The sequence below is a fragment of the Ruminiclostridium cellobioparum DSM 1351 = ATCC 15832 genome, from assembly GCF_000621505.1.
GTDB classification, from domain to species: Bacteria; Bacillota; Clostridia; order Acetivibrionales; family DSM-1351; genus Ruminiclostridium; species Ruminiclostridium cellobioparum.
Map to the genome: position 1 here is coordinate 1 of NZ_KK211294.1, position 57,671 is coordinate 57,671.

General features: G+C 40.6%; 49 protein-coding genes (1 of these 49 running past the window's edge). 37 read left to right on the forward strand and 12 right to left on the reverse strand.

Annotation, left to right across the window (positions count from 1 at the left end; translation table 11 throughout):
- Nucleotides 1-222: helix-turn-helix domain-containing protein (locus T344_RS0124490; RefSeq protein ID WP_027629426.1), on the reverse strand; the 222-nt coding region annotated here is incomplete at its 3' end.
- 368 nt (nucleotides 223-590) lie between these two features.
- Here T344_RS0124490 and uraA point away from each other — a divergent pair.
- Nucleotides 591-1,976, forward strand: coding sequence for a uracil permease (uraA, locus tag T344_RS0124495; RefSeq protein ID WP_027630892.1), 1,386 nt, complete (start codon nucleotides 591-593; stop codon nucleotides 1,974-1,976).
- A gap of 309 nt (nucleotides 1,977-2,285) precedes the next feature.
- The gene (locus T344_RS0124500; protein ID WP_027630893.1) at nucleotides 2,286-2,648 is read left to right on the forward strand and encodes a hypothetical protein; all 363 of its coding nucleotides are present in this window, start codon (nucleotides 2,286-2,288) and stop codon (nucleotides 2,646-2,648) included.
- A gap of 248 nt (nucleotides 2,649-2,896) precedes the next feature.
- On the opposite strand, the gene T344_RS0124505 is transcribed toward T344_RS0124500, so the two are convergent.
- The gene (locus T344_RS0124505) at nucleotides 2,897-3,898 is read right to left on the reverse strand and encodes a 3-oxoacyl-[acyl-carrier-protein] synthase III C-terminal domain-containing protein (RefSeq protein ID WP_027630894.1); all 1,002 of its coding nucleotides are present in this window, start codon (nucleotides 3,896-3,898) and stop codon (nucleotides 2,897-2,899) included.
- Nucleotides 3,899-4,079: 181 nt separating this feature from the next.
- Nucleotides 4,080-5,270: an MGDG synthase family glycosyltransferase gene (locus T344_RS0124510; RefSeq protein WP_027630895.1), complete on the reverse strand. Its 1,191-nt coding sequence runs from the start codon at nucleotides 5,268-5,270 to the stop codon at nucleotides 4,080-4,082.
- 309 nt (nucleotides 5,271-5,579) lie between these two features.
- Between T344_RS0124510 and T344_RS0124515 the strand changes: the two genes are divergently transcribed.
- The 3 genes from T344_RS0124515 to T344_RS29255 all read left to right on the forward strand — a co-directional run bounded on the left by T344_RS0124515 (nucleotide 5,580) and on the right by T344_RS29255 (nucleotide 10,110).
- Nucleotides 5,580-6,779 (forward strand): D-alanyl-D-alanine carboxypeptidase family protein, encoded by a 1,200-nt coding sequence (locus T344_RS0124515; protein WP_027630896.1) that lies wholly within the window; start codon nucleotides 5,580-5,582, stop codon nucleotides 6,777-6,779.
- 108 nt (nucleotides 6,780-6,887) lie between these two features.
- Nucleotides 6,888-8,612, forward strand: coding sequence for a B12-binding domain-containing radical SAM protein (locus T344_RS0124520; protein WP_027630897.1), 1,725 nt, complete (start codon nucleotides 6,888-6,890; stop codon nucleotides 8,610-8,612).
- Nucleotides 8,613-8,805: 193 nt separating this feature from the next.
- Entirely contained in the window at nucleotides 8,806-10,110 is a 1,305-nt protein-coding gene (locus T344_RS29255) for an ATP-binding protein (protein WP_051572242.1), read from the forward strand.
- Nucleotides 10,111-10,224: 114 nt separating this feature from the next.
- Here T344_RS29255 and T344_RS0124530 read toward each other — a convergent pair whose 3' ends face one another.
- Nucleotides 10,225-11,079: a GNAT family N-acetyltransferase gene (locus T344_RS0124530; RefSeq protein WP_027630898.1), complete on the reverse strand. Its 855-nt coding sequence runs from the start codon at nucleotides 11,077-11,079 to the stop codon at nucleotides 10,225-10,227.
- Between the two features lie 299 nt (nucleotides 11,080-11,378).
- Here T344_RS0124530 and T344_RS0124535 point away from each other — a divergent pair, with 299 nt between their 5' ends.
- From T344_RS0124535 to T344_RS0124555, 5 genes are all read left to right on the forward strand, one after another.
- A complete protein-coding gene (locus T344_RS0124535; protein ID WP_027630899.1) occupies nucleotides 11,379-13,313 on the forward strand; it encodes a PrkA family serine protein kinase in 1,935 nt (644 codons plus the stop codon).
- Nucleotides 13,314-13,420: 107 nt separating this feature from the next.
- Nucleotides 13,421-14,653 (forward strand): sporulation protein YhbH, encoded by a 1,233-nt coding sequence (yhbH, locus tag T344_RS0124540; protein WP_027630900.1) that lies wholly within the window; start codon nucleotides 13,421-13,423, stop codon nucleotides 14,651-14,653.
- A gap of 42 nt (nucleotides 14,654-14,695) precedes the next feature.
- A complete protein-coding gene (locus tag T344_RS0124545) occupies nucleotides 14,696-16,084 on the forward strand; it encodes a SpoVR family protein (protein ID WP_027630901.1) in 1,389 nt (462 codons plus the stop codon).
- A 118-nt stretch (nucleotides 16,085-16,202) separates the two neighbouring features.
- Nucleotides 16,203-18,104, forward strand: a complete 1,902-nt coding sequence (htpG, locus tag T344_RS0124550) for a molecular chaperone HtpG (RefSeq protein ID WP_027630902.1) — start codon at nucleotides 16,203-16,205, stop codon at nucleotides 18,102-18,104.
- Between the two features lie 347 nt (nucleotides 18,105-18,451).
- Nucleotides 18,452-18,790, forward strand: coding sequence for a hypothetical protein (locus T344_RS0124555; protein WP_004623288.1), 339 nt, complete (start codon nucleotides 18,452-18,454; stop codon nucleotides 18,788-18,790).
- A 49-nt stretch (nucleotides 18,791-18,839) separates the two neighbouring features.
- On the opposite strand, the gene T344_RS0124560 is transcribed toward T344_RS0124555, so the two are convergent.
- Together T344_RS0124560 and T344_RS0124565 are read right to left on the reverse strand one after the other, a co-directional pair.
- Nucleotides 18,840-20,501, reverse strand: a complete 1,662-nt coding sequence (locus T344_RS0124560; RefSeq protein ID WP_027630903.1) for an AMP-binding protein — start codon at nucleotides 20,499-20,501, stop codon at nucleotides 18,840-18,842.
- Nucleotides 20,502-20,521: 20 nt separating this feature from the next.
- Nucleotides 20,522-21,076, reverse strand: coding sequence for a helix-turn-helix domain-containing protein (locus tag T344_RS0124565; RefSeq protein WP_027630904.1), 555 nt, complete (start codon nucleotides 21,074-21,076; stop codon nucleotides 20,522-20,524).
- A gap of 315 nt (nucleotides 21,077-21,391) precedes the next feature.
- On the opposite strand from T344_RS0124565, the gene T344_RS0124570 reads away from it, so the two are divergent.
- A complete protein-coding gene (locus tag T344_RS0124570; RefSeq protein ID WP_027630905.1) occupies nucleotides 21,392-22,636 on the forward strand; it encodes a methyl-accepting chemotaxis protein in 1,245 nt (414 codons plus the stop codon).
- 110 nt (nucleotides 22,637-22,746) lie between these two features.
- On the opposite strand, the gene T344_RS0124575 is transcribed toward T344_RS0124570, so the two are convergent.
- From T344_RS0124575 to T344_RS0124585, 3 genes are all read right to left on the reverse strand, one after another.
- The gene (locus tag T344_RS0124575) at nucleotides 22,747-24,153 is read right to left on the reverse strand and encodes an ABC transporter permease (protein WP_027630906.1); all 1,407 of its coding nucleotides are present in this window, start codon (nucleotides 24,151-24,153) and stop codon (nucleotides 22,747-22,749) included.
- Nucleotides 24,140-26,521 (reverse strand): COG1361 S-layer family protein, encoded by a 2,382-nt coding sequence (locus tag T344_RS0124580; protein ID WP_027630907.1) that lies wholly within the window; start codon nucleotides 26,519-26,521, stop codon nucleotides 24,140-24,142. The genes T344_RS0124575 and T344_RS0124580 overlap by 14 nt, the downstream gene beginning before the upstream one ends.
- A 62-nt stretch (nucleotides 26,522-26,583) precedes the next feature.
- Nucleotides 26,584-27,288, reverse strand: coding sequence for an ABC transporter ATP-binding protein (locus tag T344_RS0124585; RefSeq protein ID WP_004623293.1), 705 nt, complete (start codon nucleotides 27,286-27,288; stop codon nucleotides 26,584-26,586).
- Between the two features lie 224 nt (nucleotides 27,289-27,512).
- On the opposite strand from T344_RS0124585, the gene T344_RS0124590 reads away from it, so the two are divergent.
- Complete coding sequence (locus T344_RS0124590; protein ID WP_027630908.1) at nucleotides 27,513-28,562, forward strand: HD-GYP domain-containing protein; 1,050 nt, start codon at nucleotides 27,513-27,515, stop codon at nucleotides 28,560-28,562.
- Nucleotides 28,563-29,339: 777 nt separating this feature from the next.
- On the opposite strand, the gene T344_RS0124600 is transcribed toward T344_RS0124590, so the two are convergent.
- Complete coding sequence (locus T344_RS0124600) at nucleotides 29,340-30,218, reverse strand: LysR family transcriptional regulator (protein WP_027630909.1); 879 nt, start codon at nucleotides 30,216-30,218, stop codon at nucleotides 29,340-29,342.
- 158 nt (nucleotides 30,219-30,376) lie between these two features.
- Here T344_RS0124600 and T344_RS0124605 point away from each other — a divergent pair, with 158 nt between their 5' ends.
- From T344_RS0124605 to T344_RS0124680, 15 genes are all read left to right on the forward strand, one after another.
- Nucleotides 30,377-34,150: a phosphoribosylformylglycinamidine synthase gene (locus T344_RS0124605; RefSeq protein ID WP_027630910.1), complete on the forward strand. Its 3,774-nt coding sequence runs from the start codon at nucleotides 30,377-30,379 to the stop codon at nucleotides 34,148-34,150.
- A gap of 32 nt (nucleotides 34,151-34,182) precedes the next feature.
- Nucleotides 34,183-34,632, forward strand: a complete 450-nt coding sequence (locus tag T344_RS0124610) for a VanZ family protein (protein ID WP_027630911.1) — start codon at nucleotides 34,183-34,185, stop codon at nucleotides 34,630-34,632.
- A 470-nt stretch (nucleotides 34,633-35,102) separates the two neighbouring features.
- Nucleotides 35,103-35,903 carry a sugar phosphate isomerase/epimerase family protein gene (locus T344_RS0124620; RefSeq protein WP_027630912.1) on the forward strand — a complete coding sequence of 267 codons (801 nt, stop codon included), beginning with the start codon at nucleotides 35,103-35,105 and terminating at the stop codon, nucleotides 35,901-35,903.
- A gap of 139 nt (nucleotides 35,904-36,042) precedes the next feature.
- Entirely contained in the window at nucleotides 36,043-36,852 is an 810-nt protein-coding gene (locus tag T344_RS0124625; RefSeq protein ID WP_027630913.1) for a DUF4097 family beta strand repeat-containing protein, read from the forward strand.
- Between the two features lie 161 nt (nucleotides 36,853-37,013).
- On the forward strand, nucleotides 37,014-38,123 hold the full coding sequence (locus T344_RS0124630; RefSeq protein WP_027630914.1) for a P-loop NTPase family protein: 1,110 nt from the start codon (nucleotides 37,014-37,016) through the stop codon (nucleotides 38,121-38,123).
- Between the two features lie 3 nt (nucleotides 38,124-38,126).
- Nucleotides 38,127-39,362, forward strand: coding sequence for a TadA family conjugal transfer-associated ATPase (locus T344_RS0124635; RefSeq protein ID WP_027630915.1), 1,236 nt, complete (start codon nucleotides 38,127-38,129; stop codon nucleotides 39,360-39,362).
- Nucleotides 39,363-39,411: 49 nt separating this feature from the next.
- Complete coding sequence (locus T344_RS0124640) at nucleotides 39,412-40,155, forward strand: type II secretion system F family protein (protein WP_027630916.1); 744 nt, start codon at nucleotides 39,412-39,414, stop codon at nucleotides 40,153-40,155.
- Between the two features lie 3 nt (nucleotides 40,156-40,158).
- Nucleotides 40,159-41,058 carry a type II secretion system F family protein gene (locus T344_RS0124645; protein WP_027630917.1) on the forward strand — a complete coding sequence of 300 codons (900 nt, stop codon included), beginning with the start codon at nucleotides 40,159-40,161 and terminating at the stop codon, nucleotides 41,056-41,058.
- Between the two features lie 39 nt (nucleotides 41,059-41,097).
- Complete coding sequence (locus T344_RS0124650) at nucleotides 41,098-41,307, forward strand: Flp1 family type IVb pilin (RefSeq protein WP_004623202.1); 210 nt, start codon at nucleotides 41,098-41,100, stop codon at nucleotides 41,305-41,307.
- Between the two features lie 112 nt (nucleotides 41,308-41,419).
- Nucleotides 41,420-42,055: a TadE/TadG family type IV pilus assembly protein gene (locus tag T344_RS0124655; protein WP_051572244.1), complete on the forward strand. Its 636-nt coding sequence runs from the start codon at nucleotides 41,420-41,422 to the stop codon at nucleotides 42,053-42,055.
- An 18-nt stretch (nucleotides 42,056-42,073) separates the two neighbouring features.
- Nucleotides 42,074-44,227 carry a DUF5702 domain-containing protein gene (locus tag T344_RS0124660; protein WP_051572246.1) on the forward strand — a complete coding sequence of 718 codons (2,154 nt, stop codon included), beginning with the start codon at nucleotides 42,074-42,076 and terminating at the stop codon, nucleotides 44,225-44,227.
- Nucleotides 44,228-44,244: 17 nt separating this feature from the next.
- The gene (locus T344_RS0124665) at nucleotides 44,245-45,324 is read left to right on the forward strand and encodes an endonuclease toxin domain-containing protein (protein ID WP_027630920.1); all 1,080 of its coding nucleotides are present in this window, start codon (nucleotides 44,245-44,247) and stop codon (nucleotides 45,322-45,324) included.
- Nucleotides 45,317-45,844, forward strand: a complete 528-nt coding sequence (locus T344_RS29260; protein WP_051572248.1) for a prepilin peptidase — start codon at nucleotides 45,317-45,319, stop codon at nucleotides 45,842-45,844. Before T344_RS0124665 ends, T344_RS29260 begins: the two co-directional genes overlap by 8 nt.
- Nucleotides 45,845-45,871: 27 nt before the next feature.
- The gene (locus tag T344_RS29265; protein WP_051572250.1) at nucleotides 45,872-47,413 is read left to right on the forward strand and encodes a DUF6382 domain-containing protein; all 1,542 of its coding nucleotides are present in this window, start codon (nucleotides 45,872-45,874) and stop codon (nucleotides 47,411-47,413) included.
- Nucleotides 47,410-47,922: an A24 family peptidase gene (locus tag T344_RS0124680; RefSeq protein ID WP_027630921.1), complete on the forward strand. Its 513-nt coding sequence runs from the start codon at nucleotides 47,410-47,412 to the stop codon at nucleotides 47,920-47,922. Before T344_RS29265 ends, T344_RS0124680 begins: the two co-directional genes overlap by 4 nt.
- A gap of 52 nt (nucleotides 47,923-47,974) precedes the next feature.
- Here T344_RS0124680 and T344_RS0124685 read toward each other — a convergent pair whose 3' ends face one another.
- Nucleotides 47,975-48,847, reverse strand: a complete 873-nt coding sequence (locus T344_RS0124685) for a patatin-like phospholipase family protein (RefSeq protein WP_027630922.1) — start codon at nucleotides 48,845-48,847, stop codon at nucleotides 47,975-47,977.
- 278 nt (nucleotides 48,848-49,125) lie between these two features.
- On the opposite strand from T344_RS0124685, the gene T344_RS0124690 reads away from it, so the two are divergent.
- From T344_RS0124690 to T344_RS0124735, 9 genes are all read left to right on the forward strand, one after another.
- Nucleotides 49,126-49,860 carry a zinc dependent phospholipase C family protein gene (locus T344_RS0124690; RefSeq protein WP_027630923.1) on the forward strand — a complete coding sequence of 245 codons (735 nt, stop codon included), beginning with the start codon at nucleotides 49,126-49,128 and terminating at the stop codon, nucleotides 49,858-49,860.
- 347 nt (nucleotides 49,861-50,207) lie between these two features.
- Nucleotides 50,208-50,624, forward strand: coding sequence for a secondary thiamine-phosphate synthase enzyme YjbQ (locus tag T344_RS0124695; protein ID WP_027630924.1), 417 nt, complete (start codon nucleotides 50,208-50,210; stop codon nucleotides 50,622-50,624).
- 85 nt (nucleotides 50,625-50,709) lie between these two features.
- Nucleotides 50,710-51,423 (forward strand): flavodoxin family protein, encoded by a 714-nt coding sequence (locus T344_RS0124700; protein ID WP_027630925.1) that lies wholly within the window; start codon nucleotides 50,710-50,712, stop codon nucleotides 51,421-51,423.
- A 181-nt stretch (nucleotides 51,424-51,604) separates the two neighbouring features.
- The gene (locus T344_RS0124705; RefSeq protein ID WP_027630926.1) at nucleotides 51,605-52,501 is read left to right on the forward strand and encodes a hypothetical protein; all 897 of its coding nucleotides are present in this window, start codon (nucleotides 51,605-51,607) and stop codon (nucleotides 52,499-52,501) included.
- A gap of 69 nt (nucleotides 52,502-52,570) precedes the next feature.
- Nucleotides 52,571-53,119 carry a GNAT family N-acetyltransferase gene (locus T344_RS0124710; protein WP_027630927.1) on the forward strand — a complete coding sequence of 183 codons (549 nt, stop codon included), beginning with the start codon at nucleotides 52,571-52,573 and terminating at the stop codon, nucleotides 53,117-53,119.
- Nucleotides 53,120-53,154: 35 nt separating this feature from the next.
- A complete protein-coding gene (locus tag T344_RS0124715; RefSeq protein WP_027630928.1) occupies nucleotides 53,155-53,421 on the forward strand; it encodes a hypothetical protein in 267 nt (88 codons plus the stop codon).
- 39 nt (nucleotides 53,422-53,460) lie between these two features.
- Nucleotides 53,461-54,141, forward strand: coding sequence for a DinB family protein (locus tag T344_RS0124720; RefSeq protein ID WP_027630929.1), 681 nt, complete (start codon nucleotides 53,461-53,463; stop codon nucleotides 54,139-54,141).
- Between the two features lie 62 nt (nucleotides 54,142-54,203).
- The gene (locus T344_RS0124725; protein WP_027630930.1) at nucleotides 54,204-54,821 is read left to right on the forward strand and encodes a hypothetical protein; all 618 of its coding nucleotides are present in this window, start codon (nucleotides 54,204-54,206) and stop codon (nucleotides 54,819-54,821) included.
- A gap of 247 nt (nucleotides 54,822-55,068) precedes the next feature.
- On the forward strand, nucleotides 55,069-55,824 hold the full coding sequence (locus T344_RS0124735) for a class I SAM-dependent methyltransferase (protein ID WP_027630931.1): 756 nt from the start codon (nucleotides 55,069-55,071) through the stop codon (nucleotides 55,822-55,824).
- A 60-nt stretch (nucleotides 55,825-55,884) separates the two neighbouring features.
- Here the strand turns inward: T344_RS0124735 and T344_RS0124740 are convergent, their stop codons facing one another.
- Nucleotides 55,885-57,099, reverse strand: a complete 1,215-nt coding sequence (locus tag T344_RS0124740; RefSeq protein ID WP_027630932.1) for an amidase domain-containing protein — start codon at nucleotides 57,097-57,099, stop codon at nucleotides 55,885-55,887.
- Between the two features lie 196 nt (nucleotides 57,100-57,295).
- Here T344_RS0124740 and T344_RS0124745 point away from each other — a divergent pair, with 196 nt between their 5' ends.
- A protein-coding gene (locus T344_RS0124745; RefSeq protein WP_027630933.1) for a 3D domain-containing protein crosses the window boundary here: on the forward strand, nucleotides 57,296-57,671 show its beginning. The gene runs 413 nt beyond the window's last position; the window shows 376 of its 789 coding nt (coding positions 1-376); it begins with the start codon at nucleotides 57,296-57,298; its stop codon lies beyond the right edge, outside the window.

Sequence of the window (57,671 nt, forward strand, 5' to 3'; positions counted from 1 at the left end):
AAGGCAGCATTTACCACGATGAACACAGTGATTAGGAGATACAAAATCGTTTCTAGGAGTAAGAGCACGATGCCTTTTGACCTCTTTTGAAATAGTAGTAGGATCTTTACATAAATATTTCGCAATCTCTTTAAAAGGTAATTTGTTGTCTAGTGATTTTTCAATAAAAACTCTGTTATCTAGGGTAAGATGCTTTTGGTTTCCTGGTATTAAGTCAGACATAATTAACTCCTTTCACTGCGGATATGGAAACCAATTTAATTCTATATCAGGTGGTGGAATTTATGTAAGACTAAATTCTATTTAAACTTTTTAAAACTGGAATTTACTTTTTCATTCAAGGAAGCTAAAAATTTTTGGATATTTTGTAGACATTTGATGAATACTTATGATATACTTGTCAGCGGATAAAAAAACTTTTAAATTAGTCCAGAGAGGCTAGTAAGGTACATAGTACAAGTACGCAAGTACGAGTACAGGGATAAGTATGCCGTGATTGGATGAACCCCAACCTTGCTGCGCCTGAGAGGCAGTGAGGTTTTTTTATTTCCACCTTTGTTCTATCAAAAAAATAATAGGGGGATTTAACTATGAAGTATTCAAGACCCATAATCCAGGTTGAAGAAAAAGTTCCTTTTCTAAAGGCGCTTCCACTCAGTTTCCAGCATTTGTTCGCAATGTTCAGCGCATCAGTTCTGGTTCCGTTCTTATTTAACAGTTATGCAAAAGATCATTTTCTCAATTCATTAAAGTTAACCGTTGAACAATTAAATGCCGACCAATTGGCACAGTACAACAATATTCAGGTTATTGACCCGGCACTGGTTCTTTTGCTGAACGGTATAGGTACCTTGATTTACCTTTTAATCTGCAGGGGAAAAGCTCCTGCATTCCTGGGGTCAAGTTTTGCTTTCCTTTCACCCACGGCTTCAATAATACAAGCTTCATCAAATTATGCCGACAATTTTGCCAAAGCATTGGGCGGATATATTATTTGCGGAGCAATCTTTATAATAGTGGCATTTATTATAGGAAAGGTCGGTACCCGCTGGCTGGATATAGTCCTTCCTCCCGCTGCAATGGGACCTATAGTGGCACTCATCGGACTTGAGCTTTCAGGCACGGCTGCCGGCATGGCCAAGTTATTCCCGAATGCAGACGGCAGTTTTGATACAAAAGGTATTATCATATCATTGGTTACACTGGCAATATTAATAATAGGCAACTTGTGCTTCAGAGGCTTCCTGTCGGTTATACCAATATTGCTGGCCGTAATTGCAGGATATGGATTGTCTGCAATAATAGGGTATGTGGATTATTCTGTAATCGGAACAAAAAGCTGGTTTAATATTCCGGAATTTGTCCTGCCGGCATTCGATGTAAAAGCCATGTTAATACTTGCTCCGGCAGCACTGGTTGTATTGTCCGAGCACATAGGACATCTGTTTGTAACAAGCAATATAGTAGGAAGAGATTTAACAAAAGATCCGGGACTTCACAGATCTTTGATGGGTGATGGTATTTCAACCATGCTGTCAGGTTTCTGCGGATCATGTCCAACTACAACCTATGGTGAAAACATGGGAGTTATGGCCATTACAAGAGTTTACAGTGTATGGGTCATTGGAGGTGCGGGAGTCATCTCGATAATAATTGCTTTCTTCGGCAAACTTTCGGGCGTTATTTCAAGTATACCCGGACCTGTAATGGGCGGTGTAAGCTTACTGCTCTTCGGTACTATTGCTGCATCAGGTATAAGAATGATTGTTGAAGCCAAGATTGACTACAGTAAAGCGAAAAATCTGGTTCTCACAGCATTGGTTTTTGTTATAGGTATCAGCGGAATATCCATAAATCTTGGAGACGATGTTCAGCTTAAGGGAATGGTTCTTGCTACATTGGCCGGCATGGTGCTGAGCCTCATATTCTTCCTGCTTGAAAAGCTGAAGCTTACCAACGACACCGAAGAGGCTTGATAGATAGCTGCTGAATAAAAAATAAATATCCTTTTTAAATTAAAGCTCCTCATAAAAGCGTTACAAAACTGCTTTCATATGAGGAGCTTTTTGCTGCTTTTGAATTTTGTAATTTTGATAGTTTTAAATAATGGCTTATCAGAAATATATTATTTTGCAGGTAGCATTATTAAATAAAATTAATATTCTTTAAATAAAATTAGTGGAATTACATAAATATACATAAAATTACTTGTATTTCTATTTTTTATATATTATAGTAATAGGTAATTTGCTTAATGTTACAGTAATTTACAAGGAGGCGTACAGATGTTTAAAATGGAAATTGACAAGTTGAAGAAGGTTTTCTTTATTACAGCTGCCGGATTTTTTTCCATGCAGGAGGGGATGGACTTTATGGCCGAGTATCAGTCCAGGACCTCCATGTTTGATCCCAAGGAGTATACTCTTATAGTTGATGGAAGGGAAGTCAAGGCTTCAGCTCAGGATGTGGCTGAACAATTGAAAAATATGATTTTATTATATATGAGTGTTCCTTTTAAAAAGAGAATTATCATACAGCAGCAATCCGCAGTTGCAGCCGGACAGACAAAACGCCTTGCAAGGGATATACCGGAGTTTGATACCATTATTTTTGCCGAAACGGTTGAGGAAGCCTATTTAAAGCTATAACTCATATTTACATAAATGAAACAATTAGAAATACAATACCAAAAGTATTGTAATAATACCCCCCACCCAAACTTCAATAAATGGATTGCTCACAGGTACATACCTGAAATTTATACAGCTCATCACAAGGTGTTGGCTGCAATTTCAGATCTGTATTTTATATAATAGAGCTTTCCATTTATTGAAGTTATACCGGCGCACTATGCTCATGGCTATTCAGGGATCACAGCTGTCACCTTTTGAACAGATTACAATCTGTATAAAAGAGCGCATATGTTATATCCTGCGCCCACAGTGCAGAACACCACATAATCTCCGTAATCAATTGATTTGTTGCTGAGTGCTTCATTGTATGCTATGATTGGGCTTGTGAGGCCGGTATAGCCATATTTGTTTCCTATGTATGTATACTTGTCCAGACCCACAGACATCAAATCAAGGGTTGTTTCTGCATCAGGTTTGGAAAATTGAGAAAAAAAGAACTGTTTAATATTGTATTTACTTATATTGCACCTTTCAAAAAGTACCTGCATCAAATCAACCCACTCTTTACAAATAAAGCTTGTATCGAATGGATCCAGTCTCAATTTCTTATCTTCCATGTCTGTTTCATTGTCATAAAGCTTTGAAAAACCGCAGGCCGGAAATTGGAATGCATCTTTTACTACAGGGTCGGTTTTAAAGTTTGTATCAATAAAGCCTCTTTTATACGGCTCCTCAACTCTTTCAAGTATGACTGCCGCTGCTGCATCGGCCATATTTGAATAACATACGGGATCGGTTTTACTGGAAATGAAGCTTCCTAAAAAACTACCTACGACGAGAGCCTTATTGAGCCTTGTATTACTTTGCAGCAGGCGGCTTGCAACATCAATTGCAGAGAGCATGCCTATACAATTTGAATTTAAATCAAATATCTGGTGGGCATTAACCGTATTTAATCTGTCATGAAGGAGCAATGCGTTGGAGGGGATTAATTTTTCAGGACTATCGGTTCCAAATATGATTATGTCAATTTCTTCCGGTTGAACATTTGATGTCAGAAGTGCTTTTAAAGAAGCCTGGTAAGCCATGGTTACCGCATTTTCGTTCTTTGCATCGGCTATGCATCTGGTATTTCGCCCCAGATGTTCTATAAGACCCGATACATCAATTCCCATGCTTTTAAAATGTTTAATATAATAGGAATTGCTTGTCTTTGTGGCCGGATGATATGTTCCTACACCCTTAAAAACTATGTTTTGATACAATCTAACCACCCCTTTTTTTAAGTGTATTATTAGATTATAATAGGAATTATGTAAAATTACAACATATTAATTCAAATCTTACATAATTAGCAGTTAGTTGTAATGGTTGATCGGAAATATAAAAAACCTCATTCCAACCGGAATGAGGCTAATGGATTTATTAAATTGAAAATTGAAAATACTATGAACTCCTGCGGGATTGGAGCTTCAATTTCAAAAAGCGTCTTCTGCGGCGCATTTCGGAAGGAAAGATAAAAACTTCACTTCTGATAAGTCCAAGACAGGTTTCAACGATCTTTTTGGCGGAATCATGGTCAAAATATTCACGCTGAGCCTGTTTAATCTCATTTAAGCCTTTTGCATTGTCTGCCAGAAGATCAGAAACTACCGATGAGAGGCTTGACAGCTCTTCACAGAAAATTCCCAGTTTATTGTTAACGGCAAAATCGGGATTTTCCTGTTCCTGTCCGGGCAGGGCTCCTGTTATTATCAGAGGCACATTGCAGGCAATAGCTTCCATCATTACATTAGGGCTGCCCCGGGTAAAGGCTATATCGGATTTTAGCATATAATCCTGAATATTTGTTACATATCCATGGACTTCAACCCTTCCGGGATACTGAAGTGAAAGGGTTCTTTCCAGCTTTTCCTTCATGGTTTCATTTCTTCCGGCAATAATTTGTACATTACAGTTGAAATTATCCAATAAGAGTTTTGATACCGCACTCATATCTCCGGAACCTTCACCGCCGCTCATGATCAGGCAGTCAAGAGGCCTGTCAAGGCTGTAGTCAGGCTTTTGCCCCCCCTGGGAGATATGCTTTGTAAATCTTGACCTCACAGGAAATCCTATTACTCTTATTGAGGACTCAGGCACTCCAAAGCCAATACACCTTTCCCTTGCCTCCTCAGTGGGGCAGATTATACAGTCTGCACGCTTGTCGGCCCACAAGGGCGATATGCTTACCAAATCAGCTACAAAAATTGCAAAAGGAATATTTATCTTGTACTCTCTGAGAATATTCAGAATCGGTGAATTAAAAATGGGATGAACTGAAAGAATTAAGTCCGGTTTAAGCTTCCTGAGCATTTTTATGAAGTTTTCACGGATGGTCAATTCTGTAAATTCATGTATAAACGTTGGATTTCTTTTGGATATTTTCCAGGCTAATTTCCAGAGTTCTTTTGCGTTTCTTGTAACCAAACCATAAGATTTGCCTACTTTAACCCACATATTTCCGCCCAGGTCAAATCCATCTATAATATTAACATTTACATCGTCATACTGATTGAATTGTTCCAATAGTGATTCACTAATACTCTTATGACCATGACCGGTGTAATCTGATGAAATTATTACAACATTTTTCATGTTTTTTCCTTAGCCTCCAAGATTGTTAACTAATTTAACGGCACTATCATTCCATATATATAATAATACACATATATAATAATACAACATTTGGGTTAAATGATAGGGATTAAAGTGTTAATTCTAAAATTTTTTTTAATTTTGTTTCTGTTTATTTTACGAGCAATAAGATTAAATGTTTGATTTTATTTTTTATAATTTTAATATTGTTTAATCGTTATAAACCAATCTTTGTTTTCATATATTATAACGCTTGAGTTTTGTACCTTAATGTTTAATTCATATTGGAAAGCTGGGGATGTGAGGCTGTTGAGAAAAACTTTAAGAGTGGTATTGAGTATTATAATTATTTTATCCTGCTTATTGTGTAATTTTGAGGTTTGGGCCGATGATACCAATGAAGATGAACCCATAAGGGATTTTAACGGCAATGGCAGTATTGAGACAACGGGGAACAAGCTGCCCAGGGTATCGGCAGAATCGGCAATTGTCCTGGATATGGCCACTGGAAGGGTATTGTATGAAAAGAACGCCTATACCAGACATTCCATAGCCAGTACCACCAAAATCATGACGGCCATAGTTGCTCTTGAAAACGGCAACGATGAGGAGGATGTGGCAATAAGCAAAAGAGCGGCGGCAATCGGCGGGTCAACGGTCAATCTCAAGGAAGGGAAGACCTATAAGTTCAAGGATCTGATGTATGCGATGATGCTGAGGTCCGGAAATGATGCTGCCATAGCCATAGCGGAGCATATAGGAGGTTCTGTTGAACTTTTTGCAGAAATGATGAACAGAAAAGCTGCTGAAATCGGGGCCACAAATACCAATTTCGTCACTCCCCACGGGCTGGATGATCCGCAGCATTACTCAACTCCATACGATCTGGCGCTTATAACCCAATATGCCTTAAGAAACGAAAAGTTCTGCGAAATTGTGGGTACTAAAAATTCAGTTTTTCAGGGGAGCAATATTTCCAATACCAATGAGATGCTGGGATTATATCCGGGGGCCGATGGAGTCAAGACGGGATATACAGGGCAGGCCGGCAGATGTCTGGTTACCTCGGTTACAAAAAACAACTGGAGAATAATATCCATAGTCCTTGGCTGCCCCACAAGAACTGTCAGAGCACAGAGCAGCAAGATACTCCTGGATTATGCCTTTGAAAATTTCAAAAACTATGAGTATATTAAAAAAGGTCAGCCGCTGCAGCAGCTTGATGTGCATAAGGGTGTGCTGGACAAAGTTCCCATATATTCCGACTCTGACATAACCCTGCCCCTTAAGCAGGAGGAAGTGGATAAGGTTAAAATTATTTACAATCTTCCTGAAGTTATAGAAGCACCTTTAAAAAGCGGCATGAAAATCGGAACTGCCGATTATGTACTGGACGGCAAGCTTCTGGCCACAACGGATCTGAAAAATCTTGAGACAGTGGGGAGAAAGGATTTTTACTTTTATTTTGACTCAATATTCAAAACCTGGGCCAGACTTGTACATAACTGATAAAGATGGCATAATATTAGGATAGTGACGTACCCTGCCAGAGCCTGTATAAGGCGGCTCACTTATTGATTTTAAAAATTATAAACGGGAAAGGCTGTATGAACTGAAATGAAAATAGTACTGGTTGGTATTAATTCAAAGTATATACATACCTGCCTGGCGGTATGGTATTTGAAAGCCAGCTTAAGAAACACCGGGGAGACAGTGGTCAGAGAATTTACCATTAATGACAATAAAGACGGCATACTAGCTGAAATTTATAAGGAAAAGCCGGATGTACTGGCCTTTTCCTGTTATATTTGGAATTATGAAATAGTAAAGCTGCTTATACGCGAAATCAGGAAGCTTATACCGGAATGTTTTATAATTCTTGGGGGACCGGAGGTCTCATATACTGCCGCCGCGGTTATAAAAGAGAATGATCCCGTTGATTTTGTATTGTGCGGAGAGGGGGAGGAGGTATTTCCTGTCCTGACCGAAGCAATTCAAAACGGGTCTGAAGAATATAAAATGCTGAAGGGTATTGCGTACAGAGAAAACGGGGAGATCATATACAGAGAGGGCTTTAATCTTATTCCGCAATTGGACAGGCTCAATTCTCCATATACTGATGCCCTGCTGGAATCGGCTGAAAATAGAATCATATATTATGAATCCTCAAGAGGCTGTCCGTTTAACTGTTCCTACTGTATTTCCTCAACTTTTAACGGTGTCAGATTCTTTTCTTTTGAAAGGGTAAAAACTGAGTTGGAGAGGCTTTTGAAGTTCGGGCCCAAACTGATCAAATTTGTTGACAGGACTTTTAACTGCAATAAAAAAAGGGCCAGGGAGATATTGGAATATATCATTTCTCTGGAGTGCGGTACAGTGTTTCATTTCGAAGCGGCAGCAGACCTGTTTGATGAAGATATGCTGGAATTGCTGGGCCGTGCCCCCCATGGAAGAATTCAGCTTGAAATCGGGCTGCAGACCACTAATACCGGAACACTTGCAGAGATTGACCGCGTGACCGATCTGGGCAGGTTGAAAAGCAATGTCGGAAGAATTCTCAGCAATTCAAATATTCATGTACATCTGGACCTTATTGCAGGCCTGCCCTTTGAAGATATTATTTCCTTCAGAGGGTCTTTCAACGATGTATATGGCATGAAGCCCCATCAGCTTCAACTTGGTTTCCTCAAGATGCTAAAGGGTGCACGGGTGAGAAATGAAGCTGAAAAGCACGGTTACAGCTATAGAGATTTTGCCCCTTATGAAATACTTGAAAACAAATATATAAAATATCAGGATATTCTGGTTTTAAAGGATGTGGAGGAGACTGTTGAGAGGTATTACAATTCAGGCAGGTTTCAAAAGTCCTTGCTGCTGTTGGAGAAAATCTATTCGGGGGATTATTTTGAATTATACAGGGCATTGTCTGTCTATTGCAGGAAAAATGCATATCTGGACAGGCCCATAGCTTACCGTGAAAACATAGCCATACTGTCCGGTTTTGTAAAGGCCGAATTGGCAGGGAGGGTTGATATGGAAGAGTTCCGTCAGGCTATGGTATTTGATTTCCTCAGCTCAGACAGTTCCTGTGCTATTCCTGATTCCATCAGGGCCGACAGGGATTTCCTGCCTGCAGGCAGGATCCATGAAATGTTGAGAAGTGAGGATTTTATTAAGGAGCATCTTCCTGATTTTTTATATACTCCTGCAAAGAACATTTTAAAGAAAGTATTTTTTGTTTCACTTGATTTAATAGCAAATTCACAGGAAATCCTTATTTTTGATTATACACAAAAGGATGCGGTAAATGGGAAATACAAAAATATCATCATAAAAGGGTAGTCTGCTCTTTTCTGTAAAGGCGATTAATAGGCCATACTCCCAATTATTTTTTGAGCCTATGTAATTGGTTTTAAGTAAACTGATCTATATGACGATTAAAAATTAAAGTAAATTTTTTGAAGAAATAAAGGAATTATGTAACTTGAGTCGAATAGTGTCAGTGCGCAAAATCTGTTTAAAGGGAGTGAACAAGTTGTACATAGAGAATGCCGCTAATGTTTCGGAGAGAGAAATGATAAGAGAATGGAATATGTTAAAAGAGGCAATTGACCATGAACCAGCTCTTAGATCAATTACAATTAAAGCATGGGACAGATGTAAGAAACATAATGTTGACCCTGAAAAACTGAAGTTTGTTTATTTAGAGGATGAAGAACTGAAAAAGAAGCTTATCGGATTTGATTTTTTAGTGCAGACAGCAAAGTCTTACCTTGAGTATCTTTCACTCAGCCTGACAGGTATTCCTCACGTTGTGGCTCTGCTTGACAGTGAGGGGTGGGTCCTTGATATCAAAGGACCGGTAGAGGATTTCGGGGGAAAGAAAAACGGTCAATGTGCCGGGGCATGCTGGAAGGAAGAGTATATAGGCAACAATGGCGGAGGCACTTGTTTATTGGAAGACGAATCTGTTTTTATATATGGCATGGAACATTATGGTAACATATATAAACCTTTCTCATGCCTTGGAGTTCCTATTCATAGGGATAATAAACTCATTGGAGCAATAAGTATTGTGGTTTTGAACGAATATGCCCATCCGGCAAGGCTTACCATAGCAATGGCCTGTGTGGATGCCATAGAAAAGGAAATAGCCGGTATTCCCTCAAAGCCAAAGACGACAAAGGGCATCGGAAAATCCATTGCTACCGCTGAATTGATGGCAACAGCCGTTCATGATTTAAAAAATCCACTTGCAAGTATCAGGGGACTTGCCCAATTGGGTACACTCACCTCAACCTCAAAAAAGGAGCATGGATACTTTGACAGGATAATAAAACAGGTCGATGCACTGCACAGGTCTGTGGTTGATTTGCAGAACATTTTCAAGCCCGAGGCCAGAGTTGAACTTCAGCCTGCAGAAATAATCAGGCAGGTAATCGAGGAGATACAGCCTGACTGTGAGATGAATAACATTAAGCTTTCCTTCATTAATTGCTTCGGCGGAAAATTAAAAATCCACCATAAAGTTTTTAAGAGAGCTCTTGAGAATCTGGTCAAGAATGCCGTGCAGGTCATTACCCGCGACGGAAAAATAGAGATTGAAATAAGTGATCAAAACAACGATGTGCTTATTTCGGTAAATGATAACGGACCCGGTATTCCGGATGAAATCAAGGAAAAACTTTTTCAGCCCTTTGTTTATCACAGAAAGGACGGTACGGGACTGGGCCTGTTCATGGTTTATCATGCCATAACTGAAGTACATGACGGTGAAATATGGTTTGAAAGTACGGCTGGCAAAGGTACTACTTTTTATATAAAACTTCCAAAAGATTGATAGAGCTTTGAACAGCAGGAAACTGCCCGGGTATTTCAGAATATGATATCCTGGCAGTTTTAATTCATTATCAATAAGACTGCCGGCAGCCAGGGTATATATCACACTGTCAGACTATAGTGTCAGCAGCATTTCATATTGGCTTACACTGTTGGTGAAGCCCAGGGACAGCAGGAAATTCACTGTCGAAGCCGCGGCAGTGTCAACATTTAAGACTGATATCCGGCCGGCTTCGGTGCGGTTTGAAAGATCCCATACAATACTCCTGCCTATGCCCCGGCGTCTGAACGTTTTGTCTACGGCAATCTGCACCAGATCTCCCGATTTCTTATCAATGATTCCATAACCCACAATTTTGTTTTCTATTTTTACAAGCGAATAAAAGAAGGATTCACTTACGGCATTGACCGAAGCAATGGAGTTCTGCCAGGAGGGATGAAAGTCCCAGAAGCTTTTCAGCTGTTCCCAGCAGTCGGGCCCAATTATATTTACATGCTCCGCGTTATATTTACCGGCGGCAGTACAGCCTGTTCTGTCAAGACTGAAGCAGGCAAAGTCCCGGACAATCTCAAACCCCTGTTTTTTATATAAGTTGAATGCCGGTGTATTGGATTGAATGACTTCCAGCAAATACTGCCCTACATTTTTTGATTTCAGCAAATCCTTCAAGGTTGCCAGCATTGTGCTTGTAATTCCCTGTTTCCTGAACCCAGGAATTACCCCTGTTCCCAGATCGTACACGGCAGGCTTGCCGTTCCAGGACCTAAAACCGTTTAAAATGAAGCCGGTCAAAATATTATCCTGGAAAGCACCCAATGAAATATCCGGAACAAAACCCCTTCTTTTCAGCATAGTCTCAAACTTCCGCAAGGGTAAATCCATTTTTACCTGATAATCTGAAAAAGCGTTGGCAAATGCTTCATGAATTACAGTAACAGCTACATCATCAAGAGTTTTATATATAAACATGTTATCAGTCGCTCCAGTCCTGTGTATTAACCTTGTTATGCCAGCTCTATAAATAATTTATTGGCAAATTTTCAGATTCATAAATACTATATATGGAATAGGTAAAAAATACAATCCCGCGCTTTAAAAAGTACAAAACTAAAACACATAAAAGTACTTATTCAATAATATTTTTCCAATACTCACATATATTTTAAAATGAGATATTTTATCAGGAACAAATTTCAAAACTATTGATTATAATGGCAGTAAAACTGTTTGTTCCTTCAAATCTACCAGGTAAAAAGGGAGGTTTCCAGATGACCACACCGGAGTTTGACTTCAAAGCAATGATTCAAAAGGACAGGGATGATAGGGTAAAAAGGGTATTTGAAAGCACATTTCTTGAATATCTTCAGTTGGTAAAATCAAATCCTGAGGTGGCTGTTCTTGCTCATCAGAGGTTGTACGACCTTATAGTAGCAAAGGGGACGGAGGTCGTTCGAACAGATGAGAATCCAAGATTGAGAAGAATATACGGAAATGACATAATCAAAAAGTATGCTTTTTTTGAAGAGGATTTTTTCGGTATCGATAAAACTATTATGAAGATAGTCAGGTATTTTCATTCGGCTGCCATGGCCGGTGAAGAATCACGGCAGGTGTTATATCTTGTGGGTCCTGTAGGTGCGGGTAAATCCTCGCTGATGGAAGCATTAAAAAAGTCACTTGAAGTGGCTGCACCTGTCTACGCTTTAAAGGGCTGTCCAATGAGAGAAGAACCGCTCCACCTTGTACCCAAACATCTCAGAAAAGAATTTGAGGAGACACTTGGCGTTAAAATAGAGGGAGATTTGTGTCCCGTGTGCAGATACAGGCTGAAAAACGAATACGCGGGAGAATATGAGAGATTTCCCGTGGAATCGGTGGGCTTTTCCATACGCTCCAGAAAAGGTATTGGTGTGGTTCCCCCTGTGGATCCCAACAACCAGGACTCTTCCATACTTACCGGAAGTGTTGATATTTCAAAAATCGACCTCTATCCGGAGGATGATCCCAGGGTACTGTCCCTCAATGGAGCTTTTAATGCGGGTAACCGCGGTATTGTCGAATTTATTGAGGTTTTTAAAAATGAAACGGAATATCTGCATACCATGATAACCGCCACTCAGGAAAAATCCATACCATCGCCGGGAAAGGGCGCCATGATCTACTTTGACGGAGTAATTGTGGCCCATTCAAACGAAGCCGAGTGGAACAAATTCAAATCAGATCACACAAATGAAGCCATATTGGACAGAATAGTGAGGATAGAAGTTCCATATTGTCTGGAATTAAGCGAAGAGATAAAAATTTATGAAAAGATGCTGTCAAAAAGTAAATTCAGAGCCCATATTGCACCGCATACCATAGAGATTGCATCAATGTTTGCAATTCTAACAAGACTTAGCCCGTCAAACAAGGTTGATCCCATGACCAAATTAAAGATATATAACGGAGAAGAAATTCTCGAGAAGGGCATGACCAGAAAGATAGACATATTCGAGCTGCGTGAAGAAGCTCCCCGGGAAGGCATGACAGGTATTTCAACAAGATTTATAATGAAAGCCCTGGATACTGCCTTATCAGAATCTGAAAATGATTGTATAAATCCTATTGCCGTAATGGAATCCCTGATTAAGTCTGTCAAGGAGCTGGGCATAGGAGATGATGAAAAGGAAAGATATTTAAGATTGATATACGATACAGTAAAGAAAGAATATAATAAGATACTTGAAAAGGAAGTAACCAAGGCCTTTATACACGGCTACAGAGAACAGGCCGAAAGCCTGTTTAACAATTACCTGGATCATGCCGAGGCCTTTGTGAATAAGACCAAAATAAAGGATAAGAATACCGGAGAGGAACTGGAACCTGATGAGAAATTCATGAGATCCATCGAGGAGCAGATTGGAATATCCGATACGGCAGTAAAAGGTTTCCGGTCCGATGTAACCGCCTATATGTTTTTTGTCATGAGGAACGGAGGGAGTCTTGATTACACCAGCTATGAACCTTTAAAGGATGCAATAGAAAAGAAGCTTACAACTTCTGTAAGAGATCTCAGCAGGATTATTACCCAGGCAAAAGTGAGAGACAAGGAACAAACCCAGAAATATAATACCATGGTTGAAGAGATGAAAAAGAACGGTTACTGCGACCATTGCTGCAATGTAATACTGAAATATGCTGCCAATAACCTTTGGAAGGATTAACCTCCTTTATTCGCCTTACAGCGGCAGAGGAGTAAGCAAATTTCATTATTATTTTGTGGCCGCTATGCGGCTCAAAGCCATAACATGGCTCATGGAGGTTGGTATATATGGCTATATTCAGAGAAAACGGCAGCGGCGGTCGTGACAGATCTGCCGAAGACCGCCGGCGGCACAGGGAATTGGTGGAGGAATCCATAAAAAAGAATCTCGGCAATATCATAGCCGAAGAGAGCATTATCGGAAAGAGCCGGGATAAGAAAATAAAAATACCCATAAGAGGTATTAAGGAATTTCAATTTGTTTATGGAAGAAATAAACCTGGTGTAGGCTCGGGCGACGGCAATGAAAAAAGAGGCGACAAATTTGCGGGGGAGGCCCAGAGCGGAACCGGCAAAGGAAGAGCAGGAAATCAGGAAGGGGAAGAGATATACGAAACTGAAATCACAATCGAAGAGGTAATAAGATACCTCTTCGATGATTTAAACCTGCCCGATATAGATAAGAAGCAATTGTCCCAACTGGAGGAAAAAAGCTACAGAAAGCTTGGCTACCAGCAGAGGGGTATTCCTCCCAGACTTGCAAAAAAGCGCTCGGTAGTGGAAAAAATCAAGCGGAAGCAGGCTACCAAGCGTACCTTGAACGAGCTTGATCAGGAAAAGGCCCAAAAATATGAGGAGGATTTTGAAGACAGTTCTGAAATTCATATAAATAATAATATTCAGTTAAATGGCCTGCAAAAAAACAGGTTTCCCTTTATAGAAGACGATCTGAGGTATTACAGGATAAAGGAAGATAATAAAAGGGACTATAATGCGGTTGTATTATGTATTATGGATGTATCGGGCTCAATGGACCAGACAAAGAAGTATCTCGCAAGAAGTTTTTACTTTTTGCTCTACCAGTTCTTACAGCTCAAATATACCAATGTGGAAGTTGTATTTATAGCCCATACAACCACTGCAAAAGAAGTTAACGAAAAGGAGTTTTTTCACAGAGGCGAATCGGGAGGTACATACATCAGCAGCGGATACGAAAAGGCGCTTGAGATAATAAATGAAAGGTACAGTCCGTCAAATTGGAATATTTATGCCTTTCATTGCAGTGACGGGGATAATTGGTCGGAAGATAACAAAAAAGCGGTGGACAGCGCAAGAAAACTATGCGAGGTATGCAATTTATTCGGTTATGGAGAAATCGTACCGGGCTATTACAGTATGGGAAGCACCATTAAATCCGAACTTCAGAGCAAGATAGACAGTGAGAATTTTGCAGCAATAACCATAAATAAAAAAGAGGATGTCCTTCCTGCATTAAAAAAACTTCTGGAGAAGGGCGAATAGCATATATGTTGTCCATGCAATGTTATGGATATGGGAGGTCTTATGGCGGATTTTAGCATAGCTGATTTGGAATATTGGAATGAGCGGATAGAGCCGATTGCAAAGGAATGCGGCCTGGATTATTATAACCAGGAATTTGAGATAATAGATTATGAGGACATGATAGGCTATGAATCCTATGTGGGTATGCCGTCGCACTACCCGCACTGGAGCTACGGCAAGTCGTATGAGAGGATTAAAACACTGCATAAATACAATCTTACCGGCCTGCCCTATGAAATGGTTATAAACTCAAATCCGTGCCTTGCCTATCTGATGAAAGACAACTCCCTCCTGCTTCAGGTTCTGACAATAGCCCATGTATATGCTCATAATGATTTTTTCAAAAATAACAGGCTGTTTAAATCGGGAACCAAGGCGGAGTATACCGTTGAGATGTTTAAAAATCATGCAAACCGTATAAGGGAGTATATTTCCGACCCCAGCATAGGTTATGCAAGGGTTGAAAAGATATTGAATGCCGCCCACGCGGTAAAACTTCAAACCGAGAGGATCGTGGAGTTCCGGAACAGGCCGGATAAGACAGGAAAAGACGTATCGGCTCTGACTGAGCACAATAAAGACTTTCCTTATCTGGAGCGATACACTCAACAAAACTCAGAGGAACTTAAGCAGTTTGTTCAGCAGGAAATAAAAATACCTGAAAAGCCTGAGGAAGATATCTTGAAATTCATAATCGAATACGGGAGGATGCAGGACTGGGAAAAGGATATCCTGGCCATAGTAAGGGAGGAGGCCCTGTATTTTCTGCCCCAGATAGAGACAAAGATAATGAACGAAGGCTGGGCCAGCTATTGGCATTTTAACATTATGAACAAGCTGGAACTTCCCCAGAACATGCATATGGAATTCCTGAAAAGGCACAACGAAGTGATCCGTCCTTTGAAATCAAGTATAAATCCTTATTACATAGGTTTTAAAATATTTGAGAACCTTGGTGAGAAATACGGCAGGGAAAAGATTTTTGAAATAAGGGAGACTGAAAGAGACCAGTCCTTTATCAGAAGATATCTCACACAGGAATTATGCGGTGAAATGAACCTGTTTGAATACGTCTCGGCAGGAAATGATTATATGGTGTCCGAAGTATCCGATGACGAAGGCTGGAAAATTGTCAGGGATACGCTTTGCAATACGGTGGGAATCGGCAGTATTCCTTCCATAAGAGTTGAGGAGTGGAACCAGAAGGATAACACTCTTGTGCTGACACATGAGTATGATGACAGGGAGCTGGAATTGAGCTATGCCTATGAGACCCTTAAGCACCTTGTGGATTTGTGGAACGGAAAAATCCTGCTGGTAACCCAGCTTGAAGGCAAGAAAAAGAATATATCCTGTGACGAGCAGAAGAGAATATCCTTATACGGTTAATTTAACGATATAATGCTTTATTAGCACTCTTGTTAATTGAGTGCTAAAAAGTACTTGAAAGTTTGCTGCAATAGAGGTATATTATTATTGTTGAAAATTTTCAAGCGGAGGTAGATTTATGAAACACGAAAGCGGAAGTATTTCAATTAATACCGAAAACATTTTTCCAATAATAAAAAAATGGCTATATTCTGAAAAGGATATATTTATCAGAGAGCTTGTTTCAAATGCAAGCGATGCAATCAGCAAACTCAAGAAGCTTGACGCCATCGGCGAAGCTGACCTGCCCGATGACAACAGGTTTGAAATCAAGGTCATCGTAAACAAAAATGAAAAAACCATAAAAGTTATCGACAATGGTCTTGGTATGACTGATGAGGAAGTTAAAAAGTACATCAATCAGATTGCTTTTTCAGGAGCAGTCGATTTCCTTGAGAAGTACAAGGACAAGTCTGATGACGGACAGATAATAGGCCATTTCGGATTGGGCTTTTATTCAGCCTTCATGGTTTCAGAGAGAGTGCAGATCGATACCTTGTCCTATCAGCCCGGAGCTGCGGCTGTCAGATGGATAAGTGACGGAGGTACCGAGTTTGAAATGCAGGACTCAGACATAACGGAGAGAGGAACCACAATTACTCTATACCTGGCTGAGGACGGGCTTGAGTTTACCGACGAATATAAAATGAGGACAACCCTTGAGAAGTATTTTGCTTTTCTTCCATATGAGCTGTACCTCGAGGATGCTGCCAAAGTTCCCGAAAAAGCTGATGAGTCCAAGGGTGAAGAGCAGGAGGCGGCCTCTGAAAATGCAGAGCCCAAAAAGCCCGAACCCTTAAATGATACCCACCCACTGTGGCTGAAAAATCCAAAGGATTGTACAGAAGAGGAATACAAGCAGTTCTATACCAAGGTATTCCACGACTTCAACGAACCTTTGTTCTGGATTCATTTAAACATGGACTATCCTTTTAACCTCAAAGGCATACTTTATTTCCCCAAGCTCAAACATGAATTTGAGACAATGGAAGGCCAGATCAAGCTCTACTACAATCAGGTATTTGTAGCCGACAACATCAAGGAAGTCATTCCGGAATTCCTGCTGCTGTTAAAGGGTGTACTTGACTGTCCTGATCTGCCGTTGAACGTATCCAGGAGCTTCCTGCAGAATGACGGCTATGTAAACAAGATATCCACCCATATCACAAAGAAGGTTGCCGACAAGCTGACTTCCCTCTTTGAAAATGAAAGGGAAAATTACAATAAATATTGGGATGATATCAATCCGTTTGTCAAATACGGCTGTATAAGAGAAGAAAAATTTTATGACAGGGTCAAGGACATTCTCATTTACAAGTCAACAAAGGGCGGGTATACGACCTTAAAGGATTACCTTGAAAACAACAAGGAAAAGCACGAAAACAAGGTGTTCTACGTTTCAAATGAAAAACAGCAGGCTCAGTATATCAGACTGTTTAACGAAAACGGAATGGAAGCGGTCATACTATCCACAATGATTGACAACCATTTCATGCAGCTGCTGGAGAGCAAGATGACAGGTGTGCGTTTTAACAGAATAGATGCTGACATATCCGACAGCATGAAGAACGACAATACAGGAATTGCTGAAGCTGACGTATCATATCTGGAAAAGCTGTTCAAGGCCGCAGTTGATGATGATAAGCTGAAGGTGCAGGTTGAGTCGCTGAAGAATGAAACCGTTCCTGCAATGATTCTCCTGTCCGAGCAATCAAGAAGAATGCAGGAGATGAGTGCAATGTTCGGCGGTATGGATATGAGCCATATGTTCCCGAAAGAGCAGACGCTTGTACTGAATTCCTCAAATAAACTTGTAAAGGCCTTGACCGATATGAAAGAGGATGAAACCAGGAAAGATCAAGTCAAACTTATCAGTGAACATATCTATGACCTCGCTATGATGAGCCATCAGCCCCTTGAACCAGATGCAATGGCAAAATTCATAGAGAGAAGCAATGAGATTTTGATGAAGCTGGTATAAGTAATATCAGATTTAACAGTCATTTAAATACAAGGTAAAGTTATTCCAGTAAAGAGGCTGCTTAACAACAGTCTCTTTTTTGGTTCTGCAATGTTAATAAATAAGTGGAAGGCTCTGATAAAAAACTTATATCACTTGTTTACAGAAAGTTCATCATTTATAAATGGTTTATTAACAAAGTTATACTAATATATAAATATAAACTTTTTCATAATTTGTTTCTCCTTTAAAACCCTTTTTTCAGCCCCGTAAATTACGGGGCTTTAGTATTGGCCAAATATTTGTAACATTCCGCAAATAAAATTCATTTAATATTATAGCTGAAAAATTACAGGAGTATAAAGGATATGTTTCTAAACAGCTATATTGGTGAAAATATATTTTTGTGCCTGAGAAAAATAGCCGAGCAGAATACGGTTTTAAACTATTTCTATGATGTTAACAACATAATCTTTGCCAAATTGATGGATGTTGATGAAATAGGCATCTGGCTGGAAGGGTCAGGAACCATGACAAAAATCATGGATGACAACGGTAAAGAGATCCCAAAGGAAAAACAGATATCCGAAAAAAGGTCTACAAGCATACTTGTAAGGTGGGAATACATCGATGATATATATGTTCTGAATCCAGGTGAAAAGAAGACTAAACTCATGGGCTTCAGATTTGATCCTACAAGAGAATAAAGAAAAGTAAAATGCCTGAAATTTGTACAATTTCAGGCATTTACTAATTTTATTTCTTATCGCTGTCGGTTTCTCTTATTTCAACGCGTCTGATCTTACCGCTGATTGTTTTGGGAAGCTCTTCCACGAATTCGATAATTCTGGGATACTTGTACGGAGCAGTTACTCTCTTTACATGATCCTGGAGCTCTTTTACCAGCCCTTCACCCGGAGAATAGTTCCTGGTCAGGACGACGGTCGCTTTTACAATCTGACCTCTTATTTCGTCGGGAACGGCGGTTATTGCGCATTCCATAACGGCGGGATGTTCGATCAAAGCACTTTCCACTTCGAAAGGCCCGATTCTGTAACCCGAACTCTTGATTACATCGTCTGATCTTCCCACAAACCAGTAGTAGCCGTCTTCATCACGCCATGCCACGTCACCGGTATAATAAATATCATCATGCCAGACCTTATTGGTCAGGGCTGTATCCCTGTAATATCCCCCAAACATTCCGGCCGGTTTCCTTTTAGAGGTTCTGACAACTATCTGACCTTCTTCACCGTCCTGAACAGAGTTGCCTTCATCATCCAGAAGGTCTATATCATATCCCGGTGAAGGTTTGCCCATGGACCCCGGCTTTGGCTCCATCCAGGGATAGGTTGCCAGGGTTACGGTCAATTCGGTTTGTCCGAAGCCTTCCATAAGCTTTATGCCGGTGGCTTTATAAAATTGGTTATAAACCTCGGGATTAAGCGGTTCACCCGCCACTGCACAATACTTCAAACTGCTTAAGTCAAACTTTGTCAGATCCTCCTTTATAAAGAACCTGTACATTGTTGGCGGAGCGCAGAAGGTGGTGACTTTATGTTTACAAATGATCTGCAGCAATTCCTTCGGAACAAATTTATTATAGTCATATACAAAAACCGCACTGCCTGCCAGCCACTGGCCGTAGATTTTTCCCCAGACGGCCTTTGCCCAGCCCGTATCGGCCACAGTCAGGTGTAAGCCGCCGTCGCTGACATTTTGCCAGTATTTTGCCGTCAGGATATGGCCCAACGGATATAAAAAATCATGCTGAACCATCTTGGGCATGCCTGTTGTACCCGAAGTAAAATAAAGCAGCGATATGTCGCTGTTCTGTGAAGCCTGATCCCCGGTCGGTTTTTCAAAAACATTGGAGGATTTGTCAACTTCACTGGTAAAGTCAAGCCAGCCATCTTTGCTGTCTCCCACAAGAGCTTTATATTTAAGGCTGGGAGATTTGCTCAGGGAGTCCTCGATATGCATGATGACTTCCGGCTCAGATACAGAGACAATCATTTTTATGTCGGCGGCATTTGCCCTGTAAACAATGTCTTTTGATGTCAGAAGGTGGGTTGCCGGTATTGTCACGGCACCCAGTTTATGCAATGCCAGTATGCAGAACCAGAATTCGTAGCGCCTTTTTAATATCAGCATTACCGGATCACCCCGTTTGATGCCGGCAGCCTTAAAGAAATTTGCGGTTTTATCACTGTATTCTTTGAGCTGGGCGAAAGTAAAAGTTGCTTCCGCCCCTGATTCATCACACCATACAAGCGCAATCTTGTTTGGGTCGGTTTTTGCATATTCATCAACAACATCGTATGCAAAGTTGAAATTCTCAGGTACTTTTATCTCAAAATTCTCATAGAAATCCTCATAGGATGAGAAGTCCAGCCGAGAAAGATATTTGTTTAACATTTGTTATTTTCCCCCTAGTGCTAAAGAATAATTGCCAAAAATTTAGCCTGCTTGCCGTTTAAGGCTTTCATGCCATGGTTTGCAGAGGAGTCGAAATATACCGAATCTCCTTCCTCCAATACCAATTCATGCCCGTTGATTATTATTTTCAGGGTTCCCTCTATGACATAATTGAATTCCTGACCTTTATGCGAATTAAAGTGAACAGGAAAACTGTCGTCTTCAGGTGCAACAGTGACAATAAACGGTTCGGCCTTCTTGCCTATAAAGTTGTTGGCAAGACTCTGGTATTTATAATCCTCTCTTCTTTCCACATTGGCGCCTTTTCCTTTTCTGACCACCTGATAGGTGTGCAGCCTGGGATTATCACCGGTTAAAATGGCAGACAGCTCAACATTGAATCTGTTGGCTATCTGGTAAAGAAAGCTGACAGGAATATCGGTATTTCCACTTTCGTACTCAAGATAAATTTCTTCTGAAATATTAAGCTCAGCTGCAAGACTCTGGGCCGATATAGCCGAAATGTCACGCAGTTCCTTTATTCGGGATGCAATAAGCTTGATTTGTTCAGACATTTAATCACCTTCCCATATATGTATAATAAGCGATTTATTTTCTATAAACATAGCATATTTTATTAAACGGTGTATATATTGTAAGCAACCTTTTTTTTATACATTTTTAATGTTTTCTGCTCTGTTTATACCGATAATGTATAAAATATCAAAAAGCATTAAAAGAAAAGCTGAAATGTACAAAAATCATCAAAGTGAGTATGGATATTATCGACACAATATGATAGTATAAAAGAAAAAGTTACTAAGATTACCAAAGTTTCCGAAATTTCTTGAAATTCCAAAATTCCAAAAATACTGGGGGCGCGAGAGGCTATGTCTATCAGTAAAAAGATAATATTGATTGTTGTGGGATGTATACTGATTGTGGGCGGCGGGGTTACCGCACATGAGTTTTTAGATTTTCCGATTCTGCTTGCAGGAGCGATTTTGGCCGTATTTGTAATTTGCGTGGGCACATGGCTCACATTTTCCCTGACCATTCCAATAAAGGTCCTTCTGAAAGTAGTTGAGAGAACTGCCAATTTTGATTTGTCACATGATAAAAGCTATGACAGGATAAAGGGCAGAAGGGATGAAATGGGGCTGCTGGCAAGAAATCTTGCCTCCATGAGAGGCTCTTTGAGAGAGATGCTGGGTCTCATGCTGGACTCCTCCAAAAACATAATGGAAAATTCCCAGGAGGTTCAAAAATTATCCCAGGAATTAAGAGATAAAACAAATGATACTCTTGAGACTACCGAACGTATTTCTGCTTCAATGGAGGAATCGGCTGCAACGACCCACCAGATAAATTTTGATACACAGGAAATCCTGCAAAATGTAAATCTGATTTCACAAAATTCCGAATCCGGTGCCGATTCTGCAAATCTGATAAGTAAAAAGGCCAGTGAGATAAAGGAAAGTGCCGTGAAGTCAGCCGAAAACGCCAGCAATGTTTATGAAGATGTCAAGCAGCAGCTCAAAACGGCCATGGATAAGGCAAAGGCCGTTTCTCAGATAGAATTGCTTGCCCAGGCCATATTGCAGATTACCGAGCAGACAAATCTGCTTTCTCTCAATGCAGCAATAGAAGCGGCAAGGGCAGGGGAGGCAGGCAAGGGTTTTGCTGTTGTGGCAGATGAAATCAGAAAATTGGCCGACCAGTCCTCAAAAACAGCAGCCGATATAAAGAATATTGTGAAGACAGTAAACGAGTCGGTGGGTGCACTTACAGACAGTGCAGGTGTTCTTCTGGATTTCGTTGATCAGGATGTTCTTTCAGACTATAGAAAACTGATAGAAACAGGTGAACAATATTACTCCGATTCAGCCCGTTTCAGTTCAATGATGAATGAATTCAATGAATCCTCAAAAACCATGAATAAATCTATTTCCAATATAGTTGATGCTCTTGAACAGGTGACGGCAAGTGTAAATGAGAGCGCCGACGGAATAGAGACAATCACGGTGAAAACGGCTGAAGTTGCCGAACAGTTTAAAAATGTTGAGAATTCAACCCACAACAATCTGGACTTCTCGAAGAAGCTGGAGAATCAGGTGCGGAAGTTTACTCTGTAAAGTATTTGTTTTATAAAAAAAATTTAATAGTTCAACAGATAAGGAAAAAGTCGGCTGCCGCCGACTTTTTTAGTCATTTCGAAATTTATTTTACATACACCTGCATGCGCCTATTCTGACTTGATGGCTTCCAGTGCGCTGAGTTTCATAGCCCTTCTTGCAGGGGAAAAACCTGAAACAATTCCTATCAATATTGCAAAAACTATTGACAGCAGCGCCAGCCAGGGCGGAATAACCGATATCTTCGAACCGCCGCTGTTCATGCCCATTCCCATACCCATGCCCATTCCCACCATGCCGCCGTCACCTGAGTTCATAATATTTCTCCCTACGGTATTTAAAACCAGGGAGGCAAGATAACTCAGGAGGACACCGACGCACCCGCCAAAAAATCCGATGACGCCCGCTTCCAGGAGAAACAGCTGCCGGATATTGTTCATCTTGCAGCCCAAAACCTTCATAACACCTATTTCACGGGTTCTTTCGTATATTGACATTATCATGGTATTGGTAATACCGAGGGCGGAAATGAGAAGCGAAATCGCACCTATGCCTCCCAGTACCAACTGGATGGTCTGGGCCTGTTTCTGCATGGGCTTTCTCATATCGGCAAGGCTGTTCGTACCGTATCCCATTTCATCTATTTCCTTCTGCACGCGGTCCACATCCTTCATATTGTCAACCATGACCATAAGTCTTTCAAAGCCTTTGGAAGTATCGGTGCTGGGCATGCCCCAATAATTGTCCTGTTTTCCGTTCTGGGATTTTGCATTATCCTTCATAAGTTTTTGAAGGTAGTTGTAATCCATGAAAATGTATCCGTCTTTCTGCCAATCGTTAGTGACGGACAACAGACCTACTCCCTTGACTTTATATAGCTTGGGCGGTTTTTCGGAGGTTTCCGAACCTCCGATCCCCTCCTGGCGCCGCTTTTCTCCGTAACTCATATCAAAGGTTACTTCCAGTTTGTCTGTCAATACGTCAACAGGCGGCTTTGAGTTTGGACCCATCATACCATATCGTGTTTTAGGATTATAAAAATACTGCGGTATATTGCCTCCAACCAGGATTTTATCGGTATCGCCCTCTTGAAGCAATCTTCCCTGCTCAACAGGATAATCGAAATTCTCTATGGTCCTGGCATCTATACCCATAACGGAAACATAGGCCATATATTTGCCGGATACCAGCTTCATATTGCCTTCCACAACCGGTGTCACACCTCTTATGCCTTTTATTGCACTTATTTTTGATATGGCAATGCTGTCAAGCACAATCTCTTTTGGCGGACCACCGGTATTATCCGGAGAGTTTCTGTATTTTGTCACATTGATAATATTCAAATTGCCCATCTGTTTCAGCTGCTCTTCGAAATTTTCATTCATGCCGATGCCCAGGGATACCATTACAACAATTGCTGCTGTTCCGATTACAACGCCCAGTACGGTCAATATGGTTCTGGTTTTTCTTCTGAACAGGTTTTTCAAGCCCATGGATATAATATCAAAGCTCCTCATCGAACAATAATTCCTTTCTTCTTCTTATTTTTCTACGAACCAGAAGAATTACTGTTACCATGACTGCAAGCAAGCCTGTGCCTGATGCAATGTATGCCCACAGCGGAAATTTCTTTCCGCCCTCCTGGGGCATTGAACCATCGCCGGGCATAGGGGGAGGAGCCGGCATTTCTGAGGCATTTAATGTTATTTCCTTTTTAACCTCTTGTGGATTTCCTTCTGCGTCCTCATAGGAAAAAATGACGAAACCTTTTACCGGACCTGCTGCCCCGGGGGTTATTGCACCGTCAAAGGAATCGGTCTTGCCGGGTTCGAAATTTCCCACAAAATAACTGGTGCCTTCAACTTTAAAATCGCCTTCAAGCTTGACCAACAGGTTATATAATGTGGATTTGCCCATATTATAAAAACTTACGTTTATAGGAACAGGATTGCCGATAAATGCTTCAGGCGGAAAACTGAAATCTCCTATTACCAGCCTTGTTGCCTGTGTAAGGGGAATTCCCACAATATCCTTTGTCGTATAAGGATTTCCCTTATCGTCCTCATAGTCATAATTTACACTGATGGTATACTGCTTCGGTGCCGCATCCGATTTTGAGGAAAAACTGATTTGTTTCTTAATATTCTTTTTTGGTGAAATATTATCTATGTAAAAAGAATTTGAATTAACCGTGGAAAAAGTACCATCATCAGAATTAAGGGTGATCTTAACGTTTTTTATTGCCGATGATTTGCTTGTATTCAATATTGACAAATCCAGGGTAAAGGGCTGTCCTGCCTTAATGGTCTTGGGATTTATACTATAGCTGTCAATTATTAACCTGGGTACGGTTTTTCCGGTGGAATTCTCCACATAGAAACCCACATATTGCATTACAGTCTGCTTGGAAGCCGCATCTGCGGAGGGTACATCATATTCCACATTCAGTGCGACAGCGTAATTTTTTGTTACGGCTTCATCTGAAATAAACAGCTGGAACTGTACATTTTTTGTTTCTCCTTTTTTCAGCGTAGGAATAATTATAGTGTTTTGTGTCCTTGGAATTATTTCCTTATCTGCGGTAACCGTTACTTTTACGTTCCGTGCATCTTCAGTTCCGGTATTCACAACGTCAAAAGCCACCAATGCGTTTTCTCCTGGAGAGAGCGCCGAGGCGGGGGAAACAATATTCTTCAGTTCGACTATTGTCTGGGAGTCCTGTCCCTGTATATTGATAAAGAAATCAATCTCTTCGGAATGGCTTTCACCGTCAGGATCTGAATAGTCAAGCTTCAATTTCAGGCTATTGGCACCGGCCTCTATTTTCTTTGATGCCGAAAGATTATAGGTTATTGTTGAAGTATCATATCCGTATATAATCGAACGGGTTTGCTTGCTTGTGGTTCCCTGGATGCTGACACCGTCATTTTTCAGGCCTAACAGCGTAACTGAAACGTTTTTTGCAGATAACTGGCCTTCGTTTTCAAGTGTGATATCCATCTGGAAGTCCTGTCCCGGCTGTACGGGAGAAGGATTTGTAGTCACGGTTTTAAGGATCAGCTTTGGAAGGGCGTTTCCTTCCAGTGTTTTTATATAGCCGGTTTCTGTGGTACTGTAATAATCATTATATGTATTGTAGAATTGAATATTAAATTTAATGGGGTATGTCTTGGCTGCCGCTCCGGGAGCAATACTGAAGGTGAATTTAACCTCGGTGGCCTCATTGGGGAGCATTGAGTCAACGGTTTGAGACAGATTCATTGATTCTATCTCAATTGGAACAGAACCGTCCAATACGGGGGAAACGGTGACCTTTTTGGCCACATACTGTCCTGCGTTCTTTATGGGCAGTGCATAGGTAATTTGATATCCCGCCTGTCCCGACGGTATGGGGGAGTTGCCTGAAATTACTATTTTAGGTGCTTTTTTAGTGGTGTCCTCCGGTGCTGAGGAGGAAGTATCGGGTATGGCCTGTGATATGTTGATAAAATCTGACAAATTGTAATCAACACCGTTGATTTTATAATAAATATTAACTTCCAGTCTTTTAGAGCCTCCGTTAAATACGAAGGTCGTGTCATCGGTTTTAAAATTTGATCCCTCGGGCCTTGCTGTCAGCGTCGATCCTCCGTCCTTCAGGGAAAAGGAGGAGCCGGCGATTTCAATATAATCCACCACAGCATTTGAGGTGTTTTTTTTGATATGAAGGGTTATATTGAACGTATCGCCGTCTGTAAGTGTCGGAGAATTGGATGTGTTATAGCTATAGCCGCTCAAAACCACATCCTTTACCTCGGCATTCACAGGGGTAACTCTAAATAAAACATTTGATAGTACTATCAGGCATATCAGCAGAATAGAAATATATTTTTTTACGGTTTTCATAAGTTTTTATCCTCCAGGCTACACTTTGGTGTTATTTTTAAATTTATTTTGGTAAATTCCTTCTATTTTATCAAGGAAGGAGTTTTAAATTCCACTTTTTCAATATTGCCGTCCAGAATATGTATTATCTTGTCGGCGTAACCGGCAATGTTTGTATCATGTGTAACTATTATCAAAGTTTGATTATTTTTTCTGGCAATCCCGGTAATCAGGTCCATGACCTCCACGGTGGTTTTGGAATCAAGGTTTCCTGTGGGTTCGTCGGCGAAAACTATTTCCGGATTGCCTACGAAGGCTCTTGCAATGCCCACCCTTTGCTGCTGGCCGCCGCTCATCTGCGAAGGCTTTCTGTTGCTGTGGGATTTGAGCCCCACAGAGCTAAGCATCTGCTTTGATTTCTTGTCCCTTATCCAACGGGGAATTCCTTTAAAGGCCAGAGGCAGTCCGACATTTTCCATAGCTGTCAGGTTTGGGAGCAGATTGTAGGATTGAAAAACGAAACCAATATATTTTTGCCGAAAAAGCACAAGTCTTTTTTCGTCTAATTTCTCAACATGTGTATTTTTTATTATGATTTCACCTCTGGTCGGCTTTTCAAGCCCGGCCATGAGATTCAGCAGCGTGGATTTTCCTGAACCCGAAGTTCCAAGCAGGCAGCATATTTCACCCTTGCCTATGGAAAGATCGATATTTTCAAGAGCTATAACCTTTTCATTACCAACTCTGTATACTTTGCGGATTCCTTTTACTTCGATGATATTCTCCAAATAAATTCATTCCTCCTTTGCCTGAATTTTCCTAACCATATTTAGACGAACCAATAATAATAAAGGTTCCCAATATAATGTAAAAAAATTTTTACATATATTGTACTTAAATGGCGAAATTTGGGTGACTATTTCCCAACTTTATTATATAATATTCTTGTAAAAAAAATAGTGGGTGTATTTCTTAAGTTTTTCTTAATTAATGAGAAAGCGGGCGGGATACTATGGAAAAAATATATGTCGGAGTTAATGAAGATATTTTGGGAAGTTATCTGGGCGAAGACGTGTACTCGGTGGGCGGTAACATGATTGTGCCCTCAAATACCATTATTACGGATTATATTTTAAAAAAGCTTATTGACTTCAGAATTGACAAAATCTTTATCTATAATTCAAATCCTGTTCATGGGGATGAATATCTATCCAATGAAAAATTAAACCAAGACCAGAAAAAATATATTGAGGATGTCAATGTTGCCAAACAGATGCTCCAGGACCTTGCCTCGGGTAAAAAATTGGACTTCAGCAAAGCCGAGGATATATCCGAGCATATTTACAGCAAGATAAATGACTGCGGCTCTCTGATGGATTGTGTAAATTCCGTCAGAATTGCAGATTCCTATACATATTCACATCTGGTCAATGTTTCGGTATATTCCATGCTTCTTGGCAAATGGCTGGGCTTTGGTAAAAAGCAGCTAAAGGAAATAGTAATGGCCGGCTTGCTCCATGATGTGGGTAAGGCACGGATTCCCGAAGAAATACTGAATAAAAAGGGTACATTAACTGATTATGAATATGAGATTATGAAAAGACATACTGTTTACGGTTATGAAATAGTAAAAGGCATCAAAGGGATCAGTATGGATATCAAAAGGGCTGTAATAATGCATCACGAAAAAGAGGACGGCACCGGTTATCCTTTCGGAATAAAAGGCAGCCAAAAAAATCTGTATTCCAAAATTGTTACTGTATCGGATATTTTCGATGCAATAACCTCCGAAAGAGTCTACAGGGGAAGACAGACTCCCTTTACAGCTTTTAAAGAACTGGAAAATGTGGGTTTTGAAACAGTTGATCCCAAGATCATGATGGCCCTGTTTACAAATATGCCCAGCTATTATGTGGGCTCAAAGGTAAAGCTTAAAAACGGGGAAATCGGTGAGGTTGTATATGTTCCAAATCAGTGTGCATATGCTCCAGTTATCAGGGTCAATGAGGATTTCGTCGATTTCTCAAAAGAGAAAGAGGAATTGATCAAGGAGTTTTTATAAAAACTTTGCAGGGGTACTTTCCTGGTTAAAATCTGGTTGTACACCATAAGAACAATTTTAATTCATATCTGTCAATGGTGCTCCCGACCGCTATCCACCAATGGATCGCCTCCGAAGTTCTTGCCTGAAATAGTATGGGCTCACTCCAAGCACCTCTTTACCGTCGCAGCGACTCGACCATCCGGGTCTCGCGTGCTGCTTAAATTGACCTCCTGTCAATTTCCCGGCACGATGTACTTGGAGTAAGCCTACAAATTTCAAGCAAGCTCTTCTAATCAGGCTTCTCATTGGTGGAAACGTTCTCGCGCACTATTGAAGCACGGTTCTTTAAAGTTGTTTCCGGTGAGTCAGCAGCTATTTATTACGAAATGTACCTGCATTTTTAAAAACTGGTATAATATTATGCTGGTACAAGCGCTAAATTAACCCGTTGTGCCAATTAAAATTTTGTTTTGCTTTATAGATAGATTTAATCAGAATCAACTGGTACGAGAGGACAACTTCATGAAATAAGATGCACAGTTAAAAACAATTGCGGTAAATTGTCGCCAAAGGTAAAGCGGTATTGCCGTCAAAGCAACAGGACGTTGCTTTGAGCTTCAAATCGAGACAGGAGGTCGAGTTTGAGCGACGGCAAAACCGCTTTAAATGAGGCGATACAATTTTCGCAATTGTTTTGTGGGCATCCTTATTTCATGAAGTTAGTACGGAAGTTACCAGTTGATATGAAAAATTACACAGGTAAAGCAAAGATTAAATAACTGCAACAAGTATTTATCACAGAAGGATATCTATAAATGTTTTGACCGCTTTTGAAAGCATTACATTTTTCATGGTAACTATGCCGACCTTTCTTTGCGGCAGTTCTTCCATGGTTTTTATATGGAACAACTGCCCGCTTTTAATATGTTCAACCGCACTGTTCTTCAGAACATAAGCAATTCCTGTGCCGATCAGGGCGAACTCCACCAGAAGGTCAAGGCTTTCAAGTTCTATTTCTGGGGAGCAGGCAAGGCCATGCCGGGCAAAAAAGGCATCGATGGCCTTCCGGGTGGAACTGTCGGGAGGGAGCATGACCAGAGGGTTGGTGTTCAATTCCTCAAGCGATATTTCTCTGCCTTTAAGTCCGGAATATTTTTCAGAAGCAACAAAAATATCCTCAACAGTTATAAATGGTACTGCCGAGTATATTTCACCGTTTACCGGAAGGGTTGAAATGACCATGTCCACCATGCCGTTTTTCAGTACCTCCAGCAGCTGAGGAGTGGTACGGTTTACTACTTTTATAGCTATCCGAGGGTACAGAAGTCCGAATTTTTTAATATATGGCATAACGAAGTATTTGCATATGGAATCACTGACACCTATCCGTATCTCACCGGATTTCAAATCCTCCAGCTCCTGAAGCTTCGATTCGGCCGTTTTCAGAAAATTAAAGGCCTGTGATACATAACTGAAGAGCATTTCTCCTTCCGAAGTCAATTGAATGGCTCTGGATTTTCTAAAGAAAAGTGTCACTCCAAGCTGGGCCTCCAGCTGCTTGATTGACTGGCTCACCGCCGATTGTGAGATAAACAGCTTTTTTGCTGCTGTAGAGAAACTTTTATTGGAGCAGCAGTAATAAAATATTTTATACAGCTCAAAGTTTATATCCATAAGTACTCCTAATGTAAAACATTAATAATATTAATTTTACTAATATATTTTATCATATTATAATTTAAATATCATCCTGTACTTAACTATAAATATAGATTTTTTAACATATTCTGAATTTTGAATGGCGTGGATTTTACGCCGGAAACGGAGCCGATATGGGAAGCATGGTAAAAAGACTTTTTGTTGAAAAGAAAAAACCATATGATGTGGAGGCACAGGGGCTTTTGTCCGACCTGACCGAAACATTGGGCATAAAGTCACTGGAGTGGGTAAAAATAGTAAACCGGTATGATATGGAAGGAATCAGCGACCAGGAGTACCGGATGGCACGAAACACTATCTTTTCGGAACCTCCCGTAGATTTTGCATACGATGAAGAATATGCAATCCCTGCCGGCTGCAAGGCCTTTGCGGTTGAATACCTGCCCGGACAGTATGACCAGAGAGCCGATTCGGCCGCCCAGTGCATACAGCTGCTGACTCAGGGAGAACGTCCTGAAATAAAGGCTGCCAGAGTAATAGTGCTGGGCGGCTCAGTTTCTGAGCACGACCTTGCAGCTATCAAGAAATTTTATATAAATCCCGTTGAAAGCAGGGAAGCAGGTATGGAAAAGCCTGAAACCCTGAAAACCGAGGTTGAAAAGCCGGAGGCTGTGGCAACTGTCAACGGATTTATAAATATGGACCGGGAGCAGCTCTCGGGTCTTCTGAAGGAAATGGGCTTTGCAATGTCTTTTGATGATATTGTGTTCTGTCAGGAATATTTTAAAAATACCGAGAAAAGAGATCCATCTGTAACTGAAATGAGAATGATAGATACTTACTGGTCGGATCACTGCCGGCATACCACCTTCCTTACCTGCATCGACGACGTCAGATTTCAGCCGGGTAAATATACCAAAGTGATAGAAGAAACTTTTAATGACTACAAGTCTGCCAGAGAAGATATTTACAAGGGGCGTTCCGACAGGGATATATGCCTGATGGATGTTGCACTCATGGCTATGAAGCAGCTTAAAAAGCAGGGCAGGCTGGGGGATCTGGACCTTTCGGATGAAATCAATGCCTGCAGTATTGTTGTTGATGCCGATATAAACGGAAAGAGTGAAGAATGGCTGGTAATGTTCAAGAACGAAACACATAACCATCCCACAGAAATAGAACCTTTTGGAGGAGCTGCCACCTGTCTGGGCGGCGCCATCCGCGACCCGCTTTCGGGAAGGGTATATGTCTATCAGGCAATGAGGGTGACCGGAAGCGGCGACCCCAGGAAGAAGATGGAAGAAACCATTCCCGGAAAGCTTCCCCAAAAGAAAATAACCACCGGCGCCGCAGCCGGCTACAGCTCCTACGGCAACCAGATAGGCCTTGCAACAGGGCTGGTTGCTGAAATATACAATGAAGGCTATGTTGCAAAGAGGATGGAAATAGGTGCCGTAATAGGCGCCGCCCCCAGGAAAAATGTTGTGCGCATGCAGCCGGCAGCCGGCGACAGGATAGTACTGCTGGGAGGCAGGACGGGGAGAGACGGCTGCGGAGGAGCAACAGGTTCATCCAAGGCACATACAGAAGAATCGCTGGTAACCTGCGGAGCTGAAGTTCAGAAGGGAAATGCTCCCACAGAGAGAAAGATCCAGCGCCTGTTCAGAAACCCCGAGGTAAGCACCTTGATCAAGAGATGCAACGACTTCGGTGCAGGCGGCGTATCGGTTGCTATCGGCGAACTGGCCGACGGACTTGAAATAGATCTGGATATGGTTCCAAAGAAATATGAAGGTCTGGACGGGACAGAGCTGGCTATTTCCGAATCCCAGGAAAGAATGGCTGTAGTTGTAAATTCGTCTGATGTGGAAAAATTCATTAAACATTCAAATGAAGAAAACCTTGAGGCCGTTGTAGTTGCCGAGGTTACTGAGGCACCCAGGCTTAAGATGAACTGGAGGGGCAAAACCATAGTCGATTTAAGCCGGGAATTTCTGAATTCAAACGGAGCAAAGCAAAGAATAGACATAGAGATAACTGCTCCGGATGAGGAGAGCTATTTTGACAGATATAAAAATATAAAAATTGAGAATCTTACCGAAAAGTGGGTGGAAAACCTTCAGAACCTGAACAGATGCAGTCAGAAAGGGCTTGTGGAGCGCTTTGATTCAACAATAGGCGCAAATACAGTCCTGATGCCCTTCGGGGGAAAGAACCAGCTCACGCCTGCCGAGGGTATGGCTGCAAAGCTGCCGCTAATGGAAGGGGACACCACTACCGGAACCTTGATGTCCTATGGCTGCAATCCTGAAATATCCACGTGGAGTCCCTTCCACGGTGCGGTGTTTGCAGTTGTGGAATCTGTGGCAAAAATTGCAGCCATGGGCGGTGACTACAAAAAGATCAGATTAACACTGCAGGAATATTTCGAGAAGCCGGGCAGGGATGCAAAACGCTGGGGCAAGCCTTTAAGCGCACTGCTGGGTGCATACTATGCACAAATGAAACTGGGCACGGCCGCAATCGGAGGCAAGGACAGCATGTCGGGCAGCTTCAACGAGATGGATGTGCCGCCTACACTTGTATCCTTTGCCGTGGACACAGTAAATGTAAACAATGTTGTTTCCAATGAGTTTAAAGGGGCTGGGAACAAAGTTGTACTTTTGCCGGTAGGACTGGACCGGAATAATCTTCCAGACTTCGAAGAACTGGAGCGGGTTTATGAAGCTATTCATAAAATGGCTGCCGAAAAGTCAATATTGTCTGCAAGCTCGGTAAGAGAAGGCGGTATAGCTGAAATAATCAGCAAAATGGCCTTTGGAAATATGATTGGCTTTGAATTTGCCGGGAATATGGAAACAGCAATGCTGTTTAAACCGCTCTATGGCTCAATTGTTATTGAAGTTAAAGAAAGCACCGAGCTATCATCGGTTCTGTCGGGCATAAATTACACGGTGCTTGGTATTACAGCTTCCACTGCCGAAATAAAGGTTGCGGGAGAAAAAATACCGCTGGCCATGCTTGCAGAAAAATGGCAGGCACCTCTGGAAAAGGTATTCCCGACCAGAGTAAAGCAGCAGACGGCAGTACCTGCGGAATATAAATACGAAGCCGGAAAAAAGGCAAGGCCATCCGTAAAGCTTTCCGTACCAAGGATATTTATACCTGTATTCCCGGGCACCAACTGTGAATACGATACTAAAAAGGTTTTTGAAAAAGCGGGCGGAATTGTTGAAACTCTGGTTATAAGAAACCTCTCGCATAATGATATAGAAGCATCTATCAAAGAGATGGAAAGGTTGATCAACAATTCCCAGATAATAATGATTCCGGGCGGCTTCAGTGCCGGAGACGAACCCGAAGGCTCAGGCAAATTCATCGCCACAGCCTTCAGAAATCCTGTGGTCAGCCAGGCTGTGATGAAGCTGCTCAAGGAGAGGGATGGTCTGGTGCTGGGCATATGCAACGGCTTCCAGGCACTGGTAAAGCTTGGATTGCTGCCTTTCGGGGAAATCAGGGATATTGATGAAAGCTGCCCGACGCTTACCTTCAACACTATTGGACGTCATCAGTCCTGTCTTGTGAATACCAAGATAACTTCAAACCTTTCACCGTGGCTGAACAACGTAAAGGTTGGAGACATTCACACAGTAGCCATATCCCACGGTGAGGGCAGATTTACAGCCGGCAGCGATGTGCTGGAAACTCTGCAGGCAAATGGTCAGATAGCTACCCAATATGTTGATCCCAACGGCAGGCCGACATACGATATCAGCTATAATCCCAATGGATCGGTAAATGCCATAGAAGGCATTACAAGTCCTGACGGAAGAGTATTCGGCAAGATGGGGCACTCTGAAAGGATAGGGGCAAACCTGTACAGGAATGTGCCGGGAGAGAAGGACCAGCAGTTATTCCAGGCAGGAGTGGACTATTTTAGAGCGTAGAATATGAACATAGGAAAGTACAGGTGTGGACAATGAAGAAAATTACCGACAGAAGTTTAAAATATGTGGCTGTATTTTTGCTGACAGCATATCTCTTTTTATTGGCCTACCTTACTTTTTTCAGTTCCCATTACGGCCGCGGAAATGGACTGAGAGGAATAAATATTGTCCCGTTTTCAACCATAATGCAATATTTGACCCGTCATATGGGAACCCGCAGTGTAATAATAAACCTGGCAGGAAATATAGCGGCCTTCATGCCGATGGGTTTTTTATTGCCATTAGCTTTTGAAAGTATGAAAAAATTCAGCAGGGTAATTGCTGTTTCCATTTTTGCAACTGTTCTTGTTGAAGTTGTTCAATACCTGACAAGCTCAGGGATAAGCGATATCGATGATATTTTTCTGAACCTCCTGGGGGGGATATCCGGGTATCTTCTTTATAAAGCATTACTCACCATTTTTAAAAAGCATAAATCTTAAAAGCATAAATCTTAAGACCTAAAATGGATTATTTCCTGAACTTCTAAAAGATATCAAAAGAATAATATTATAATATATATGGCAATACTTATACAGCGTATTAAAGGCTGCAGTGCATCCCGGTATTGATGGGTTTTGTTTCCTTGCAGTCAACGGAAAAAAATGTTATTATGAGAACTAGTTAAATGTCTATTGATTACAATTTAACTGTGTGTCAACGGCACACGGACGGGAGGTTAGCTTGAAAGACTCCACTTGCGTTCGTCTTCCAAACTAACCTGTGAATTTATGGCCGTGCGAAATATTCAAAGTATTTACCAATACCAAAGTATTATCAAATACTTTGAAAGCGCACATGGCCAATTAACCTCCTTTATTCGCCTTATAGCGGATGAGGGAGAGAACAAATTTCATTATTATTTTGTGGCCGCTAAGCGGCTCAAAGCCATAACATGGCTTAGGAGGTTAATATGAAGATATCATTTTCTACGCTGGGCTGTCCTGGCTGGAGTTGGGAGGATATGCTCTCGACAGCGAAGGACATCGGCTTTGATGGTATTGAAATTCGAGGTATAGGAAATGAATTATATGCACCCAGGGCTAAACAATTTACTGTTGAAAATATTGATTTGACTAAAAAGAAACTTGATAAAATAGGTCTTGAAATACCTTGCCTGACGTCTGCAAGTTATTTATTTGATAAAGCAAATATTGATAAGCATATTCAGGAAGCACAGGACTATATTGAACTTGCTTCAAAACTCGGTACACCTTATGTCAGAGTATTGGGAGATGCACAGCCCCAGCCCGGCGATGTTGACATTGAATTTGTAATCGATAACCTGAGAAAACTGTCAGTAAAGGCTCAAGAGAAGGGCGTAAAGCTTCTCGTAGAAACAAATGGAGTTTTTGCAGCTTCAAAGGTATTGAAGGCGGCCATTGAAAAGGTGGCGTCGGATTATGTAGGAGTTTTATGGGATGTCCACCATCCAATCAGATTTTTCAATGAGTCTGTAGAGGAAACTTATGAAAATCTGAAGAACCGTATTTCCTTCATTCATATCAAGGATTCAATAGTGGTTGATGGTGTTATAAAGTATAAGATGATGGGACATGGCGATATTCCCATTAAAAGTATAGTCAGAATACTTAAGGAAAATGACTATAAAGGATATCTGTCTCTTGAATGGGTAAAGAGATGGTGCCTTGACCTGGAGGAGCCGGGAATAGTTTTTTCACATTATGCCGGTTACATGAAAAGTCTGATCTGATCAGCAGGCTTTAAAAATATTTTACTGTATGGAATAATTAGCCTGTCCATTCTTCAAAGTGGGGTGGACAGGAAATAATTGAGTTTATGTGGAAAAATATGGTATCATTCTTGCGATAATAATATTGCAGGAGACTACCATGAAGAGATTAACCATATATTTTCTGTTTCTATTTATAACAATTCTATTAGCAGGCTGCGGTCGGCAGGCTGCTGCCCTTCATAAGCAAGGCACCTATCAATATAAGAATTCTACAATTGAGTTAAGTAAAAAAGTAAGGACACTGGATATTTCGGTGGACTCGGGAAAACTTCAGATATTCTGCTGGGACAAGCCCGAAATAACCTGTGAAATTAAACATACGGTCAGGGACAAAAAAACTGATGAGCAGCTTCAAAAGCTTCTTAACAAATTTTCAGTCAAGAGTACGGTTAAGGATAATATCTGCTATATTTCGGTAGACTATGGCGGAAATATCAAAAATTCAAATGATATTTTTTCGGAAATCAAGCTTACAATTCCTCGGCGGATCAACAGCATTGAGCTGGTACAGGAACAGGGGAGTCTTGTAGTCGAAGATAAATTCGAAGGAAGCATAAAAGCAGAACTGGAGGCTGCAAGTGCAGAGATTAAAGCTTTATACGGCTCAATGTCGATACATTGTGAAAATGGCAATTTCAGACTGAATTCCGGCAGACTGACCCGAGCTTCCGAGGTTAAAATTGAAAAAGGGAATATATATGTAAAGGCTGAATGTGAAAGTAAGTCCACCCATTCCTTTAAAACCGGAACCGGGAATATCGAGCTAACCTTTCCGGTTACAGCGGCTATAAGCCTTGACACAGTCGGCACTATATCCCATAATCAATTCACCGGATCAGAGGGAGATATCAAAATAAATGCAAGTACAAAATTTGGTAAATTGTCAATTAATGGATACATAAATTGAGAAAAATGAAATAAATTAACAAATTTAGAAAAAACATGTTGACAAAAAATAAATCTGTATTTATAATTTAAATAGATCGTTTAAAAACCTTCTCATTTTCCAATTCGCTTATACTTTTAGAGAGATTTATATATATTATACAAAAGAACTGGAGAAAGCTAATGTCACTCATAAAAATAATGATTATGGACGATGATGATGAATATTCGTTCAATCTGTGTAATTCTCTTACCCATAATTTTTCTGAAACCTTGCTTGTAAATTATTGCAGCAATTCCTATAACATTGAAGAATGGATAAAAAAAATCGACCCCGACATTGTTCTCACCTGTGAAAAGTATTATCTTCAAATAAAAAAATATTTTGCAAAGCCTATCTTTATCTTATCATCAGGAGTCACAGAGAGCAGTTTTTCAGAAATCCCTTCGATATATAAATACAAGGAAGTTGATAAAATTGCCGGAGATATTGTCAACGGCTTTATAAATACAGGAAATATCATAAAAAATACTAAGGAAAAAAACACGAAAGTAATAGCTGTATACTCTGCTTCGGGCAGTGTCGGAAAAACCTCCATTGCCATGGGAATAAGTTCATTTTGTTCCCTATCCGGTCTAAAGGTTTTCTATCTGAATCTGGAACAGTTTCAATCCACAAATTTCTTTTTTTCCTGCAATGCGGAATACTCGCTATCTGAAATTATTTATTATGTACAGCAAAGGGACAGGAATCTGATATCAAAGCTTCCAGCCCTGTGGTGTCAGGAGCCGTCTGCAAATATTTTTTATTTCAAGGAGGCGAAGCATCCCTTCGAAATAAATGAGCTGCTTCCCGGGGATATTGAATTTCTCATGAATTCGCTGAAGGAATGCGGAAAATACGACCTTATTGTCATTGATATGGATTCAAGATTTGATTCCAACTCAATAGAAGTCTTCGTAAATGCTGATGAAGTTATATATATTATCACTGACGAAGAAATATGTTTACATAAAACAAAGGTCTTTATGGAAAGCTTAAGCATGCTTTCAAATACAACAGGTCAACATTCTTATTTGTTACATAAATTCTTATATGTCGCAAATAAAGTATCAAATCAGGATCTCCCATTATTCCCACATTTCATTTCTAAAGAAAGTTTCATTTCTCAAATTCCCTTCAATGAAATTGTCAATTCAAAAAAGTTCAGTATAATGGGAGGACCTGAAGAAATATACAATTCCATAAAAAAAATCGCCGGCAGATACATCAGCAGTCAACCTGGAGGATAAAAATTGAATCAGAACCTGGTAAACGAAATTAAAGCTGCTATAAATGAAAGAATTGATTTAAAGAGGAATTTATCGGATGAAGAGATTAGTGAAATAGTTGAAAAATCGGTATTTGAAAAATCGAGAGAAATTATTTTAAGCACCTGTGAAAAGAAGGAAATAATATCGGCCATTTTCAATTCCCTGCGCAGACTTGATATTATCCAGCCCGTGCTTGAGGACCCCGGTATCACCGAGATTATGATAAACGGGCCCGATAATATTTTTATAGAGAGGAATGGAAAAAGTGAAAGACTTAATCTTCATTTCGAATCTTCCCAAAAGCTGGAAGACATAATTCAAATAATGGTAACAGCAGTAAACCGGACGGTCAACGAGTCCACACCTATTGTGGATGCCAGGCTCAAAGACGGCTCAAGAATAAATGTGGTTCTTCCGCCCATTGCTCTTAATGGGCCAATCGTTACCATCAGAAAATTTCCCGACAAACCCGTTAATATGGAAAAGCTCATAGAGCTTGGGTCATTGACGGCCCAGGCCGCCGATGCTCTGAGAAAATTGGTGGTGGCAAAATACAATATTTTTATCAGCGGCGGAACCGGTTCCGGCAAAACCACCTTTCTCAATGCATTATCAAATTATATCCCACAGGATGAGAGAGTCATTACAATAGAAGATTCTGCAGAACTGCAAATACACAATATCCCCAACCTCGTCAGGCTTGAGACCAGAAATGCCAATCTGGAGGGAAGAGGTGAGATCACCATCAGGGATTTGATAAAGACCTCTCTTAGAATGAGGCCAGACAGGATCATAGTTGGCGAAGTAAGAGGACCTGAAGCTATTGACATGTTGCAGGCAATGAATACGGGTCATGACGGTTCACTTTCAACAGGCCATGCCAATTCGGCCATGGATATGCTGTCAAGGCTTGAGACAATGATATTGAGCTCATCGGCCATACCCCTTGAAGCAGTACGTAAGCAGATAGCCTCGGCAATCGATATAATTATTTTTCTGTCAAGATTGAGGGATAAATCCAGACGGACGCTTGAAATTTCAGAAGTGCTGGGTCTTGAAAACGGACAGTATATGCTTAAGCCTCTGTTTAGCTTTGAAGAGGCTCATGGGGACAATACCGGTTTATCCGGCAAGGTTACCGGCTGTTTGGCAAGAAGTGCAAATCCGTTGATTAATACTCAAAAAATGATAAATGCAGGCTTATCATGTGATATATAGTATATTATCAGTGAATATGATTCCACTGGTGTTTAAGGAGGGATAGTTTTTGCAGGACTACGATATTTATTTGATGCCTCTGAAATGGAAGATATTCTACATATTACTTGCCTCAACAGTTATTTTTGCAGTTTCCTATCTCTTTTACAGAAGCGTTGTATTTGCCGGAATTCTCAGTCCGTTGGGAATTTTATACCTGAAGCACAAGAAAAAGCAATTGATAGACAAACGAAAAAATGAGCTGAATATTCAGTTTAAAGATTTGCTGACATCTTTGGCCTCCTCTCTGTCTTCAGGCAAAGCAATAGAGAATGCCTTCAATGTTGCCCTGGGCGATTTGCTCGTTCTATACCCGGGTGAAGAGAGCGACATAATCAAGGAGACCAGAATCATAATTCATAAGCTGTCTTTAAACATCACGGTGGAGGAGGCCATATGGGATCTGGCCAAACGCAGCAAATTGGAGGATATAGTTAATTTTTCCGATGTGATAAGCATTTGCAAGAGGGCCGGAGGGAATTTGATAGAAGCAATAAAGAATGCCTCGGGAATAATAAGCGACAAAATAGAAATGAAACAGGAAATAGAAACTCTGTTGTCTTCAAGAAATTTTGAGCAAAAAATCTTGAATATTATGCCTGTTGCTATGATTCTTCTTTTATCCCTGACTGCCCAGGATTACATCAGTCCCATATTTACAACGGTTCAGGGGAAAATGGCAATGACATTGTGCCTGCTGCTGCTATGGGGTGCTTATGTACTATCCGGTAAAATTATGAATATTAGGTTGTGAAATATGCTTCTTATAAAAATAATCACATTAGCTGCTCTCATGGGCAGTATCTCGTGCCTGCTGGTCATACTTGCGGGTAACTATGCCAGGTACCTGGCATATATTAAGGCTTTGGACAAGTCAAAGGACCGCTTTTTGAAAAGATTTCTGCCTTTTGGTCTATATGTCCTTGACAGATATGGCTATTCGTTTAATTCTGCCTATGACAGGAGAATCCTTAACCATATTTGTGAAGTATACGGTCAGGAGTACTCCTTCTTTTACATAAGAGTAATGTATGCCAATAAGATTACCCTATTTGCACTTTTTGTCATTCTGGAATTGATTACTGCTCTGGCTTCGGGATATGATCCGTCATATATGATTTACATTGTAATGCTAATGGCCTTAATTATGATAGTGGAGGATACACGTCTGAAGAACAGGGTGAAATTGAGAAGACTGGAGATTCAGCTGGAATTTCCGAATTTTATTAATAAACTTACCTTACTGTTAAATGCAGGGATGACAATGTCAAAGGCCTGGGAGAAGATTTCCGGCGACAGAACCGGCAGCAGGAGCACTTTTTATCAAGAGGTTGAGAAAACTGTATGTGACCTGAAAGCAGGGAAGAATGAAGCCGAGGCCTACAGTCAGTTTGCAAAAAGGGTCAAAGTGCCTGAAATATCAAGATTAATGTCGACAATTTTGCAAAATACCAAGAGGGGAGGAACTGATTTGGTCCTCTCATTGAGATTACAGTCAAATGAATGCTGGGAGATGCGCAAAAGTGCAGTAAGAAAATTGGGAGAGGAAGCTTCGACAAAACTCCTGTTCCCGATGATGATAATGTTTTTTGCGATTTTAATAATAGTCGTAACCCCCGCAGTTCTCTCCATGCAGGGGATAGCATCGGATTTTTAAAAAAGGAATATCAAGATTTTATTATTTAGGAGGTCAGTTATGAATTCTGCATTAAAAAGGTTTTTTACAGAAGAAGATGGGATGGGTACTGTTGAGGTAATAATTATTATAGCTGTATTGGTGGGAGTTGCATTGCTTTTCAGAAAGCAGCTCATCAACTTTGTGAATGCTATAATCAACAATCTGTTTCCTGATGCAAGCAAGCTTGAGAATAATAAAAACGGAACCCAGGGTACTCTTGCAGGCTGAGAATTTTACATTTGATAACCTAGTATAAAATGGGGAGTTTATCTCCCCCGATGCTATGGCGGCCCGGACAATTGACAAAATGACTGCCTGCCAGAATAGGGGATGAGAAAAGGTGAAGCAAGTTCTGAATAAAATGAAGTCAATGGTACTTAGCTTTAATGAGAAGGGCAGTTTTACGGTAGAAGCTTCCATTGTATTTTCGTTAGTATTTTTACTAATGGTTGTTCTGGTTTACTGCTTTATAATTATGTATCAATATATCTCTCTTCAAAGTGCTGCAAGCGAAGCTTCCAACCGGGGGGCAGCATATTATGTAAAACAATTTAAATCAAATTCTCAATGGCCGCCCCAAACAAATTTATACTGGAGAATTTTCGATTCCGACACAGCCGTCAAAAGGGGCAGTATAGAAACATACACATTAACCGGTATTGAGCCCTCCATAATCAATTCGGAAAAAACAGTAAAGATTGATACATATTACAGTTTATTGATCAACCAGCTGAAGGTTGGGATTGAGGAAAATTATCCGCTTCCCGCCGGAAAGCTGCTCGCAATTTTCGGCATTTCTCCCCAACTGGCAATAAGGGCTGAAATCTCAACTCCTCTGGAGGATAACGCTGAATTTGTCAGGAATCTGGATATGGTCATTGATATAAAAAACTGCATGGTTAACAGCGATAATAAATGGATAGGAACCGGCTCGGAGGTTAATGAGGTATTAGGCAAACTGTTAAAAAAACACTAAAAGTGTGGTGAAGAGATAATGAAAGCAGTAAAACCAATTTCCACAATTTATAATAAAGGGTCTATTACCGTTTTTATCAGTATAGTATTATCATCAATTTTTCTGGTGGCAGGTACCTTTACCGATGCGGCCAGAATCAGGCTTGCCCATTCCCAGGTACAGAGAGCCAGCCAGACTGCCCTTTCCTCGGTGCTTGCATGTTATAACAATGAACTTAAGGAGCAATACGGCCTATTTGGTTTTTATCTGGATAACGAAACTGTTAATGACAGTTTCGAGGAGTACTTTTCCAAAAATTTAAATATAGGCAGTCAGGATTTTCTTTACGGCTTTAACATTGAAAATATAAAATTGGAGCGACCCTTCGGTCTGGGGAACAATAAGATTTTTGAAGAGCAGATAATGGAGTTCATGAAATACCGGGCTCCTCTTGAAATAGCTTCAGAACTTCTCTCAAAAATTGAAGGGATAAAAAATTTATCAAAAGGCTCAAAAGTCTACAAAAGAAAAATGGAAACAGATAAGAAAGCGGGAGCAATAGGTAAACTTCAAATGCTTCTGGAGGAAAAAGCCGGTGCCATAAATAACTCGGATATTGCAGTAAAGATTAAGGATTTAAAAGAACAGCTCATAGAGAAAAATTCGGTTATCGAGGAAATATCGGCAAGACTGGGGGACCTTCAGGGCCTGTATTCCAATGAAAAAGATGCCGGCACCAGAAAGAGCCTGCTGAGTGAAATAAACTCTGTCAGGGCCGAACTCACCGATATTAATAATGCTAAAGCAAATGTAAAAAATTCAATACTGGATAATTTAAATTTGTTTAAAAACTTAAATGCGGTGGCAGCAGATTATTCACAAAGCATAACTGTTCAAAAAGGTGACCTGCTCAACAGAATAGAGGAAGAACTGAAGTTTGTAAGTGACAGCCGGGAGGGTATCGAAGAAATACAAAAAGCCTATAATCAAAGCCTGTCAAACATGAAGGATATTATTGGGGAAGATAATTCCGGCTCAATAATAAAAAGTCTGGAATCGAATATTGTCAGCTGCTTTAACGCCATTGAAAAGGCCGGTGAAAGTGAAGGCAGTTTCCTGTCGGCATTGGATTCATTCCAGCCACAGGAAATAAATTACACTTTTATTAAGTCCGGACCTGCTTCTTCGGAGGATGAAGACAATAGGGACAAGGTGCTTCAGGTATTGCAAAAAGCCTTTAAATCAAAAGAGGAGATGAAAACCATCGACCATAGCTTGCTGACGCAGCTTCCTTCCAAAAAGCGGATGCTTCAGGAGGAAAATTCCGACTGGGATATACTGGACTTTAATACCACAAACGGTGCCGAAAAGGAGCTGCAATACATTGGAGAAAAAGAAAGCGGCTTTGAGCAGATAGCACTGAATATAGCTGAAGACCTGTTTGTTAATGAGTACATAATGGGAATTTTCAGACACGATGTTCCGCTTATGAAAGGTGAGACTGACAGCGAGGCCTATAACTTGAGATCAGAAGACAAGTATCAAAGAAACGGTTTCTTTTCATGCTATGAGGTTGAATACATAATTAACGGAAACAAGGATGAAGCCGTCAACTCCATGCTGATAACATCAGAAATACTTGCTGTAAGGCTTGCTGCAAATGTAATACACATTTATACCGACCCTTCCAAAATGAACAGGGTAACTGCCCTGGCCGCGGCGCTGAGCAGTTGGAGTGCAGGTTTGTCGACCCCCTTGATACAAACCATGCTGGTTTTTTCCTGGGCCATGTTTGAGTCACTTTACGATCAGGAACAGCTAAGTCAGGGAGAGAAAATAGCTTTGTATAAAAACGGAGACCAGTGGAAAACAGATATATCAGGTACAATTAACAACAAAAAAACTGCAGAGGCCAATAATAATCCATTACTTTTAAGCTATCAGGATTATCTGAGAATATTTCTGCTGTTAACCGACAAGGAAAAAAAGCTGGCCAGGACCCAGGATCTCATACAATTAAATGTGGCTATGTCCCTCCAGGGCTTTTCAATAGAAGATTCATACGTGGCTTTGGCGGCCGATACAACGGTATCCATGAAAAATCTCTTTTTATCCATTCCGGCCTTTTCCCTGGAACAGAGAAGAAACATTTCCAGAACTGATATCAACGAGGGTATGCTGTTGAGTTATTAAACCGGCAAGGAGGCTGCATGAAGAGAAACAGGTTCCGTAAGGGAGCAATTACCGTTGAAGCTGCCGTAATTCTTCCGTTTTTTATCATAGGGGTTATGTCCTTCGCTTTCATACTAAAAATATATTACACGCATGAAATCATGCAGAATGCACTGGCGGGAGCATGCCGGCAAATGGGTGTTTATGGCCTTTTGTATTATAAAACAAATGCTGAAGAAGTTATCGGAGGTATTGAAAAGTTCAGCAGTTCAAATACTGTAGAGGATACACTGGGAAATAACTGGCTGGCGTCAAGTATACGTGAGGCCGGGAAGGATGTGACCGACCGTGTGAGAGCACAAGTGGCTCTGATACCTGCTGCGAGGCTGCTTGTGGGAAATCAGCTTGAGGCGTGCTTTAATACGGGAGTTGAAAAGGGACTTCTGGGACTGAACATAGAGGATGGATTTGAGGGATTGGATTTTTCAGAAAGCAGGATGCTGGCCGATGGGAGAAGCATAGACATTTCAGTGGGTTATAAAATGAGGTTTCCTTTCCTGTCCGGACTTCTCCCGGGAGTAAAAATCAGACAGACATCATCGGTTTGCATCTGGGCAGGTGAGGAGGGAGTGGGGGGCAGCGGGGATGAGGAAGAAAATAATAAAAGTGTATGGGATATGACCAATTTAAAACGCGGTCAGGAAATAAGAAAGCTCCAGGGTGCAAATCTGCCCTTTAACTTTCCGACTGTTGCAAAGTATGAGAACGGAACTGTAACCAGCATTAAAAGTCTAAACATCGAGGAAGCTTATTACAAGGATACTGTAAACCTTGAAAAGAAAATAACAAGTTACATAAATAAATTGAAGGAGTTTAACGGTGGGACCTGCGGAGAAGTTTCCATAAGGAGCTCGGATATTTTCCGAAAGGAACTGTTACTTATAATCCCTGAGACAGAGCTTGATTCAAATCAGCAAAGTGTTATTGACAAATGTATCGGTCTGGCTGAAAGCAGGGGAATAACCTTAAAACCTGTTAAAGCCTATGGGAAACAAGGCAGCGGAGGTACAAAAGCTGACACCGGAGAAAGCGGGGAGAAAAAAGCTGAAAATGATTAGGGCAATCGAAAGGAAAATTGCTTTGCCCATGGTTTTGATACTGATAATAGGTTTGGGCACTGAAGTCCGGTTGTTTTTCACTGCCGATGGGAGCCTCAAAGCAATACTTATGGCTGTTCTGCTGGTTATTCAACTTATTGCTGCCATCAGTGACTTGAGCACCGGATTAATACCCTTGTGGCTGGTATTTCCGGCGTTCGTGCTGGGAATGCTGATCATTCTTATCTTTGATGGAAATTCTAGTATGTTGGGGCATATTTTAGGCGGTGTACTGTCATTTTTCATATTTGCTTTCTTTATGGTTTTAACCAGAGGTCAGATTGGAGGTGGTGACCTGCTGCTGTTTGCATTAACCGGTTTCTTTTTGGGTTTTTCCATGATCCCGGGAATTTTGTTTCTCTCAATTATTTTGTCAGGCATGTTTTCAGTATTTCTGATAGTTTTCAAAAAGACCGGCCTGAAAACAGAGATACCTTTTGCACCTTTTATTCTCCTGGCGACAGCTATTTTAAATTTTTAAATGTACTTTTCCTGTGAGGTGTTCCTAATGGACCAAGATTTTGAAAAAGAGTTTGCTTTTGATGTGCTGTTTGAAAATGATTCAATATCCAATTATTTGGTTTTAAGAGTAAAAGATTGCAGCAGTATTTTGAATTACCAGGTGCAAATGCTGCTGAACAATAATATAAACGGTTTACTGAAATTCAATATCAACTATGTGGGAAACGGGTTGAACTGCTTTTATAATGTTACCTCCAAGTGCTCTCTGGCAAATTTCACGTCCAGGAAAAAATTTTCGAGAAATGAGTTTTTAATAATGGCTCTTAATATTATAAATAATATTTGCCGCATTAAAAATTATTTACTCCATGATTGCAATATCCTACTGGATGAAAGGTATATTTTTGTGGAGCCCGAAAGGATTGAGCTTTACTTTGTATATCTCCCGTTTTCAGGAATTAAAAATGATTATAAAACCTTCTTTATAAAGCTCATTGTGGATATGGCCAATTTTTACAGGGAGGACAGTGATAACTATCTGCAAAGGCTTCTTGAGGTAATCAAGAGCGATTTGTTCAATCTCAGCATCCTTAAAGCTCAGCTGGAAATCCTTCTTAAAATTGACATTAAGAATCAGGTTCAGGCTTTGGAAAATTATACTGATGATACAGCGGACCCCGTACGTGAAAAAAGAATGGGGAGAAAGGCGGACAAAAAAATCAATGAGAAAACAGATAAAAAATCCAGGACTGCAGCACAGGCCAGAAATATTAAAATACCTTTATCCAATGAGGAAAACAACAATACTGAAAACTATAAACCCGGAATTATACAGAAAAAAGATATTGAAAAAACCATCAAAGAGGAAACGGGTAAAAAAGTAAACACAGGTTTTATCCTGCTTCAGCCAATATTATTAATAGCATATATCTTTGCAATAACCAGTGGATTTATTGATACCGGTGAAGGTAAAAGCATAACAGCTATTATTGGCTTCGTGATTCTTGCAAGCGTTGACATACTTGTTTTCAGGCTGATAAGGGAGAGGAACGGAAATACGTTTAAAGGCAATGGAACGGAGGTAATAAGCTTTATAGCGGATAAAATGAGGGCCGGAGTTTTTTCTGAAAAAGAGTACCCGGGAAAAGAAGCAATTCCGAGAGCTGAAACGGACACAGTTTCCAAACAGGAGAGCAGTAAAGATAAAATCCCTGAACCTCAAGGTGTTTACAGTGGTGAAACAGAAATAATAAGAAAACCCGGTATCAATGCCGGGGCATATTTAAAGGAAACACAGGGGGAGGCTGTTATTGAATTTGACAAAAGCAGTATTCTGGTAGGCCGCATGGAAGGACTGGTTGATGCCGTGGTCAACAGCAGTGCGGTTGGGAAAATACATGCCGAGATATTATCTGAAGAGGGGATTTATTATCTGGTTGACTGTAATTCGAGGAACGGAACTTTTGTCAATGAAAAAAGACTGGTGCCCAATACAAGGTATAAGGTATTAAACAACGATTTAGTCCGGTTTGCAAACAAGGAGTATCAATTCTTTGCCTCTGCAAAACCTCTGGAGGAGGCAATATGATTCGCTATTCGGCTATGTTTGTTCTGCTGGTATTTTCAATTGTAAGCGATCTGAAAACTTCTAAAATCAAAAATGCTTACGTGCTTATCTCAAGCTTTGCTGGAATTTCAATAAACACTTATAGCAGTGGTGCAGAAGGCTTCTGGCTAAGTGCCGCAGGCATGGTTCTGCCGGTAATCCTGCTCTGGAGTTTCTTTTACCTCAGACTGGTAGGTGCCGGTGATATAAAGCTGTTCAGTGCCATCGGCGCATTGGTGGGATGGAAGGAGGGCTTATGCATTATGGCTTACTCCATTCTTGCCGCGGGGGTGGTGTCCATTGTAAAACTGTCAGGTTCGGGGGAATTCGTAAAAGGCTTTCGTGCACTGGGAACGGAGTTGAAGCTATTTATCTGTGGCAGGGGGAACCATATAATTGACTTGGGCGGAAGCAGCAGGCACATTATAAAGCTGTCTCCGTCTGTCGCGGCGGGGGCGGGTATCCTGCTGCTGATAAAATTCGTATTATAGGATTTACCGGGATATACCGGCAGGTATGATGCTGTTGATAAGCCGGTACTTGTCAGGGAGTATAAATTATATTATCCGCATCCCTGCAAAGCACCATTATATCCTTGAACTTTTCGGCGGCATCTTCGTAACCCTTCTGGTACAGCTTTCTCAGGTTATCGGGATTTTTTTCGAATCTGGATACTTCCACTGGTTGTTTTGGTCTGATTATAAGGGCTTTGTTCTGCTTTTCCAGTTCCTCTGCAAATCCGATACTTTCATTATAGACCAGATGCCTGTTTTTAATGGAATCGACCAGGTTGGGAAATTTCCTCAGTGCAAGCTTGCATAATGGATATAACCTGCTTTTCTTTTTTACGTAGCCCGTATGCCGGGTAAGAACCACAATGTGGATATCAAAGCCGCTGTCAACGGAGTAGCGTATCGGTATGGAATCCGAAGGACCGCCGTCTACAAGTTGTTTTCCGTCAACCTCCACAATAGGTGATACCAACGGGATAGAACTGGAGGCTCTGACATAAATGCCGTCAGTGGCCATATCCCTTATGGGAGTGTACACCGCCCTGCCTGTTGCACAATCGGTGGATACGGCGGTCAGTCTGCATTCGGCATTTTTAAACTTTTCATAATCAAATGGGAGCAGCTTATTAGGTATGTCGTCAAATAAAAAGTCCATATTGAAGATAGAACCCCTGGTAAAAAGGCCTGAAATACTTATATATCGCTTATCTGAGCAGAAGCCGGCATTGATGTCCAGATTTCTTCCCCTCTGTCCCGTGATGTAAGACACCGAATTGCATGCGCCTGCAGATACTCCTATGATGTCCTGAAAAGCCAGTCCCCGATCCAAAAAACAATCCAATACTCCGGAAGTGTATAAGCCTCTCATCCCCCCGCCTTCAAGTATCAAACTTACTTTAGCCATATGATTTAACTCCTTACATGCTGTCAGACTAAAACTTTTGCCATTTTCTTACTGAATTATACCGTAAAATTTATATATATTCAACAATGCTTTATTTTGCATTTTCAGAGATAATTATATTAACAGTATATTTTAAGGTTTGATATATAATGTTTTTGGGCAAATTCTAAAATGTAAAATCATTGTAAACTTTTATCAGGGATGATACTTTTAGATGGCAATAGAGTATATAATGTATTAAAAATCGCAGCTTAGTCGCAGTATTATAGGAGGTTGTAATGCCTACAATTGTTGAAAATTCATATGGAAAATTATTTCAATACACAATGAAAGCAATAAACCCTGTTAAAAAGGTTATAATGACTACGGAATGTAAAGTACATAGAGTCATTAATATTCAAGCACTGGTAATTCTTAAGAGTGATAAGAAATTTGAACAGTTCAAGCTTTTCTCACAATATATAACCGAATTAAACCTTGGTGTCGTTTGGGCCGATCAGGATTTCAAAAGTTCAGGTCATTTTTATAATCCCATAAAAGACAGGGGACTTTACGGAAACACCAATGCTCTCTCCCTGGCAAATAACTATTACTCCTTTGCACTGGGTTACTATGAATCAGGGGATATAAAACGGGCAATGTTTTTTCTTGGAGCAGCAGCCCATCTGGTACAGGACATGACTGTACCGCAGCATGCAAATATCAAGCTTTTGAAGGAACATCACAAATTTGAAAAATTTGTAAGGGATACATTGCTCAGCACACCTGAATATTTAGTCTGCGAAAATGGTTGTTATCTCAAGGACATAAAAGAATTTATACGTCAAAATGCCATTAATGCCATTAAGGCAAACAGCAGGTTGAGCACAATTATTGATGATGAACGACGGTACTATGAGCTGACAAAGATTGTACTGCCTTTAGCCCAAAGAAGTACTGCAGGTTTGTTTTCAATGTTTTACAATGATATACAATCAAGTGAAATACTGTCGAATGAAATACGGTCAATGTGACCAAGCCGGTTTTTTTGCATAAGATTAAACTGTTACAGGCAATTGCATATAAAAAATAAATATATAAATAATCCAACAAATCTTCCGAAAAATTGGACAGGCCTCATCAATTGAGGCCATCACCAAATCATCAAATAAATCAATCGATCCGTATATTTAATAATAATGGGTTTTAGTAACTTAGACATGTACAATTGGTACCTGTTTAATATATAATAAAGAGGATATGGTTGCCTTATATACCAGACAAAGGAAACCGTTGTATTACAGCCCTCAGTATTAGCTTAAAAACATGCCGTATAATGTGCTGCAGCATGTTTCATTCTATAATTTTAAGGAGCAGACAGATGAAATCATACCGCAAGGAACTGTATTTCAATATTCCAAAGCGCAGGGCATATGTAAATATCACTCCGCAGGTTCAGAAGTGTATTGATGAAAGCGGAGTAAAAGAAGGAATGGTATTGGTCAACGCTATGAATATTACGGCCAGTGTGTTTATAAATGATGATGAAGCCGGATTGCATCAGGACTTCGAAAAATGGCTGGAGACACTTGCCCCTGAAAAACCATACAGCCAGTATAACCACAACGGTTTTGAAGATAATGCCGATGCACATCTGAAAAGGCAGATAATGGGCCGTGAAGCTGTTGTTGCGGTTACAAACGGAAAACTTGATTTTGGCACCTGGGAACAGCTTTTTTATGGTGAATTCGACGGTAAAAGAGAGAAAAGGGTTCTTGTGAAAATTATTGGAGAATAAAATACTGAATATCCTGCAGCTTTGTATCTTACATTTATAGTTTCCCTTTAATCAGTAAGCTTTATCTGGAGAAAAGGAGATTATTATGAAAATCTGTGTGATTCACGGAAGCCCCAGAAAGGGCAATACGTACAAGACGACACAAATATTCATGGAACAGTTGAGGAAAAATGCCGAACTTGAAATAGTGGAGTTTTATCTGCCCAGGGCATTACCTTATTTTTGCTGCGGCTGCTGCAACTGTTATGACGAAAGTGCCGACAAATGTCCTCATGCCCAGTATACACAGCCAATTGAGCAGGCCATGAAAGAAGCTGACGGTCTTGTTTTGACTTCACCGGTTTATGTACTTGCAGAGAGCGGTGTTATAAAGTCCTTCATGGATCATTTCGGATATATATACCTGCCCCACAGACCAATGGAAGAGATGTTCTCAAAGGTAGCTATGGTTATTTCCACAACGGCAGGTGCGGGTACCGGAAAAGCTATAAAGGCCGTATCAAGGACTTTGAGGTACTGGGGTGTCAAAAGGATTTACAGTTTGGGACTGACCGTATCTACCAGGAATTGGGAAGATATGAAGGCTGGAAAGCAGATCAAATTGCAAAAGCTTATTGGAAAAAAAGCCGATATGTTTCATAAAGCACTGGTAAATAGAAAAAAGATCCCTGCCACAATATTTATTAAATTTATGTTTATATATATTAAAAAGGTTATGAGGGACTATGAAGACGGTCACACAGATAAAAAATACTGGCTTCAAAAAGGATGGCTGACCGGTCAGAACAAGCCGTTTTAAATCAGAATATCTGGCAAAGCTGAAATCATGAGGTTTCAGCTTTTTGTGTAGCTCCCTCTGCTTAAAATAAACTACCCAAATATATATAATTTATGATATTATTTGGAATATCGACGGTATTAAGTTTAGCAGGAAAAGACCAAGAGGATGATCCGTTTGACATGAAAGCAGGAGAAGACAAATGAGAAAAAGAAATATCATATTAATGGCTATAAAGCCTATCATATTATCGGTCACAATTACGCTGGGTATAAGCGGCTGTTCAGCGGACAGCAAGCTCTACACGGCTTTGGAAACCCCGGCGGCGGCAAATTATGAAGCGGTCAGTTCAAAGGCTGTTTTGGCAGAAACCAATATTGTGGGTGATACAAATACCGGGGTTATTAAGTCCTGGGAGGAATATGAAGCCCAAAAAATTCCTATGATTGCCGCAATACCTGATAAAAACATATTCCTATACGGCAAAAAGGATAATGGAGTAATACTTTATTGTAATAATACCGGGCATTTTTATGACTGGAACTATCTGACTCCGAGATTTATACTTCCCAGAATGGAATTGGCTGATTTTGACGGGGATGGCAGGGAGGAACTGGCTGTAATACTTTATACAGGGTCCGGGACAGGGTATTCGGTTGAAGAGCTGCACATGGTCAAGGTTTCTGAAAAGGACGTGCTTTCTGATGATCCAAAGGATAGAAGCTATCTGGTTCCAAATAAAGAGTATTTTAAGGATTATGTCTTTACAGATTATGTACAGCAGCTGAATAAGCAGGTAAAGCTTAATACGCATAAAAAGGGTAGTTCTCTGCTGGCCGATGTCACTGTCGGAAAAAAAGTAAATTCTTTTGAACTGGCAAATACAGAAGATGATATTGATAACAATAATATTGGTTTTGGAAATATAGTAGGATATGAATTCAAGGATAAAAAAATAATGGCGCGGTTTGCACTGGGTGCTATCAGAAAGTCTTACGCTTCTCCTGATTTTATTGGTGAGATCAACTCTGAAGTTGAATTTGACAGTGGTGTATTTACTTTAAAAAATCTTTCTTTTCAAAAGAATAGTGACAAATAGCAATTATTTTTTAAATAATGGAAGCAGTCTGATTTATATTAACTTTTTGAAAATTTACAGAGGTGATTTATGTTCTATTATCAGGTAGATGACCATATTCAACTGAGAGTCATGGAAAATAAGAATGCCAGAGAACTGTATAAATTGATTGATAATAACCGTTTGTACTTAAGAGAATGGCTGCCATGGGTCGGAGCAACGACAAGTGTGGATGCCATAAAAGATTTTATCAGGTCCTCAAGAAAGCAGTTGGCTGATAATAACGGATTTCAGGCAGGAATATACTATAAAGGTGAAATTGCAGGTTCTATCGGCCTCCATGGTATAGATTGGAGCAATAAAAAAACTACAATAGGCTACTGGCTTGCCGAAGAGTACCAGGGCAAAGGAATAATGACAGAATCCTGCAGAGCAATTATAAATCATGTGATAAAAGACCTGGGTTTAAATCGGGTTGAAATAAGAGCAGCAGAATTTAATAAAAAAAGCAGGGCAGTACCTGAAAGGCTGGGATTTACGCTGGAGGGCTCGGTAAGACAGGCTGAATGGCTGTATGACCACTATGTAAATCATGCTGTTTATGGTATTCTGGCTGAAGAGTGGAATAAAACACATTAAATCATATTTAATCATATTAACAGGAGGAATTCATAGTGGAAGATTGGATACCGGTGGTAGGCTCCCTGGGCTTGGCGTTAATAATAGTAATACCGTTTATAGTAAATAAGGTGATGAAATACAAGCTGGAAATTGCCCGGATAAATGCTGAAACCACATTAAAAGCCGAGCAAATTCGTGCAAACAATCAACTTGAAATTGAGATGCTTGTGAAACAGCAGGAGGGGCAGGCAGGAAGGCTCAGATACCAGGAAGATGCCGATTATGACCAGGCACCCGATAAAATAAGGCGAAGAGTGTAACGTATTTAAAGTTATTTGACAAGTCATTGAGGTGGGAGCATGGAAGGTATTACAAGGGATTGGAATCCCAAGCAGGCAAGACTAAAGGAAATGATTTTAAAACAGGACAAATTCCGTGAAGCAATGGATCTGGCACTTGATATGCATAGTCTTGTACATGCGTCCGAAATGTCGGGAAAGGCTGCTCCGACATATGAGGATGAATTGTGGAAAGGGCTTGACCCGGGAGTATTCGGTTCCCAATATAAGAACAAGGGTTCCACCATAGCCTGGAATTTATGGCATCTGACCAGAATAGAAGATCTGACGGCCAATATTCTCATAGCCGAAAGCAGCCAGGTCTTAAGTTACGGAGCTTGGCTGGATAAAATGAAAGTATCGGTGACTGATACCGGAAATGCAATGAGCGACAGCGAGATTGCTGAATTCAGTGCACAGCTTGATATGCTGGAACTGAGAAATTACAGGATGGCTGTCGGCAGGAAAACCCGTGAAATATTAAAGAATTTGGTGCCCAAAGACATAAAGCGGAAAGTCAGGCCCGAAAGCATCCGAAGGATATGGGAGGAAGGCGGTGTTACCGGGTCGGACCAGTCCAGGTGGCTATTGGACTTTTGGGAAAAAAAGACTGTTGCCGGAATAATACTGATGCCCATAACCCGGCATCAGTTGGTGCACATAAATGACAGCTTAAAGCTTAAAAGTAAGATTCGGGTTTAGGCCGACTTATAGGATAAAATTAAGCATAGATATAGATATGATAAACCAGATAGGAGGCCATTATGGGAGTTATGAGGGAGATTTTCGGACCCAGCAAGAAGGAGATTTGGAAGCAGCTAAGCCTGCAGCTGGAAAACAGTGAGTACATAGAAGGCGGGTTTTTCAAGAGTGACAAAATCATTGCCCGCATAAAAAACTGGATTGTCACACTTGATACATATACTGTTTCAACCGGTCAAGCCACCACCGCATATACCAGAATAAGAGCTCCTTATGTAAATAGGGACGGAATCAGGTTCAAAATAAATAAAAGCGGTATTTTTAGTGAAATGGGTGCCGCCCTGGGAATGCAGGACATTGAGGTCGGAAACCCGGAGTTTGATGAAGCATTTGTTATTAAGGGAAACAACAAGGAGAAAATAAAGGAATTATTCAAGAGTCTGCAGCTTCAAAAGTTAATGTTGATGCAAGCCAGATTTCATCTGGAAGTAAAGGATGACGAGGGGTGGTTTGGAACTGCTTTCCCCGAAGGAGTTGATGAACTGTATTTCTCCATACCCGGCATCTTAAAGGATATTAAGCAATTAAAGGGTCTTTTTGAGATATTTTCTGAGGTGCTGGATCAGTTATGTATTATTGGTTCAGCCTATGACAGCTATCCCGGAGTTGAACTAAAATAAAGGTTAAATACATAAGGCATCCAGTCTTCTGGAGGAACTGTCCCTGGAGTTGGAGCATATAACCGGAAGCGGCGGAAACAGCTCGTTTGATATCTGCGATATAAATGGTTCCAGGGCCGTGTTTGCCATTGCCCGGAACAAATATAAATTTTGCAATTTGAAATAAAATATATGTCAATAATACGGAAAGCAAAAACAACTCCGATATGTTAGAATAATACTCAGAAAAGCATGGGAGGTAATAATCGTGAACACCGAAAAATTCAGCGGTAAGGCAAATATTTATGAAAAATACAGACCCGAGTACCCAAAGGCTTTTATTGACTATTTATACGACAGTGCCGGTTTTAACCGAACAAGTACAATCGCTGACGTGGGTGCAGGCACCGGAATTCTCACCAGACAGCTCCTGGAGAAGGGGAGCAGGGTTTATGGCGTGGAGCCCAACAATGATATGAGAAGGATGGCTGAAACGAAATTAGCCGGATTCAATAATTTTTATTCGGTAGACGGTACGGCGGAAAATACCCGACTGGATGACCGGAGCATTGATTTTGTCACTGTAGCACAGGCCTTCCACTGGTTTGATGCTCTGGCTTTCCAAAAAGAATGCATGAGGATTTTAAAACCTGGGGGATTGGCGGTGCTGGTATGGAACAGCCGGGCTGCCGGGTCGGAACTTGTAATGGAAAATGCTGAAATCTGTAAAAAGTATTGTCCGGATTTCACAGGTTTCTCAGGCGGGATGGAAGAAAAACCCTCCGACTTATCCATTTTTTTTAAAGACGGCTCATATGAAACAAAACAATTTGACAACAAAATTTCATATGATCTGGAGGGCTTCATAGGAAGGAATCTTTCAGCATCCTATGCTCCAAATGAGAAAGAAACCAATTATGTTAAATTTGTAAATGCAATAACGTCGTTATTTGACAGATACAGTGTCAGTGGCAAGGTTGCTGTTCCTAATGTAACAAGATGCTATTCGGGCAAAGTGCAGTGAAGCAGTAAAGGGGTACAAGGGTAATACCGGTTAACAGTCAGGTTCTAAAAGCGGCAGATATTAATTGATATCTGCAATATGCACAAAGAGTGATCTATATGCGTCTTTGGTCCAGGGTAAATTCCAGGAATCAAAGGAATGGGTGGCTATAACAGGCTCATACCTGTCAAGAGCGCTGTTGTGAACCATTCCCACAATAATGGCTGAATGTTTAATCCCTGAACCGGCGGTAAACTCATATTGAATAATATCTCCATAGTTTACATATTCACCGATATCACTTGTATAGGACGAATCCCCAAAAATAACTTTTTGAATTCCCTTGGGGCCGAATTCTTTTTTGTTGTAATTGCCAAGTAAAATTGAATTCAGGCCCCTTGCGGTGCTCCAGGTCCAGGAATAGCTGACGGCTTTTGTATTGGAGGAGGCGCCCTTTCTTATATAGTACCACTGATGGCTTCCTTTGGTATCATTTTCGGCTCCTCCGGCCCTGATACACTGGGAGACGAAATTTGTACAATCTCCGCCATCCCATTGATTTTTACCAAAATTGATATATTCATTTGAATAGTTTTTCCAGTGCTTTTGTGCCCAGTTGAAGGCGTTGTCCCTGCTGTACCCGGTCCTGGATTTTTGCTCCCTCTTGTTTGAGCGCGGCACAATTTGCAATTTTGAAGGGGGGCTGCTTTTGGACCTGCTCAATGAAGCAGACGAAGTTTTCCTTAACTCATTCAAAGAGGATCTAAGCCTGTCCGGTGCTTCAAGACGGCACTGTTCCGAATTACCTCGTCCGGTTTCAAAGTTATCCCGGATAATTTTCCATTGCCCATTTTCCTTGATTACCTGAAGTTCGTGTCTTTCCGATATCATCCCCACAACAGGGTCACCGGAGGAGTTTTCGGCATTCCAATGGACAAATGCCGTCATAAGTGCATTTATTGTCAATGTATTTTGCTCTTCTGCAGTACTGATAATTTTCACGTTGGGAAAAATCTTCTTTATGGCATAATTGTTATTTGCATAGGAAATTAAATAATCCTGCAAGATATGATTCTTAGTGAAAAGCAGATATTTTTCCGCTTCGTCAGCCTGTTTTGAATAATATTTATCCAAAACGTCCACATTCCGGGCCGTTATGGAATTCATCTTTTCACGCAGATATTCTTTTACCGTGGTTTCGGCTGCATGGGAGCCGGCAGGTTTGGCTGCAATATTTACAGTTGCCCCTATTAGCAAAAACAGAATACCGAATGCCGATAGTACTTTTCTTGACATGTGAATCCTCCTGATAAAGCATCGCCTCCCGGGTTTACCGCTCAAGGAAACCAATTTTTTTCAAAATGCGTTACCTCAGGTAAAATTATCTCCAGAGAAATGTTTGTTATGCTGGGTATAAAAGACAAGCATTTTGGAAAATAATAGATAATGGCATATTAAATTTATTTTTTAAATTAGGAGTACTTAATAAAAAATGGATAACACTGATGATTTTAAAATGAAAAATAGCGGAAGTATAATGTTAAAAACTCTGATTATAGTATTGGTCATTACGGTTGCAGTTTTATCGTTCTTCTGCCTGAAGATCAACGATGTAGTAACCATGTACAAGGATAAGTACAACAGCCAGTCCATCTCTGCCATGATGATAATGAAAACCAATCACTCTTTGACGGCAAACAGCAATTCCTATAAAGATCAAAGCCAGAAACTCAATAAAGAGAACAGTGAATTAAAAAAGCAGAATGAAAAAATTAAAAAAGAGCTGGATGCCTTAAAACAAAAAAATCAGCAGCTTGAAGTGCTGCAAAAGGAATTGGCCGGTGATAATCTGGAATTGCAGAAATCTT

Excerpts from the sequence above, each read along its gene's own strand:
- T344_RS0124630 (WP_027630914.1), top strand. The coding sequence starts at position 37,014 with ATGTCACTCATAAAAATAATGATTATGGACGATGATGATGAATATTCG.
- yhbH (WP_027630900.1), top strand. The coding sequence starts at position 13,421 with ATGGCTATATTCAGAGAAAACGGCAGCGGCGGTCGTGACAGATCTGCC.
- T344_RS0124555 (WP_004623288.1), top strand. The coding sequence starts at position 18,452 with ATGTTTCTAAACAGCTATATTGGTGAAAATATATTTTTGTGCCTGAGA.
- T344_RS0124645 (WP_027630917.1), top strand. The coding sequence starts at position 40,159 with ATGCTTCTTATAAAAATAATCACATTAGCTGCTCTCATGGGCAGTATC.
- T344_RS0124665 (WP_027630920.1), top strand. The coding sequence starts at position 44,245 with ATGAAGAGAAACAGGTTCCGTAAGGGAGCAATTACCGTTGAAGCTGCC.
- T344_RS29260 (WP_051572248.1), top strand. The coding sequence starts at position 45,317 with ATGATTAGGGCAATCGAAAGGAAAATTGCTTTGCCCATGGTTTTGATA.
- T344_RS0124545 (WP_027630901.1), top strand. The coding sequence starts at position 14,696 with ATGGCGGATTTTAGCATAGCTGATTTGGAATATTGGAATGAGCGGATA.
- T344_RS0124560 (WP_027630903.1), bottom strand. The coding sequence starts at position 20,501 with ATGTTAAACAAATATCTTTCTCGGCTGGACTTCTCATCCTATGAGGAT.
- T344_RS0124680 (WP_027630921.1), top strand. The coding sequence starts at position 47,410 with ATGATTCGCTATTCGGCTATGTTTGTTCTGCTGGTATTTTCAATTGTA.
- T344_RS0124530 (WP_027630898.1), bottom strand. The coding sequence starts at position 11,079 with ATGTTTATATATAAAACTCTTGATGATGTAGCTGTTACTGTAATTCAT.
- T344_RS0124625 (WP_027630913.1), top strand. The coding sequence starts at position 36,043 with ATGAAGAGATTAACCATATATTTTCTGTTTCTATTTATAACAATTCTA.
- T344_RS0124590 (WP_027630908.1), top strand. The coding sequence starts at position 27,513 with ATGGAAAAAATATATGTCGGAGTTAATGAAGATATTTTGGGAAGTTAT.
- T344_RS0124650 (WP_004623202.1), top strand. The coding sequence starts at position 41,098 with ATGAATTCTGCATTAAAAAGGTTTTTTACAGAAGAAGATGGGATGGGT.
- T344_RS0124610 (WP_027630911.1), top strand. The coding sequence starts at position 34,183 with ATGAAGAAAATTACCGACAGAAGTTTAAAATATGTGGCTGTATTTTTG.
- T344_RS0124685 (WP_027630922.1), bottom strand. The coding sequence starts at position 48,847 with ATGGCTAAAGTAAGTTTGATACTTGAAGGCGGGGGGATGAGAGGCTTA.
- T344_RS29265 (WP_051572250.1), top strand. The coding sequence starts at position 45,872 with ATGGACCAAGATTTTGAAAAAGAGTTTGCTTTTGATGTGCTGTTTGAA.
- htpG (WP_027630902.1), top strand. The coding sequence starts at position 16,203 with ATGAAACACGAAAGCGGAAGTATTTCAATTAATACCGAAAACATTTTT.
- T344_RS0124710 (WP_027630927.1), top strand. The coding sequence starts at position 52,571 with ATGTTCTATTATCAGGTAGATGACCATATTCAACTGAGAGTCATGGAA.
- T344_RS0124740 (WP_027630932.1), bottom strand. The coding sequence starts at position 57,099 with ATGTCAAGAAAAGTACTATCGGCATTCGGTATTCTGTTTTTGCTAATA.
- T344_RS0124520 (WP_027630897.1), top strand. The coding sequence starts at position 6,888 with ATGAAAATAGTACTGGTTGGTATTAATTCAAAGTATATACATACCTGC.
- T344_RS0124605 (WP_027630910.1), top strand. The coding sequence starts at position 30,377 with ATGGGAAGCATGGTAAAAAGACTTTTTGTTGAAAAGAAAAAACCATAT.
- T344_RS0124600 (WP_027630909.1), bottom strand. The coding sequence starts at position 30,218 with ATGGATATAAACTTTGAGCTGTATAAAATATTTTATTACTGCTGCTCC.
- T344_RS0124705 (WP_027630926.1), top strand. The coding sequence starts at position 51,605 with ATGAGAAAAAGAAATATCATATTAATGGCTATAAAGCCTATCATATTA.
- T344_RS0124695 (WP_027630924.1), top strand. The coding sequence starts at position 50,208 with ATGAAATCATACCGCAAGGAACTGTATTTCAATATTCCAAAGCGCAGG.
- T344_RS0124620 (WP_027630912.1), top strand. The coding sequence starts at position 35,103 with ATGAAGATATCATTTTCTACGCTGGGCTGTCCTGGCTGGAGTTGGGAG.
- T344_RS0124510 (WP_027630895.1), bottom strand. The coding sequence starts at position 5,270 with ATGAAAAATGTTGTAATAATTTCATCAGATTACACCGGTCATGGTCAT.
- T344_RS0124575 (WP_027630906.1), bottom strand. The coding sequence starts at position 24,153 with ATGAGGAGCTTTGATATTATATCCATGGGCTTGAAAAACCTGTTCAGA.
- T344_RS0124535 (WP_027630899.1), top strand. The coding sequence starts at position 11,379 with ATGACCACACCGGAGTTTGACTTCAAAGCAATGATTCAAAAGGACAGG.
- T344_RS0124720 (WP_027630929.1), top strand. The coding sequence starts at position 53,461 with ATGGAAGGTATTACAAGGGATTGGAATCCCAAGCAGGCAAGACTAAAG.
- T344_RS0124580 (WP_027630907.1), bottom strand. The coding sequence starts at position 26,521 with ATGAAAACCGTAAAAAAATATATTTCTATTCTGCTGATATGCCTGATA.
- T344_RS0124700 (WP_027630925.1), top strand. The coding sequence starts at position 50,710 with ATGAAAATCTGTGTGATTCACGGAAGCCCCAGAAAGGGCAATACGTAC.
- T344_RS0124565 (WP_027630904.1), bottom strand. The coding sequence starts at position 21,076 with ATGTCTGAACAAATCAAGCTTATTGCATCCCGAATAAAGGAACTGCGT.
- T344_RS0124500 (WP_027630893.1), top strand. The coding sequence starts at position 2,286 with ATGTTTAAAATGGAAATTGACAAGTTGAAGAAGGTTTTCTTTATTACA.
- uraA (WP_027630892.1), top strand. The coding sequence starts at position 591 with ATGAAGTATTCAAGACCCATAATCCAGGTTGAAGAAAAAGTTCCTTTT.
- T344_RS0124690 (WP_027630923.1), top strand. The coding sequence starts at position 49,126 with ATGCCTACAATTGTTGAAAATTCATATGGAAAATTATTTCAATACACA.
- T344_RS0124570 (WP_027630905.1), top strand. The coding sequence starts at position 21,392 with ATGTCTATCAGTAAAAAGATAATATTGATTGTTGTGGGATGTATACTG.
- T344_RS0124660 (WP_051572246.1), top strand. The coding sequence starts at position 42,074 with ATGAAAGCAGTAAAACCAATTTCCACAATTTATAATAAAGGGTCTATT.
- T344_RS0124725 (WP_027630930.1), top strand. The coding sequence starts at position 54,204 with ATGGGAGTTATGAGGGAGATTTTCGGACCCAGCAAGAAGGAGATTTGG.